52 protein-coding genes and 4 pseudogenes (1 of these 56 cut by a window edge) are annotated in these 56519 nt (G+C 73.4%); 25 read left to right on the top strand and 31 right to left on the bottom strand.

What is annotated here, in order from left to right:
* The 4 genes from ORI94_RS10930 to ORI94_RS10915 all read right to left on the bottom strand — a co-directional run.
* A protein-coding gene (locus ORI94_RS10930; RefSeq protein WP_266074275.1) for an Acg family FMN-binding oxidoreductase crosses the window boundary here: on the bottom strand, positions 1–480 show its 5' end (the start). Its footprint begins 525 nt before the window's first position; 480 of the gene's 1005 nt are visible here — the first part of the coding sequence; its start codon is at positions 478–480; its stop codon lies off the left edge, out of view.
* 90 nt (positions 481–570) lie between these two features.
* Complete coding sequence (locus ORI94_RS10925) at positions 571–1491, bottom strand: pyridoxamine 5'-phosphate oxidase family protein (RefSeq protein WP_266074274.1); 921 nt, start codon at positions 1489–1491, stop codon at positions 571–573.
* Between the two features lie 151 nt (positions 1492–1642).
* Entirely contained in the window at positions 1643–1927 is a 285-nt protein-coding gene (locus ORI94_RS10920; RefSeq protein WP_266074273.1) for a DUF1876 domain-containing protein, read from the bottom strand.
* A gap of 492 nt (positions 1928–2419) precedes the next feature.
* Positions 2420–3241, bottom strand: a complete 822-nt coding sequence (locus tag ORI94_RS10915) for a universal stress protein (RefSeq protein ID WP_266074272.1) — start codon at positions 3239–3241, stop codon at positions 2420–2422.
* Between the two features lie 338 nt (positions 3242–3579).
* Here ORI94_RS10915 and ORI94_RS10910 point away from each other — a divergent pair, with 338 nt between their 5' ends.
* The 3 genes from ORI94_RS10910 (at position 3580) to ORI94_RS10900 (ending at position 7663) form a co-directional block, all read left to right on the top strand.
* On the top strand, positions 3580–5061 hold the full coding sequence (locus ORI94_RS10910) for an AAA family ATPase (RefSeq protein WP_266074379.1): 1482 nt from the start codon (positions 3580–3582) through the stop codon (positions 5059–5061).
* Positions 5062–5148: 87 nt separating this feature from the next.
* The gene (locus tag ORI94_RS10905; RefSeq protein ID WP_266074271.1) at positions 5149–6207 is read left to right on the top strand and encodes an alcohol dehydrogenase catalytic domain-containing protein; all 1059 of its coding nucleotides are present in this window, start codon (positions 5149–5151) and stop codon (positions 6205–6207) included.
* Positions 6208–6592: 385 nt separating this feature from the next.
* Complete coding sequence (locus ORI94_RS10900; RefSeq protein ID WP_266074270.1) at positions 6593–7663, top strand: zinc-dependent alcohol dehydrogenase family protein; 1071 nt, start codon at positions 6593–6595, stop codon at positions 7661–7663.
* A 191-nt stretch (positions 7664–7854) separates the two neighbouring features.
* Here the strand turns inward: ORI94_RS10900 and ORI94_RS10895 are convergent, their stop codons facing one another.
* Positions 7855–8142 carry a metal-sensitive transcriptional regulator gene (locus ORI94_RS10895; protein ID WP_266074269.1) on the bottom strand — a complete coding sequence of 96 codons (288 nt, stop codon included), beginning with the start codon at positions 8140–8142 and terminating at the stop codon, positions 7855–7857.
* Positions 8143–9033: 891 nt separating this feature from the next.
* Here ORI94_RS10895 and ORI94_RS10890 point away from each other — a divergent pair.
* Positions 9034–9234, top strand: a pseudogene (locus ORI94_RS10890) (OsmC family peroxiredoxin); the annotation flags it as partial.
* A gap of 132 nt (positions 9235–9366) precedes the next feature.
* Here the strand turns inward: ORI94_RS10890 and ORI94_RS10885 are convergent.
* From ORI94_RS10885 to ORI94_RS10875, 3 genes and pseudogenes are all read right to left on the bottom strand, one after another.
* Positions 9367–9819, bottom strand: coding sequence for a universal stress protein (locus ORI94_RS10885; protein WP_266074268.1), 453 nt, complete (start codon positions 9817–9819; stop codon positions 9367–9369).
* Between the two features lie 244 nt (positions 9820–10063).
* Entirely contained in the window at positions 10064–10576 is a 513-nt protein-coding gene (locus tag ORI94_RS10880; RefSeq protein WP_266074267.1) for a flavodoxin domain-containing protein, read from the bottom strand.
* Positions 10577–10674: 98 nt separating this feature from the next.
* A pseudogene (locus tag ORI94_RS10875) lies at positions 10675–11359 on the bottom strand (DUF4389 domain-containing protein).
* A 303-nt stretch (positions 11360–11662) separates the two neighbouring features.
* Between ORI94_RS10875 and ORI94_RS10870 the strand changes: the two are divergent.
* Positions 11663–12139: an SRPBCC family protein gene (locus ORI94_RS10870; RefSeq protein ID WP_042172575.1), complete on the top strand. Its 477-nt coding sequence runs from the start codon at positions 11663–11665 to the stop codon at positions 12137–12139.
* 91 nt (positions 12140–12230) lie between these two features.
* Here ORI94_RS10870 and ORI94_RS10865 read toward each other — a convergent pair whose 3' ends face one another.
* Both ORI94_RS10865 and ORI94_RS10860 read right to left on the bottom strand, forming a co-directional pair.
* On the bottom strand, positions 12231–12473 hold the full coding sequence (locus tag ORI94_RS10865) for a DUF6480 family protein (protein WP_266074266.1): 243 nt from the start codon (positions 12471–12473) through the stop codon (positions 12231–12233).
* 48 nt (positions 12474–12521) lie between these two features.
* Entirely contained in the window at positions 12522–12674 is a 153-nt protein-coding gene (locus tag ORI94_RS10860) for a hypothetical protein (protein ID WP_266074265.1), read from the bottom strand.
* 209 nt (positions 12675–12883) lie between these two features.
* Here ORI94_RS10860 and ORI94_RS10855 point away from each other — a divergent pair, with 209 nt between their 5' ends.
* Positions 12884–13894, top strand: a complete 1011-nt coding sequence (locus ORI94_RS10855; RefSeq protein ID WP_266074264.1) for a Ppx/GppA family phosphatase — start codon at positions 12884–12886, stop codon at positions 13892–13894.
* A gap of 591 nt (positions 13895–14485) precedes the next feature.
* Positions 14486–15064, top strand: a complete 579-nt coding sequence (locus ORI94_RS10850; protein ID WP_266074263.1) for a Dps family protein — start codon at positions 14486–14488, stop codon at positions 15062–15064.
* A 60-nt stretch (positions 15065–15124) separates the two neighbouring features.
* Here the strand turns inward: ORI94_RS10850 and ORI94_RS10845 are convergent, their stop codons facing one another.
* The 4 genes from ORI94_RS10845 to ORI94_RS10830 form a co-directional block, all read right to left on the bottom strand.
* Positions 15125–15550: a hypothetical protein gene (locus ORI94_RS10845; protein ID WP_266074262.1), complete on the bottom strand. Its 426-nt coding sequence runs from the start codon at positions 15548–15550 to the stop codon at positions 15125–15127.
* 83 nt (positions 15551–15633) lie between these two features.
* Entirely contained in the window at positions 15634–16290 is a 657-nt protein-coding gene (locus ORI94_RS10840; protein WP_266074261.1) for a class F sortase, read from the bottom strand.
* Positions 16283–17119, bottom strand: coding sequence for a DUF4397 domain-containing protein (locus ORI94_RS10835; protein WP_266074260.1), 837 nt, complete (start codon positions 17117–17119; stop codon positions 16283–16285). The genes ORI94_RS10840 and ORI94_RS10835 overlap by 8 nt, the downstream gene beginning before the upstream one ends.
* 105 nt (positions 17120–17224) lie before the next feature.
* Positions 17225–17833: a sigma-70 family RNA polymerase sigma factor gene (locus ORI94_RS10830; protein WP_266074259.1), complete on the bottom strand. Its 609-nt coding sequence runs from the start codon at positions 17831–17833 to the stop codon at positions 17225–17227.
* A gap of 165 nt (positions 17834–17998) precedes the next feature.
* Between ORI94_RS10830 and ORI94_RS10825 the strand changes: the two genes are divergently transcribed.
* The 6 genes from ORI94_RS10825 (at position 17999) to ORI94_RS10800 (ending at position 24773) form a co-directional block, all read left to right on the top strand.
* Positions 17999–18991: a MerR family transcriptional regulator gene (locus tag ORI94_RS10825; RefSeq protein ID WP_266074258.1), complete on the top strand. Its 993-nt coding sequence runs from the start codon at positions 17999–18001 to the stop codon at positions 18989–18991.
* Between the two features lie 219 nt (positions 18992–19210).
* A complete protein-coding gene (locus tag ORI94_RS10820; protein ID WP_266074257.1) occupies positions 19211–20458 on the top strand; it encodes an NAD(P)/FAD-dependent oxidoreductase in 1248 nt (415 codons plus the stop codon).
* A 103-nt stretch (positions 20459–20561) separates the two neighbouring features.
* Positions 20562–21272, top strand: coding sequence for an SDR family NAD(P)-dependent oxidoreductase (locus ORI94_RS10815; RefSeq protein ID WP_266074256.1), 711 nt, complete (start codon positions 20562–20564; stop codon positions 21270–21272).
* Positions 21269–22495 carry a lycopene cyclase family protein gene (locus ORI94_RS10810; RefSeq protein WP_266074255.1) on the top strand — a complete coding sequence of 409 codons (1227 nt, stop codon included), beginning with the start codon at positions 21269–21271 and terminating at the stop codon, positions 22493–22495. The genes ORI94_RS10815 and ORI94_RS10810 overlap by 4 nt, the downstream gene beginning before the upstream one ends.
* Positions 22492–23223 carry a methyltransferase domain-containing protein gene (locus tag ORI94_RS10805; RefSeq protein ID WP_266074254.1) on the top strand — a complete coding sequence of 244 codons (732 nt, stop codon included), beginning with the start codon at positions 22492–22494 and terminating at the stop codon, positions 23221–23223. Before ORI94_RS10810 ends, ORI94_RS10805 begins: the two co-directional genes overlap by 4 nt.
* A 50-nt stretch (positions 23224–23273) precedes the next feature.
* Entirely contained in the window at positions 23274–24773 is a 1500-nt protein-coding gene (locus tag ORI94_RS10800; RefSeq protein WP_266074378.1) for an NAD(P)/FAD-dependent oxidoreductase, read from the top strand.
* Positions 24774–24973: 200 nt separating this feature from the next.
* Here ORI94_RS10800 and ORI94_RS10795 read toward each other — a convergent pair whose 3' ends face one another.
* From ORI94_RS10795 to ORI94_RS10760, 8 genes are all read right to left on the bottom strand, one after another.
* Entirely contained in the window at positions 24974–25984 is a 1011-nt protein-coding gene (locus ORI94_RS10795) for a DUF5914 domain-containing protein (protein ID WP_266074253.1), read from the bottom strand.
* Positions 25981–26976, bottom strand: coding sequence for a phytoene/squalene synthase family protein (locus ORI94_RS10790; protein ID WP_266074251.1), 996 nt, complete (start codon positions 26974–26976; stop codon positions 25981–25983). The genes ORI94_RS10795 and ORI94_RS10790 overlap by 4 nt, the downstream gene beginning before the upstream one ends.
* Positions 26963–28546 carry a phytoene desaturase family protein gene (gene crtI / locus ORI94_RS10785; protein WP_266074249.1) on the bottom strand — a complete coding sequence of 528 codons (1584 nt, stop codon included), beginning with the start codon at positions 28544–28546 and terminating at the stop codon, positions 26963–26965. Before crtI ends, ORI94_RS10790 begins: the two co-directional genes overlap by 14 nt.
* On the bottom strand, positions 28543–29685 hold the full coding sequence (locus tag ORI94_RS10780) for a polyprenyl synthetase family protein (RefSeq protein ID WP_266074247.1): 1143 nt from the start codon (positions 29683–29685) through the stop codon (positions 28543–28545). Before ORI94_RS10780 ends, crtI begins: the two co-directional genes overlap by 4 nt.
* Positions 29686–29855: 170 nt before the next feature.
* A complete protein-coding gene (locus ORI94_RS10775; protein WP_266074245.1) occupies positions 29856–30011 on the bottom strand; it encodes a hypothetical protein in 156 nt (51 codons plus the stop codon).
* A 183-nt stretch (positions 30012–30194) separates the two neighbouring features.
* Complete coding sequence (locus tag ORI94_RS10770; protein ID WP_266074243.1) at positions 30195–31070, bottom strand: PhzF family phenazine biosynthesis protein; 876 nt, start codon at positions 31068–31070, stop codon at positions 30195–30197.
* Positions 31071–31131: 61 nt separating this feature from the next.
* The gene (gene ligA / locus ORI94_RS10765; RefSeq protein ID WP_266074241.1) at positions 31132–33222 is read right to left on the bottom strand and encodes an NAD-dependent DNA ligase LigA; all 2091 of its coding nucleotides are present in this window, start codon (positions 33220–33222) and stop codon (positions 31132–31134) included.
* Positions 33223–33403: 181 nt separating this feature from the next.
* A complete protein-coding gene (locus ORI94_RS10760; RefSeq protein WP_266074390.1) occupies positions 33404–33808 on the bottom strand; it encodes a hypothetical protein in 405 nt (134 codons plus the stop codon).
* Between ORI94_RS10760 and ORI94_RS35320 the strand changes: the two genes are divergently transcribed.
* From ORI94_RS35320 to ORI94_RS10735, 5 genes and pseudogenes are all read left to right on the top strand, one after another.
* Positions 33746–34474, top strand: a complete 729-nt coding sequence (locus tag ORI94_RS35320; RefSeq protein ID WP_323056036.1) for an SDR family oxidoreductase — start codon at positions 33746–33748, stop codon at positions 34472–34474. The genes ORI94_RS10760 and ORI94_RS35320 overlap by 63 nt on opposite strands.
* 109 nt (positions 34475–34583) lie before the next feature.
* A pseudogene (locus ORI94_RS35315) lies at positions 34584–34856 on the top strand (histidine kinase dimerization/phosphoacceptor domain-containing protein); the annotation flags it as partial.
* 329 nt (positions 34857–35185) lie between these two features.
* Positions 35186–35407, top strand: a complete 222-nt coding sequence (locus ORI94_RS10745; protein ID WP_266074388.1) for a hypothetical protein — start codon at positions 35186–35188, stop codon at positions 35405–35407.
* A complete protein-coding gene (locus ORI94_RS10740) occupies positions 35404–36072 on the top strand; it encodes a response regulator (protein ID WP_266074239.1) in 669 nt (222 codons plus the stop codon). The genes ORI94_RS10745 and ORI94_RS10740 overlap by 4 nt, the downstream gene beginning before the upstream one ends.
* Before the next feature lie 88 nt (positions 36073–36160).
* A pseudogene (locus ORI94_RS10735) lies at positions 36161–36613 on the top strand (ATP-binding cassette domain-containing protein); the annotation flags it as partial.
* Positions 36614–36709: 96 nt separating this feature from the next.
* On the opposite strand, the gene ORI94_RS10730 reads toward ORI94_RS10735, so the two are convergent.
* Positions 36710–38014 carry a hypothetical protein gene (locus tag ORI94_RS10730; protein WP_266074237.1) on the bottom strand — a complete coding sequence of 435 codons (1305 nt, stop codon included), beginning with the start codon at positions 38012–38014 and terminating at the stop codon, positions 36710–36712.
* Entirely contained in the window at positions 38011–39270 is a 1260-nt protein-coding gene (locus tag ORI94_RS10725; protein WP_266074235.1) for a bifunctional glycosyltransferase family 2/GtrA family protein, read from the bottom strand. Before ORI94_RS10725 ends, ORI94_RS10730 begins: the two co-directional genes overlap by 4 nt.
* 279 nt (positions 39271–39549) lie before the next feature.
* Between ORI94_RS10725 and ORI94_RS10720 the strand changes: the two genes are divergently transcribed.
* The gene (locus tag ORI94_RS10720; protein WP_266074233.1) at positions 39550–39729 is read left to right on the top strand and encodes a hypothetical protein; all 180 of its coding nucleotides are present in this window, start codon (positions 39550–39552) and stop codon (positions 39727–39729) included.
* A 232-nt stretch (positions 39730–39961) separates the two neighbouring features.
* Here the strand turns inward: ORI94_RS10720 and ORI94_RS10715 are convergent, their stop codons facing one another.
* The 3 genes from ORI94_RS10715 to ORI94_RS10705 form a co-directional block, all read right to left on the bottom strand.
* The gene (locus ORI94_RS10715; RefSeq protein ID WP_266074231.1) at positions 39962–40468 is read right to left on the bottom strand and encodes a SigE family RNA polymerase sigma factor; all 507 of its coding nucleotides are present in this window, start codon (positions 40466–40468) and stop codon (positions 39962–39964) included.
* Between the two features lie 200 nt (positions 40469–40668).
* Positions 40669–41025 (bottom strand): hypothetical protein, encoded by a 357-nt coding sequence (locus ORI94_RS10710; protein ID WP_266074229.1) that lies wholly within the window; start codon positions 41023–41025, stop codon positions 40669–40671.
* Between the two features lie 81 nt (positions 41026–41106).
* A complete protein-coding gene (locus ORI94_RS10705) occupies positions 41107–41496 on the bottom strand; it encodes a DUF6479 family protein (RefSeq protein WP_266074227.1) in 390 nt (129 codons plus the stop codon).
* Positions 41497–41593: 97 nt separating this feature from the next.
* Between ORI94_RS10705 and ORI94_RS10700 the strand changes: the two genes are divergently transcribed.
* The 3 genes from ORI94_RS10700 (at position 41594) to ORI94_RS10690 (ending at position 46128) form a co-directional block, all read left to right on the top strand.
* A complete protein-coding gene (locus ORI94_RS10700; protein ID WP_266074225.1) occupies positions 41594–41977 on the top strand; it encodes a ferredoxin in 384 nt (127 codons plus the stop codon).
* 97 nt (positions 41978–42074) lie between these two features.
* Entirely contained in the window at positions 42075–44441 is a 2367-nt protein-coding gene (locus ORI94_RS10695; protein WP_266074223.1) for a serine/threonine-protein kinase, read from the top strand.
* A 118-nt stretch (positions 44442–44559) separates the two neighbouring features.
* A complete protein-coding gene (locus ORI94_RS10690) occupies positions 44560–46128 on the top strand; it encodes a phytoene desaturase family protein (RefSeq protein ID WP_266074221.1) in 1569 nt (522 codons plus the stop codon).
* Between the two features lie 32 nt (positions 46129–46160).
* Here ORI94_RS10690 and ORI94_RS10685 read toward each other — a convergent pair whose 3' ends face one another.
* From ORI94_RS10685 to ORI94_RS10675, 3 genes are all read right to left on the bottom strand, one after another.
* A complete protein-coding gene (locus ORI94_RS10685; RefSeq protein ID WP_266074219.1) occupies positions 46161–48005 on the bottom strand; it encodes a serine hydrolase in 1845 nt (614 codons plus the stop codon).
* A gap of 374 nt (positions 48006–48379) precedes the next feature.
* Positions 48380–49678, bottom strand: coding sequence for a phenylacetate--CoA ligase PaaK (gene paaK / locus ORI94_RS10680; RefSeq protein WP_266074377.1), 1299 nt, complete (start codon positions 49676–49678; stop codon positions 48380–48382).
* A gap of 205 nt (positions 49679–49883) precedes the next feature.
* Positions 49884–51743, bottom strand: a complete 1860-nt coding sequence (locus ORI94_RS10675) for a sulfatase (RefSeq protein ID WP_266074217.1) — start codon at positions 51741–51743, stop codon at positions 49884–49886.
* Between the two features lie 516 nt (positions 51744–52259).
* Between ORI94_RS10675 and ORI94_RS10670 the strand changes: the two genes are divergently transcribed.
* The 3 genes from ORI94_RS10670 (at position 52260) to ORI94_RS10660 (ending at position 54192) form a co-directional block, all read left to right on the top strand.
* Positions 52260–52502 carry a DUF397 domain-containing protein gene (locus ORI94_RS10670; RefSeq protein ID WP_042172421.1) on the top strand — a complete coding sequence of 81 codons (243 nt, stop codon included), beginning with the start codon at positions 52260–52262 and terminating at the stop codon, positions 52500–52502.
* Positions 52503–52685: 183 nt separating this feature from the next.
* Positions 52686–53591 (top strand): universal stress protein, encoded by a 906-nt coding sequence (locus ORI94_RS10665; protein WP_266074215.1) that lies wholly within the window; start codon positions 52686–52688, stop codon positions 53589–53591.
* A 103-nt stretch (positions 53592–53694) separates the two neighbouring features.
* Complete coding sequence (locus tag ORI94_RS10660; RefSeq protein WP_042172415.1) at positions 53695–54192, top strand: hypothetical protein; 498 nt, start codon at positions 53695–53697, stop codon at positions 54190–54192.
* Positions 54193–54265: 73 nt separating this feature from the next.
* On the opposite strand, the gene ORI94_RS10655 is transcribed toward ORI94_RS10660, so the two are convergent.
* The gene (locus ORI94_RS10655) at positions 54266–56254 is read right to left on the bottom strand and encodes an N-acetylmuramoyl-L-alanine amidase (RefSeq protein WP_416237798.1); all 1989 of its coding nucleotides are present in this window, start codon (positions 56252–56254) and stop codon (positions 54266–54268) included.
* Positions 56255–56519: the final 265 nt, after the last annotated feature.

Genomic DNA, 56519 nt, shown 5'->3' with positions numbered 1-56519 from the left:
GGGGAAGGCCAGCATCGCTCCCTCATGGCGTGCGGCGTCGACGAGGGCCGTGCGCACCTCGGGGGGTATCTCCGTCTCGTCGAACGGGAAGCGGCTGCTGTGCCTGCGGGCAATCGCCGGATACAGGGGGGCGAGGTCGCTCTCACCGCTCCCGGGTCCGGTCAGTTGCACCGAGGCGAGCAGCGCCGGGTCGGCCCGGTCGGGTAGCAGGCGGGCCGCCGGGTGCAGGCCTTCGTGGACCGCCGCGACCCGCAGGTTCAGCAGAGCGGCGCCGCAGCCGAGGTGCAGGGCGCGGCTGTCGGGGTCGGCGTGCGGCAGGACGCGGTCGGGATCCGCGCGCAGGTGGAGGGTGCGGCTGCCCCGGACGTAGTGGAATCGCCACGGCTGGACGTTGTGCATCGACGGCGCGGCAGCGGCGTCGCCGACCAGGGCGGCCACACGCTCGTCGGACAGCGGTTCCGGTTCGGGTCGCTGGTTCACCGGGGCCTTCCTTCGCGGGTCCTGCGGTGCGGGTCGGGGGCCGGGCCCGCGGGCCCGGGCGGCGCAGCGCGAGCCGTGCGAGGGTGCCGTTCACCGGCCGGCCGGAGTGATGCGGCGTCCGGTCAGACTGGTGGGCCGGATCGACACCCACATCTCGCGTTCGTCCCCGGCCCACGGCGCGGTGTGGGCGTTCTCGTTCAGCCGCCGTATCTCGTCGGGGTCCGTGACCCGCCGCGCGGGGCCGACGGCGAGCACGCTCCAGCCCTGGCTCATGGCCTCGTCCATGTGGTCGACCTCGAAGGCGGTGTCCGATCCCACGGCCGCCGCGGGTGCGGAGCCGGGGGCGGTCCGGAAGGCGACCGCGCCGTCGACGACGTCGTAGTTCACCGGGACGACCGCCGGGCCGTCCGCGGTCGACACCGCGACGCGCCCCACCCCGTGTGTGGACAGCAGGGTGCGGCACTCCTCGGGGCCGAGGTCCAGGAGCCGGGGGTGGGCGAGTGCCCTCCCCCGGCCCGGTGGCATGTCGGTGCCGCCGCCGCGCAGGGCGTGGACCGTGGTGTTCAGCGCCGAGGCCAGGTTGACGAGCGTCGCCAGGCTCGGATCGGCCTGGTGTTCCTCGAGGTACGCGAGGTACTCGGGCGCCATCCTGGCGCGGCGGGCCGTCTCGGCCCGGGTCAGGCCCTGGCGCGCGCGTTCGGTGGCCACCCGCCGGCCGAGGTCGCTGGAGTGGGGCGCACCAAAACCGGCACCCGCCCCGGCCGCGCCCGGCGGACGGGACGTTTCCTGGGCCGCGGACTGGTCCCGGGCGGTCGCGGACTCGTGTCCCGGATGCAGGATGTGCGCGTCGGGTCCGGGAAACACGAGCGTCACCGCCTGCGTGTCCGACCAGCGCACGTCGTACGGGGGTGTCCCGTCCTTGTGGTGGAGCCCGACGATCTCGCCGTCGCGCCTGGTGGCGCCGGTCACCGGGCTTTCGATGACGAGGTGGTCGCCGAGGTGAGCTCGCATGATCGCCGCCCTTTGCTCAGAGTGCTGCCATGTCCAACGTGCCACGCGTGCCGTTCGGCGGCTTGGACCGTTCGGCCTCCGGGACACGCACCGTGAGAACTCCGTCACCCGGTTTCCCCGCGAGGCGCCCCGGCCCCTTCGCTCCCGTCGGTCACGTGGGCCAGCCGGAGAGCGGGCGGGAGGCCGGCCCCGATGCGCCCATGCCCTCGATGTCGCGTCCGGCGGCGTCCACCAACTGCCGGCCGAGGTCCTCCATGGCCCTGCCCGCCGCCAGTTCGTCGCCGATCTCCGGCACCTCCGTGTCCGCCGGATTACGGTGCGCGGTCCCGTGGCCGGTAAGTACCGTGCTTCCGGTATCGACCACCGCGCGTGCCTTCGTCGTTCCCTCGTCCTCGAAGAGGTGGAGGCGAACCTTCCATTCCACGGTGTGCGGCATCGCTGTCCTCCTCGGCTCGGTGCGGGCCGGACGCGGTTCGCCCAGGTCTCCCGGGGGCGCGTCCGGTGCCGACGTGTCCTCCCCGACGCGGCGCCGGCCCCGGCCGGCGCCGGCGGTCGAGGGACCGGAGAACGCCGCCCGGGACGCGACGGGGCTCCGGGCCCGCCGGGTGGCCGGCGGCACCTCTCTCCCCGTGCTCGCCGAGGACGGGCCCTCCACCGGTGCGCTGCCCGTTCCGCATCGTCGTCTCCGGCAGTGGCCTGCCGGTACCTTCGCCGGGAGAGCGTCATCACCGGCCGGCCGCCGTATTCACCATCTTGTACGCGGAGCCCTCGTACGGCACGTCGGCCGGGACACCGACGCGAGCGCCGACCGCTTCTCCGGTGACCGCCGCACACCGGAGACTTCGGTCACGGGGCCGACCGTCCCCGGTGGGGCAGACCTGCGAGCCTCGAGAGGCGGGCCCGTTGGGGTGGTGCCGGGAACGCGTCGTCATATCTGCGGCACGACCACGACCGGACACGGCGCGTGATGCAACACGGCGTGGTTGATCAGCCCGAGTTGCAGGCCGGAGTGCCCGTGGCGCTTCCCGGCCCCCACCACGAGCAGGTCCGCGCCCGACGCGGCCGTCAACAGCGCATGCCGTGCCTGTCCCTCGACCACCCGGCGGCTCACGGGAGTGCCCCGGTACTGCTCCGCAGGGCCCCGCAGGGCGTCGTCGAGCACCTGCGCGGGCGGGCGCCGATGGGCCTCGAGGGCGTACCACGCGCCGGGCGGAGGTTCCGAGGGCGTGCCGATCGGCGCACTCCAGGCGTGTACCGCCACCAGCTCACAGCGCCGTACGTGCGCCTCGCGGAACGCGAACTCCACGGCGGTATCGCTTCCCTCGCCGTCCTCGACACCCACGACGACGTTCCCGAACCGGCCTTCCCGGTGTTCCGCCGGGCCCCGCACCACCACGACCGGGCAGTCGGCCCGCGCCGCCACGGCCAGACCGACCGAACCCAGGAGGAGCCCGGCAAGGTCGCCCCGCCCCCTGGAGCCGAGCACCAGCGCGAACGCGTTGCGGCCCTTGCCGATCAGGGCGGAGGCGGCGTCCTCTTGCAGCACCTCGCTCGACAACCGCACCGCGGGGGCACCCTCTCCGGCACGCTCCGAGGCAGCGTCGATCACGTCGGACGCCTCCTGTTCCGGTGCCGCCGCGTGCACCAGGTGGAGGGGGACCGTGTGCCGGGCCGCCTCGGCGACAGCCCAGTCCACCGCCTCCAGGCTCGCCTCGGACCCGTCGACGCCGACCACCAGGGGAATCGTCACCGTTCATGTCTCCTCCCGCCCCGAGATCCCGTCCGTCCGGGTTCCGCCCCTCCACCGGTGCGCATGCGCCGCGGAAAGGCATGGGGTACTCCTCGACTGAGCAGAAGCGCCGTGCGCGGTGGGCGGGCGCTTCCGGACGGACGAACTCCTTCACGTCGTCCCAGCTTCTTACGAGACGGAGGCACGCGCCATGGAGCCAGTGATCACCGTCGGCCCCGACGGCCCGCCCGGGAGTCCTGCCGCCGGCGGCCGGGCCGCCGTCCACCCGGCACGCCGCCCTGTCACGGTCGTCCCTCATGACTGAGGCGGGCGGCACCGCGTCGCCCCCGCTCGCGGAGATGAGTGAGACCCACACCGCGATCGTGTTCCTGGTCGGCGACCGCGCCTACAAGATCAAGAAACCGGTCGATCTGAAGTTCCTGGACTACACCACCGTGGAGGCCCGCCGGACCGCCTGCGAACACGAGGTCGCTCTCAACCGCCGCTTCGCCGAGGACGTCTACCTGGGCCTGGGAGAGATCCGCAGCCCGCAGACGAAAGCACCCGAGCCCATGGTCGTGATGCGCCGCATGCCGGCGGACCGCCGCCTGTCCCGGCTGGTACGCGAGGGGGCCGTCCTCGACGACATCCTCCGGGCCGTGGCCCGGCAGCTCGCCGCGCACCACACGAACGCGCCCCGCAGCCCGGAGGTGGACGAACAGGGCACCCGGGACGCGTTGTCCTTCCGGTGGGAGGCGAGCTTCGCACAGGTCCACGCCCTGGCCGATGATCTCACCCTCCCCGACGGCACGGACGAGGTCGAGCGGCTGGTGCGCCGCTATCTCGCCGGCCGCGAGCGACTGTTCGACACGCGCGTGGCGCAGGGACGGATCGTCGACGGGCACGGCGACCTGCGCGCCGAGGACGTCTTCTGCCTCGACGACGGCCCCCGCATCCTGGACTGCCTGGAGTTCGACGACCACCTCCGCCACCTCGACGGCCTCGACGACGCCGCCTTCCTCGCCATGGACCTGGAACAGCTCGGCGCCCCGAACGCCGCGGCGTACTTTCTCGCCCGGTACAGCCAGTACTCCGGCGACCCGGTGACCCCGTCCCTGTGGCACCACTACGTCGCCTACCGCGCGTTCGTCCGCGCCAAGGTCTCCCTGATCCAAGCACGCCAGGGCGTGCCCACCGCCGAGGCGACGTCCCGGCGACTGGTCACGGGAACGCTGCGTCATCTGCGCGCCTCCACCGTCGGTCTGACACTCGTCGGGGGACTTCCGGGCAGCGGGAAATCCACGCTCTCCGGGGCCCTGGCCGACCGTCTGGGGGTGACGCTGCTCAGCAGCGACCGCCTGCGCAAGGAACTGGCGGGTATCCCGGCCGAACAGTCCGCGGCGGCCGACTACGGTGAAGGGCTGTACGCACCGGAGTGGACCGCGAGGACCTACGCCGCCCTGCTGGACCGTGCGTCCACCCTGCTGTCCTCGGGCGAGTCCGTCGTCCTGGACGCCACCTGGTCGGACGCGGGACAACGCGAGGCCGCCCTGCGCGTGGCCGAACGCACCAGTGCAGACCTGGTGGCCCTGTACTGCCGGGTGCCCGGCGGCGTGTCAGCGGCCCGCCTCGCCTCCCGCACCCCCGGCGCGTCGGCATCCGATGCCGACCTCGCCGTTGCCACCGCCATGGCGGCCGAGGCGTCACCGTGGCCCGAGGCCGTGACGGTCGACACCAGTGGCCCCCTGGAGACCGCGGTCGTCCAGGCGTTGGCAGCCGTCCGCCCGTGGGACACCGGCCAGACCCCGGTCTTCCGTCGCCCCTACATGCTGCCGGACTGACGGGACACGGGGCGGCCCGGCTTTCCGCGTTGCCCGCAGGCCCTTCGAAGGCGACAGTGGAGTGAGGCAGTGAGGGAGTGAGCAACGATGCGAGGACTCGTCTATCACGGTCCTGCACAGACCTCTTGGGACACAGTCCCGGATCCCGCGATCGAGGAGGACACCGATGCGATCGTACGCGTCGACGCGACCACCATCTGCGGAAGTGATCTGCACATTCAGCGGGGAGACCTCCCCGAGGTCAAACCGGGTACGGTCCTCGGCCACGAGGCCGTCGGCGAAGTGGTGGAAGTCGGCCGCGGGGTGCACAACCGGCGGCCCGGACATCAGGTGATCGTGTCGTCCGTCTCGACCTGCGGACACTGTCCGATGTGCCGCGCCAGCATGTACGGACAGTGTCAGGGCGGCGGTGGATGGAGCCTGGGAAACATGATCAACGGGACGCAGGCCGAGTTCGTTCGCGTTCCCTTCGCCGACTCCTCCACGCACCGCCGGCCCTCCTCCCTCCCCCTGGGCGACGCGGTCCTGCTCGCCGAGCTCCTCCCCACCGCCTACGAGGTCGGGGTGCGCAACGGGCACGTGAGCCCGGGGGACACGGTCGTCGTGGTGGGCGCGGGCCCCGTGGGGCTCGCCGCGGTCATCATCGCCCGCCTCTACTCGCCTCGCCGGATCATCGCGGTGGACCTGTCCTCCTCCCGGCTGGAAGCCGCCGCACGCCTGGGTGCCGACGCCGCTGAACTGCCCGGGCGGTTGATCGCCGATCTGTCCGAGGGCCCGGGTGCCGACGTGGTCATCGAGGCCGCCGGCGATCCGGAGAGCTTCCTCCTGTCCACACGTGTCGTGCGCTCGGGAGGGCACATCGCCAACATCGGCATGCCCGGCAGCCCGGTCACGCTGCATCTGGAGGCTCTGTGGCGTAAGAACCTGACGATCAGTACCGGCCAGGTCGACACGTTCTCCACGCCGTGGCTGCTCGACCTCGTGACCTTCGGACGCATCTCGGTCTCCCCGCTCGTCACCCACGTCTTCGGTCTCGACCGGATGAAGGACGCGTACGAGGTCTTCTCCCGCGGCCCCGACACCGGAGCCCTCAAGGTCATGCTGAGCCGCGAGGCGAAGGCGCCGTCCCGGCAGCCGTATCCCTGATCTCCCCCGTCCTTCTTCCCGCCCCGGTCCAAGGGGACCCCACGCGCCGCCGCCACCGCGGTGGTGTTCCGCCCGGGCGCCACCACCGGCGACGCCCGCGCCCTGCCCATCGGCGCAGGACCGCACTTTCGTGCTCGCCCTGGTGTCCTGTTGCCCTGCCCGCAGGGAAGTCGCGTGGTGCCGGGTGCGCAAGCGGATGCCGCCGCGGCGGACCGGCCGGACGGGACGCGAGGGAGGGCGAGTACGCGGACCGGGCCCCGTGACCCCGCGCGGATGCCGTTGACGGGCCGACCGGCCCGAGCGGCCCTCCGCACTGTCGGACAATCTGGATGTACAGGGTTTTTCCGGCACCGTGCCGGAGCCCGGTAGAGAGCGGAGGAGTGGCATGAAGGGCTACGTTTTCCACGGTCCCGGACAGGCCTCGTGGGAGGAGGTCCCGGACCCGGGCCTCAAGGAGCCCACCGACGTGATCGTCCGCGTCGACGCGGTGACCATCTGCGGGACGGATCTGCACATCCTCAAGGGCGACGTGCCCGAGGTGCGGCCCGGCACCGTGCTGGGGCACGAGGCGGTCGGCGAGATCGTCGAGGTGGGCGGTGACGTGCACACGGTGCGTCCCGGGGACCGGGTGCTGCTCTCCTGCGTCAGTGCCTGCGGGCGGTGCCGCTACTGCCGGGAGGGCGTGTACGGCCAGTGCCGTGGAGGCGGAGGCTGGATTCTCGGTCACCTGGTCGACGGCACCCAGGCCGAATACGTCCGCGTCCCGTACGCCGACCTGTCCGTGCACCCGCTGCCCAGCGCGGTGGCCGGTCAGGACGCCGTGCTGCTGGCCGACATCTTCCCCACCGCCTACGAAGTGGGCGTCCTCAACGGGAAGGTGCGGCCCGGGGACACCGTGGTCGTCGTCGGGGCCGGTCCCATCGGACTGGCGGCCGTCGCGATGGCCCGTTTCTTCACGCCCGAGCGGATTGTCGCCGTGGACCTGACCACCTCCCGGCTGGAAGCCGCGAGGAGCCTGGGCGCAGACGCGGTGGCCGACGCCCGCGAGGAACCCGAGCAGCTGGTCGCCGACCTCACCGAAGGGCTCGGAGCGGATGTCGTCATCGAGGCGGTCGGCGTGCCGGAGACGTTCGAACAGTGCACGCGCATGGTGCGGCCCGGCGGACATGTGGCCAATGTCGGGGTGCACGGCAAGCCCGCGACCCTGCACCTGGAAGACCTGTGGATCAAGAACGTGACCATCACCACGGGGCTCGTCGACACCTACTCCACGCCGACCCTGCTGCGGATGGCGTCCGCCGGCCGGCTGCCGGCGTCACGGCTGGTCACTCACACCTTCCCGCTGGATCACATGGAGGAGGCCTACGGCGTCTTCGGCAACGCCGCCGAGACCGGTGCCCTCAAGATCGTGCTCGGCGGTCAACCGCACGATGTCGTCGCGGTACGGACGACCTGAGAGCGCCCGCGGAGCGGGCCCTCTCGGCTCCTCCCCGTGATGCTCGCACCGGCTTCGAGCCGTACGGCACGAAGCCGGGGCCCTTCGGCCCGTGCGGCGGCCTCCTCGCCGTGCCGGCGCTGATCGAGCGTTCTCGGCCTGCGGATGCGGCACGCCGGTGGCGTGACGCGGCGCAACGCACGGCCCCGGGGCTAGGCCAGGGACAGGAACAGCTTCTCCAGCCGGGCGCGCATCTGCTCGCTGTCCTCGCCGCTTCTGCGGCCGGACTCGATGTCGGTCACGCACTGCTGCAGACCGGTCGCGATGATGGCGAAACCGGCCCGGTCGAGTGCGCGGGAGGCGGCGGCGAGCTGGGTGACGACGTCCTCGCAGTCGCGGCCCTCCTCGATCATCCGGATCACACCGGAGATCTGCCCCTGCGCACGGCGCAAGCGGTTCAGTACGGACCTGAGGTCCGCGCCCTCGAGTTCCAGTTCCACGGCCACTCCTCGAAAAATACCCCTAGGGGTACTCTACGTCCCGGTTCGGGACGGTGTCGACCATCAAGGATCCCCCATGCCGTGACCGGCCCTCGCACCCCCGTCACCCCCGGAGCCCGCCGGGCGAGCGCCTCCGCAGCAGGGACGCCGGTGCTCCTCGGCCCGTCCTCGGCCTCCTCGCGCACCCGGCCTTCCGGCTGCGACGGGGCCGCCTTCCCGCGTACCACCAAGCCGCTCACGCTCCTCCTCGCGCCCGGACGGTCGTGGGCACCGGATTCCGGCCCGGTCAGACTGTGCTCCGGCGCACGGTCGTGTGGCGGTGGGCCCGGCCGACGACCTCCCGTCGTCGCGTGCAACCGTGGTCGTTTACCGCTGCGACGAGCCTCAGGGGGCCCTTCGGTCCGTGGTGTGGGTTATTGGGCCGCAGAATCCCGGGCGGCGAGGCGGCGAGGCGGCGAGGCGGCGAGGCGGCGAGGCGGCGAGGCGGCGAGGCGGTGAACTGGGGAGTGCCCGGTTTTCGCGGTGGAACGAGCCGGCAAGGGGCCGAGGCGAAAATGGAAACGCGCTGTGGGCGCACGGTCGACGTCACCCGTCTCGCGCCACGGGGACTGCCGACCCCCGTGGGACGCGGCGTCGTGAACACTTCTTGGGCACCCACGGCGAGGGCGCGCCCGGGGTTTCGCCGACGGCCGAGGAAGCCCGGGGCCCGGCCGGTCTGCTGCTGTCCCAGGCGGCCGCGGGGGACCCCCGAACCCGTGGGCCGGCCCGGAGTGGCCGAGGCGGCGCCGATCGGGGGTGACGCTCTCGGGATTCGGATCCGGGGCCATGCCCTGACCGTCGGCCAACCGCTGCCGGGCCGCGGAAGGGACACCGCGCCCACTCCCGACTCCCGTGGTGCTCTTCGTGGCGTCGGTGGCCTCCTGCGCGGCGCGCTACGCGGTCCGCTGTCTCGACCGCCACGGTGTGAACCGGGACGGCTTGTCCGTCCGGGCGGAGTTCGCCATGGCCGACGAGGGGCCGCCCCGGGTCGGCTCTCTCGCCTTGACCGTCCTGGCCCCCGCCCTGCCGCGGCAGCGGCTGGCCGCTCTGCGCGCGGTGGTCTCCCACTGCACGGTCACGAACACACTGGCGCAAGCGCCGGATGTGGTGCTGGAAGTACGGTGCGATGTCGACCGGGTGGCCGCCGGGACATGGAGGCTGGGGGCAGCTCGGCATGAGTACCGGTCACCGGCCGGACTCCTGTTCCGGACCGACCACGGTGACAGGGCAGGCCGCGTGCTGGGAGCAGCGCTGGCTGACCGAGCCCAGCATCGCCCGGGCGAAGCCGCCTCGGCCACGGCGCCCCACCACGAGGAGCTCGGCTCCTTGTGAGGCCTGGATCAGCACCTCCGACGGGTCGCCCTCGACGAGGCGTTCCCTCAGCCCCGGCGGATGCTCGCTCTGAAAGACGGTGCGCAACTCCTCCGCGAAGCGCTCCCGGGCCTGCCCCAGGTCGAACTCGGGATCGCTCACCGGCCCGCTCCAGCCCGTGGCGGACGGCGTGTCCCAGGCGTGGACCGCCTCCACGACACCGCCGATGGCACGGGCGTAACGGTCCGCCCACCGCAGAGCCGCGTGGGACGAAGACGATCCGTCCACGCCCACGACCACCCGAGGTGCCGGATCTGAGGACTGCATGGCCACCTCACTCAGCTGTCATTGTCTGCGCATCTCCACGCTGCCGGGAACGACGCCGACGCGCCAGTGGAGCTATCGGTCACGGTCGGTCGAGACGCTCCTGGGCGGACCGGCAGAACAGGTGGGGGAGTGGAAGCAAGGCCGGTCGGCATCCGTATCGAAGCGCACCCCGGGGACAGTACCCACCTGGTGCGGGCGAGCCCGGCCGCCCACGCCCGCCGTTCACCCCAATGGTGCGCCGGTGTCACCTGTCCACCCGGAGTTCCCCGGCGATGGCCGTCGCCCAGCCGTCGACGGCACGCCAGTCCCGGAAGTCGCCGTACCGGCCGCCCACCAGGTGAAACAGCAGACGTCCGGTACGGGGCAGCTGGTCCCCTTCGACAACACCGGAGAACAGGCGGTGGCTCCGGTACCCCAGGCCTGGCGGCAGGCCTTCCTCGATGGCCGGCAGCTCCTTGGCGGCCATACGGCGCCACGGCCCGCGCAGCGCCGCGGGCATCCCGACGCTGAAGATCCACACGGGACGGGGGGCGAGCACATCCAGGTTGTCCCGCACGAACTGCCGGGCCGGTGGCAGCCAGCCCTGTTCGTGTACGGCGCTGCCGAGGACGAACGAACAATAGGCGTCGGCGTCCTCCACCTCGGTCATGGGCCTTGCCTCGGCCCTCCGCCCCGCACGGCTCAGGACGGCGGCCGTCCTCTCGGCGATCGTCCGGGTGGAGCCGTGCACGGTCGCGTATCCGACGAGGACGTCCATGCGAACTCACCTTTCCGTCCCGGTGGGCGTGTTCCCCGGCCCCGCGGTGGCCCACGCCACGAGACCGGGGACCGCGGAGGCCGGGGCCCGGGGCGGAGTCATGCCGGCTCCGACGGTTCGCGACCGCCCTGGTCGAGCCGGAAGGGGGGGATACACATCGGTGAGCAGGGCCGCGTGGGCGGCCACGCGCAGTACCCAGCGGTTCAGCCCGAGCACCAGATCGAACAGACCGCGCGGGTAACGCCCGGTGGCGGCCAGGGAGACGCCGGCGAACAGGGTGAGCAGCCCGACGAGACCACCGCTGAACCAGCCCACACGGGCGCCGCCGAGAAAGAAGCCCAGGACCAGGTAGTGCGGGACGGCCAGGAGCCACCACTTCACCAGGACGAGGCCGCGGGAGAGCTCCCCGGGGTACGTCAGCTCCCAGCGCGCCGGATGGCCGGGGACGTCGGCGAGCGTGAACGGCGGATAGCGGTCGGTGCCCGGAGCACCGTAGGCGTAACAGGCCACTCGCCCATTCCACCGCAGTACACCGGTGGTGAAATCGAAGAGGGGTCTCGGGCAGCGGCCGGTGAAGAGAATCGCGAAGAACGCCGCCACGCTCGCCCCTGCGAAGGCCACCCACAGGAAGACCAGGACGACGTGGTGCGGGAGGGCGAGCACCCATTTGACCAGCCACAGCCAGCGGGACAGCGGTGTGTCGAGGACCGCGGTCAGCCGGGCGGGGTGGCCGGGCCGTGGCACCACGGGGGAGGCCGCCGAGGGCGTGGAGTGCGAGCTCATGGGGAACCGGTCCCTTCGGATGCCGTCGGACGCGCCGGCCTCACCGACGCGGAACGGGGCGGTGCCGTGGAACGGCGCCACGCCTCACCGCGGGTTCCGGGTCCGGCCCGGGTGCCCCGAGCGCGCGCGGTCGAAACGGCGGCGGAGGAAGGCGGAGCGGCAGGGCGATCACACGCCGTGCTGCCCGCGGCCCACGTCCTACCGGGAGAAGGGACGGGGACACGCGGCGTATCGAGGTCTTGATCCTCCAGTCCCGGGTACCTGCGGGTCGTGCAGGTGAACGACCACACCGAGGAGGAGACGATGAGCACGGTGAAGGAAGCGGTGGACGTCGAGGTTCCCGTCCACACCGCCTACAACCAGTGGACGCAGTTCGAGGAGTTCCCGACCTTCATGGAGGGCGTGGAGGAGGTGCGGCAGCTCGACGACCGGCACAACCACTGGGTCACCAGCATCGGCGGGGTGCGGCGCGAGTTCGACACCGAGATCGTCGACCAGCTGCGGGACGACCGGATCACCTGGCGCTCCGTCGACGGCGAGACACGGCAGCGGGGATCGGTCAGGTTCGAGCGGCTGGACGACACCCGCACCAGGGTCGAGCTCACCATGGAGATCGAGCCCTCCGGAGTGGCCGAGAAGGGCGCGGACATGCTCGGTGTCATCGACCGTCGGGTCAAGGGGGACCTGCACCGCTTCAAGGACTTCATCGAGGGCGGCGGTGGCGAGACGGGTGCCTGGCGCGGACGGATCCGGCCGGAGAATCCCGGTTCCACCCTCTGAGGGCCCGAGAGGCGCCCGGCAGGGGCGCCCCTGCGCTGTCATCGCCCGGCCGGCCGAGTCGCCCGGCCGGCCGGGCCGACGCCCGGCGATGTCACGTGATCAAGGTCACCAGCATGCCGATCAGCCCGATCGCCACCAGCGCCACCACGGCCATGATCAGAACCAGCGGCACCGGCCCCCAGCCCTTGCGCAATTCGGGCGGCTCCGGATGGGAGATGCCGTAGGTGCCTCCTTCGGCGGGTGGCGTCTCACCGGGTGGCGTCTCACCGGGTGGCGCAACGCCGCCCGGCTCGGTCCCCGGGGTTCGCCTCGGGTCGGGATCAGGAGTCGTCATGACGGACACTCCATTCGGGGCTCGGGTGAGGACGTGGGACGTGGCGTGTCACCGGTGGGGCCGAGCGGCGCCGGTGCCGCCGGACCCCGGCGTGACCGGACAGTCGCCGCACGCGTTCGCCGCCGCGGTGGCGGTGTTCGGACCGCCGCCCTCGGCCACCGCGCGTACCACCAGGTCGCGGTCACCGGCCTGCTGGGGCACGGAACCGTCCCTCTGCGGTGCGGACGGTGGATTCACCGCCGCCCGGCCCGAGTACCCGTAAACGACTGTTCCCCACGCTGTCGGCCACCCGGAAGCGGCGAGCTCGACGGCCCCGGCGTCGCACGGAGTTTCCGCCATCCGTGAAGACACTTCGGACCGGGCGCACCGCCCCCCGTTTCGCCCGGCCCGGACGGGGTAGGGCGGGCCAGATGAGGGTCAGCGTGGTGGACGCGGGGTCGCGCACAGTCCGTCTGGTGGTCGCGGACGTGAAGGGTGGCGTTCCGTTGCCGGTGCACACGGCGAAGTGGAAGCTGCGCCTGTCCGAACGGACCGAGGCGGACGGCACCATCGGTGACGGCGCACTGGAGCAGATGGCCGAGGCGGTGGCCGGGGCGGGGCGTACGGCGCGGCTTTGGAAGGCGGAGGAGCCGCTGGCGTTCGGCACCGCCATCGTGCGCAACGCACCCAACCGCGCCGAAGTACTGCGCTTCGTGCGTCGGGAGACCGGCATACCGATGTGCACACTCTCGGGGGAGACCGAGGCCGAACTGACGTTCCTGGCAGCTCGCCGGTGGCTGGGCTGGCGCGCCGGGCCACTGGTCCTTCTCGACATCGGGGGCGGTTCACTGGAGGTGGCCTTCGGCCGAGGCCGTCTCCCCGAGTTCGCCGCTTCCCTCCCGCTGGGCGCGGGGCGCCTGACCCGTGAGTTCTTCCACGTCGAGGACGCGCCCGCCGAGGCCGAGCTGAGAGCTCTCCGCCGCAGGGTTCGTCACGCGCTGCGGGACGTGGCGGCCCGGATCCGGTGGGAGCGCCCGACAACCGCCGTACTCACCTCCCGTACCTTCCAGCAACTGGCCCGGCTCTGCGGCGCCGCTCCCGGACGCCAAGGTCCGTTCAGTCACCGGAGCATGGAGCGCAGGGACCTTCGCGAGGCCATCGGTGTCCTCGCCGCGCTCCCGGTGGACGAACGCGCGCACCTGCCGGGCATCACCGCGCCCCGGGCCGCGCAGAGCCTGGCCGGAGCGGTGGTCGGCCACACCGCGATGAAAGTCATGGGGCTGCGCGAGGCCACGGTCTGTCCGTGGGCCATCCGCGAGGGTGTCATGCTGCGCTGCATCGAGGACGGCCCCGGCTGGTGGACGGAGATCGCCCAGGACTCCGACGCCTTCGCCGCGCAGAAGGACACTCTTCGCCTTGCCGCCGGTCCGCTGGCCGGCTGAGCCGGAAAGGACGCGCGGAACCCTCGGTGCGGCACCGCTCGGTCCGGCGGTGTGCGGCGAGCCCGTCTCCGGGCCCGCGCCCCGACGGTGGCGCGGGCCCGGCTCGCAGGGGCGGGGGCACCGGGGCAGGGCGTCGGATGCCTCCGGTGTGCGCGGCCGGGCGGGCCGGCTTCCCCTGCTTCCTCACGCGCACGAAGACCGTACGAGCACTCCGGTCGAGCGCTGCCGTGCCTGATGTCCGGGTGGAGGCGCCCGGGCAGGTCCGTCGGTCCGTCCGGGGCCTGACGTTCCACGTGCCCGTCCGGCCCGCCGGCGGCCGGAGCCTGCCCCGCCGCGCCTTCGCGGGCGGCGGCGACGCGCTGGCCGTGTCGTCCGCGCGGCCTCGGCGCCGTCCCCTTCCGCACGTGTGTCCGGCTCGCTCCTCCCGGGCGCAGGCAGGGGGCACAGCAGGCCCTCTCCTCTCCCGTCGCCTGTGTGCGGGCTGCTCCGAACCGGTGAGATGGGTGGGGCGGGACGTGGCCGTACGCCGAGATCGCGGTGATCGGTGCTTGTCTGGTCGTCTCGGCATCCAATCGCACAAGGAGTACCGTCGTGCCGTCACAGAACGCGGACATCTCGTACACCGTGCCCGGGATGAGCACCCAGGACAGCCGGCGCATCAGCGATTTGCTGCAGATGCGTCTGCACTCCCTCAACGACCTTCACCTGACGCTCAAGCACGTTCACTGGAACGTCGTGGGGCCGCACTTCATCGCCGTGCACGAGATGATCGACCCCCAGGTCGACAAGGTCCGTGCCATGACCGACGACCTCGCCGAGCGGATCTCCACACTCGGAGGCCAGCCCAACGGCACTCCGGGCGCACTGGTGGACCGGCGCACCTGGAACGACTACTCGATCGGCCGGGCGGAGGCGATCGAGCACCTCGGGGCCCTCGATCTGGTGTACACCGCCGTCATCAAGGACCACCGTGAGGCCATGCAGGCCACCGAGACGTCCGATCCTGTCACTCAGGACATGCTCATCGAACAGTTGCGAGGCCTGGAACTCTTCCAGTGGTTCGTCCGTGCGCACCTGGAGTCCAGTGGGGGCGAGCTCAGCACCCGCGGTGCCACCACGGAGACCGGCGCCGCAGGCCAGGCGGCGGAACAGGCGCGCAGCCAGCCGTGAGGGCCCCGGGGGCGGCACCGGCCGGCCCGGATCACGGGCTCCCGGGGTGCCGGCCGGACGTCAGCCGTTCCTGCCGGGCCGCTTCGCCGGCCGAGACCGCCTCAGCCACCGGACGACCACGGCCACGACGGAAACGGCCAGCACGAGACGAGCCGTCCGGGCGACGGCGTCCCCGGGGGCGCCGGTGCAGTGTTCGCATGCCGGTACCACGCGAAGTGTGCGGTCGGCCCCCGCGGGCGGTGGTGGGGCGGCCTCCCCCGCCAGGGACAACTCCTGCGTGATCCGTTGCCAGACCTGCTCCGGGCGGGCGGTCGGCAGGTCCGGCTCCTCGACGCTGCGTGCGGCTGCCACGACACGTGCCATCCGGTTCAGTTCCCTCCTGCACCGGACGCATACGGCAATGTGCCGCAGGGCGCTGACGTCGTCGCTCGAAACGCCGTTGCCCAGTGCCAGTTCCACCAGGTGCGTGGGCTCGACGTGGTCCACCACAACCTCCTGTTCCCTGTGTTCCGCCTTCTGTTGTCCCGCCCGTACCGGGCGGGAGTCCGCACGCGGATGCGTGCACCCGCTCATTCCCGGACCGGCTCCGCCGTGACGACCACGTTGGCCAGGTAGCCGCCCCGGTCGGGGACGAACGGGGGCGCGCAGGTGATGAGCGTGAGAACCGGGGAACCGGTCCGGCGGAAGACGGAGGACGGAAGGTCGCCCTTCGGCACCGTCGTGCGCGCGACGATCCGGTAGACGGCCGGTGCGGCCTCGGCACGGTGCACCTCCACGCGGTCCCCGGGCCGTACGCCGGAGAGTGCCGCGAACTCACCGAGGGTGCCCGAGTCGCTGTCCACGTGTCCGACGAGCACGGCTGAGCCCCGGGAGCTTCCGGGCGCCGGGCCGAAGCGGTACCACCCGGCCACGGTGGGATTCGAGGGGACCGCCAGCGTGCCCTGCCCCGTGACACCGACCGGCCGTACCGGGGCGTCGAGACCCACGTCGCGGACCAGGACGCGCCGGGGTGGCGGAAGCGGGCGCTCGGAGCGATGACCCGGATCCGGGTCCGTCGCGGTGGGGCCGGGGTGCTCGGCCGGCCCGGAGGCCCGGGCCGGCACCGCAGGCCCGAAGTCGGGCGAGGGAGCCGCCCGGTCCGACGGGGAGGCCGCCAGGGTGAGGACCCCCGCCAGCGCGGAGGCCGTCACCGTGAGACCGCCGAGTCTTCGTCCCTTCTCACCCACGCCGGCCCGCTGCCCGGCGTGCCATCAGGAAACCGCCGGTCAGTGTGATCATGCCGCCCGCGGCGGCCCAGGCCAGCCACTGGTCGGAGGAGTTCGCGGCGACGGCGGCGCCGTTGCCGCCCGCGTCGACGCCCTTCGGTGCCGATTCCATGCCGCTGAGCGTCTGGGTCGCCAGTGCCAGGTTCTCGTCCTCGGCGCTGCCCCAGGCGTAGACGATGCTGGTCGTGCCCTCCTCGAGGTCCAGGTCGGCCGGGCCGATCGCCACGGTGTCGGTGCCTGCCAGCACGACGTCGGCCGAAACGGTGCCGGAGTCGACCACGGTGGTGTCCTCCTTCGGGTTCTCCAGGCCCTGGAAGAGCGGCTGCTCGCCCGCCCGGACATCCACGGCAGGTGCGGCCGCGACATGGCGCACCGTCAGCCGTGTCTGGCCGGCGTCCACCTTCGAGACGTCGTTGACGAACGCCGTCAGCTGGGGCTCGCCGTCGGCGGAGAGGTGGGCCGCCACGGTGGCGTTCGCCCCGGCGGGGACCTCGATCTCCTTCTCGACGGCAGGGGTGCCGTCGGGGCCCTGTCCGGCCTCGAAGACCTGGATGTCGTAGGTGCCCGCGTCGAGGGCCTGCGGGTCGGTCACGGTGCCGGGCTCGAAGTCGCCGAGCAGCTCCTCACCGTTGACGTAGACGTCGGCGGTCAGGTCGGGAACGCCGTGGAAGACCGACACCATGGCCGGGTCTTGGGCGGAGGGGGCCGCCATGGCGGGTGCGGTGACGCCGAGGGCCAGAGCGCAGGCGCCGGCCGAGGCGGCGAGAGCGAGAGGGGTTCGGGAGGTCATGGGGATCGTCCCTTCGTCGAGGGGTTCCGCCGTTTTGCGGTGTCTCATCCGTGTTTCGTGCGCGGGTGCCGTCGTGGATGCGGGGGACGGGGAATTCCTGCGCGGCTACGCGGCGGACTCGTCGGAGAGACCCTGCTCCATCGCCTCGCGCAGCCGGTGCAGGCCACGTCGGGTGTGGCTCTTCACGGTGCCCAGGGGCATCCCGGTGCGCTCGGAGATCTGGACCTGGGTCAGATCTTCGTAGAACGCCATGCACAGAACCTCGCGCTGGTGGTGCGGCAGACGGGACAGGGCGTCGACCAGGAGGACCCGGTCCAGGACCTCGTCCGGGGCACTCGCCTCCTGGCGGCGCGAACCGGCGTCGTACGCCACCGAATCGATCACTGTGAGACGTTTCGTCCTGGCTGCCAGGGCGTCGACGATCTTCCGGCGTGTGATACCGACCAGCCAGGCGCCGAGCGGTCCCCTCTCCGGACGGAAGCCGGTCCGCCCGCGCCAGGCGCCGAGGAACACCTGCTGGGTGACGTCCTCGGCCTCGTGGGTGTCGCCGAGCGACCGGGTGGCCATGGTGTGGACGAGTGAGCCCCAGCGCAGGTAGACGGCTGCGAACGCGTTCTCGTCGGCGGCCCGCAGGCCACGGGCCAGTTCGTCCTCGTACGGGATCCTCTGCACGACCGGGGGGTGGTCATCGGTGGATCGCGTGTTCGTGCTCATGGCACGTTCCTCCTGCCGTGGAAGCAGTGCGGGACGCAAGGCCGCCTGCGGAGCGGACCCGGCGGGCGTGTGCCGTGACCACCGGGCGCGTACCGTCCAGTCTTGTAAGCCGAAACGACACACACAACATGCGTCGTTTGTGCGTCGTAAGGTGGTGGTGTGGGAGTGAACGAGAACGATGTCGATCAAGCAGAGGCGCGGCGCGAGGGCGGGCTGACCACCGGCGAGGTGGCGCGGCGTCTCGGGGTGGCACCCACCACGGTCCGGTCGTGGGACCGCCGCTACGGCCTCGGCCCCACCGCGCACACCGGTGGCCGGCACCGTCGCTGGACAGCAGGGGATCTGGCACGGCTGGAGCGGATGTGTGCCCTGACGGCGACCGGGGTGCCGCCCGCCGAGGCCGCCCGCCTGGCGCTCGGCGAGGCAGGTCCGGACACGGCTCCGCGTAAGGAGGAAGCCCTTCCCGTACCGCAGCCGGCGGCCCGCGTCGGCAGGAGGGCCGGCACCGGTCTGCGGCTGGGGGACGTGCGTCAGGAGTGCAGGGGGGTCGCCCGCGCGGCCCTGCGTCTCGACGCCGCCGCTCTCGACGAACTGCTGAGGGCCGTGATCGAGGAGCACGGCCTGGTCACGGCATGGACGGAGGTGATCACGCCCACGCTGCAGGCGGCCGGCCGCAAGTGGGAGATCTCCGGGGAGAGGTATGTCGAGGTCGAGCACTTCCTGTCCTGGCACGTCTCGGGCGCTCTCCGGCGCCACGCGCCGCCCCTGGCCGCCGCCCGGTCCGGTGCCACCACGGTGCTCGCCTGTGTGCCCGGGGAGAACCACACACTGCCCCTGGAGGTACTGGCGGCCGCACTGGCCGAACGCGGCCTTCCCGTGCGCATGTTCGGCGGCGCGCTGCCCGTCGAGTCACTCGTGACCGCCGTACGCAGGACCGGACCGGCCGCGGTGGGGCTGTGGGCGCAGTCCCGGACCACGGCGAGCCGACCGCTGGCCCAGCACGTCGCGGCGATCGAGTGGGGTGTGCGCGGAGCCCGCCGGAGGCCGCTCGTCCTGACACTCGGGCCCGGCTGGGCCGGGCAGACCGTCTCGGGATCGCCGCACCCGCCGGGCCTGGCGGAGGCTGTCGCGGCGGTGGAGTCGGTCGTGCTCAGGTGACGTGGCTCAGCCTGTCGGGTAGGTGATCGCGGTGGCGCCTGGCCTCATCGGACGGAACGTGCTCGGGTGGACTCCGTGAGCGTCCGGTCCGGGCGCCCGTGAACGACGCGCCGCGAACGACGCGTTCCGTGCCGAAGGGCGCGCCGCGGGCCGGATCCCCACCCCAGTCGTACAGAGGTTCGCGTCCAGGAAATCGAAGGACGTCGAAGGAAGAGGAACATGACCACTCAACACGGTCGGAGCCCTGACACGGTCGTCGTGGGAGCGGGTCTCGCCGGTCTGGCCTGTGCTCTGGACCTGTGCCGTGCCGGGCGGCGTGTGGCGCTGCTGGAGGCGTCCGACGGTGTGGGTGGCCGGATGCGCACGGACCGGCGCGAGGGTTTCCTGCTGGACCGGGGATTCCAGGTGTTCAACACCTCGTATCCGCAGGTGAAACGACGCCTGGACCTGCGGAGTCTGCGGCTGAGGCCGTTCACTCCGGGTATCATCGCGCACACTTCGACGGGGCCCGTGCACCTCTGCGACCCGACCCGGCGGCCGAAGGCGGCGGGGGCGCTGCTGCCCGGGAGGGCCCTGCCGGCTCGTGACCTGGCCGTGCTGGCCGCACTCACCGCGCGGGACGCCCTCCTGCCCGCCCGCTCCTTCAAACACCGTCCGGACCGCTCCACCGCCGCCGCCCTGAACCGCGCCGGGCTGTCGGCCGCGACGGTCACCGGGATCATGCGCCCGTTCCTGTCCGGCGTCTTCCTGGAGGACCGGATGGAGACCTCGGCGCGCTTCTTCCATCTGGTCTGGCGGAGCATGGTCAGGGGAACGCTCTGTCTGCCCGCCGACGGCATCGGCGCCGTACCCGCCCGACTGGCTGCCGCCCTCCCCGAGGGCGTGCTCCGGCTGGAGACGCCCGTCGCCGGGGTCACCGCCTCGGGGGTGCTCCTGACGGACGGCAGCGAACTGCCGGCCACGACCGTCGTGGTGGCGACGGAGGCCGCCGCCGCGGCCCGGCTGCTGCCGGGCCTGGCCGTGCCGGACGGCCGCACGGTCACCACGTACTACCACGTCGCAGCGCGCACCCCTCTGGCCGAGCCGACTCTGATCGTGGACGCCACCGGCGGGGTGCTGAACACCTGTGTGCTGACCGAGGTCGCTCCCACCTACGCGCCCTCCGGCACCGTGCTGGTCTCCAGCTCCGTACTGGGCGGGGACCGGCCCGGGGCGGGTGAGGCCGTGCTCCGGCGCCTGGCCGGGTTGTACGGCACGGACACGAGCGGCTGGCGCCGGATCGCCGGGTACACCGTCGAGGGGGCGTTGCCCGCGATGGAGCCGCCCTGGCCGCTGAGCCGCCCCACGCGGTTCGCCCCGGGCCGGTACGTCTGCGGAGACCACCGGGCGACCGGTTCGGTGCAGGGCGCGCTGGCCTCGGGCACGCGGGCCGCCCGGGAGGTGCTCCGCGCCCCGGCGCGCGGCTGACGGCCGTCCGGACCGTTTCCGCCGCATCCAGCGGCGGCCGGTCTGCGGAACACACGGGGGAGAAGCAGAGCTGGTGACCTGCACCTGCGATCGGGAGCGAGACGTGAACCTCAACGGCGCGCGCGTGCTGGTGGCCGGCGCCACCGGCGTCCTCGGCCAAGCCCTCACCGCGGAACTGGCCGGCAGGGGAGCGCGCCCGGCCCTCGCCGGTCGTGACCCGGCCCGCCTGGCCCGGGCGGCCCAGGCGTACCCGGATGCTCCGACCCTCCTGTTCGACGCCTACGACCCCGCGTCCTGCGCCCGCGCCGTCCATGGCGCAGCGGCCGAACTGGGCGGGCTGGACGCCGTCGTGACGGCCTTCGGATCGGTTGCCTTCGGCCGGGCGCAGGAGACCGGCGACGAAATCGCGGAGTATCTGATGGCGGTCAACGTCCTCGCCCCCGCCGCCTTCTTCCGCGCCGCGCTCGCCGTCATGGAACCCGGTTCGGTGATCGCCGCCGTCACCGGCGTGGTCGCGGAGCGCCCGCAGCCGGGTATGGCCGACTACAGCGCCTCCAAAGCAGCGCTGAGCGCCTGGCTCGGCGCTGCGCGCCGCGAGGCACGCAGCGCCGGCATCCGGGTCCTGGACATCCGGCCCGGCCATCTGGACACCGGCTTCGCGGACCGGTCCGTCGCGGGCACGGCCCCGCCGATGCCCGAAGGGGGCGACCCCCGCCGGGTCGTCGCAGCCGTCGCCGACGCGATGGAAGCGGACGCCGAGCTGCTGCGCACGGCTGCGGACGGGACACTCCTCGTCGAACGGCGCGCCCGGTGAACCCACCTACCGGCGCACCCGGTGAGACGTCCGACGTGGTCATCGTCGGCGGTGGCGCGTCCGGGCTCAGCCTCGCGCACCGGCTGGCGGCCACCGGTGCCCCCGCCACCGTCACCCTGGTGGAGGCACCGGAGGGTCCGCGCCGGCCCCCCGAGCGGACCTGGTGCTACTGGGATCAGGACACAGGCGACCACGACGAGGCGGTCAGCGCCTCCTGGTCCCTGCTGCGCGTCCACGGCGCCGACGGCGACGCGATCACCCTGAACCCCGCTCCGCTGCGCTACCGCATGCTCCGGTCCACGGAGTTCGAACGGCTGGTGCACTCCGCGCTGGCCCGTTCCCCCGGCGCGCGCGTCCTGCGCGCGACGGCGGACACGGTACGCAACACGGCCCACGGAGCGGAGGTCCGCTGCACGACCCCCGACGGCCGCACGCTGACACTGCGCGCCCGCCACGTGTTCGACTCCCGCCCGCGGCGCCCCCTGCCACCGGCCCGGACACAGCTGATGCAGCACTTCCGCGGCTGGTTCGTGCACACGGACGTGGACCGGTTCGATCCCGCGGTGGCCGACCTGATGGACTTCCGGGTACCGCAGCCGCGCCATGGGCTCGCCTTCGGCTACGTACTGCCGCTGGCGCCGAACCGGGCGCTCGTCGAGTACACCGAGTTCTCCCGCACCCCGCTGACCACGGAGGAGTACGACGCGGCGCTGGCCGACTACAGCCGCGACATCCTGAAGCTCGGTGCGCCCGCAGTGGAGTCGACGGAGCAGGGCGTCATTCCCATGACGGACGCGCGCTTCGCCCGCCGGGCCGGTCCCGCCGTCTTCCGGATCGGGACCGCGGGCGGCGCGACCCGCCCGGCGACCGGCTACACCTTCGCCGCCGTGCAGCGGCAGAGCCGGGCCATCGCCGCCGCCCTGCGCGACGGACAGGCGATCGCGCCCCCACCGCACGGGCGGCGGGCACTGGCCATGGACGCAATGCTGCTACGGGCCCTGGACACGGGCCGGATCGACGGCCCGGACTTCTTCACCGGCCTCTTCCGCCGCATCCCGCCGGAACGTCTGCTGCGGTTCCTGGACGGGGCCACCTCGTTTTGGGAGGAGTGGGGCATCGGCCTGCGCACCCCCGTCGGCCCCATGCTGCGGACCGCCGTCGAACTCCCCTTCCTGCCCCGCCGATCCCATCCCGACCCACGAACCGGAGACAGGCACCGATGACACTGCTGCGCGACCACGATCCGGCCCGCGCCTTCGACCACGCCTCGCACACCTACGACCGCCTCACGGCCCTCAACCCCGGTTACCGAACCGACCTCCTGCGTTCGGCGCGGCGGCTCCGCCTGCCCCGGGCCGGCGCCGGTCTGCACGTTCTCGACCTCGGTTGCGGCACCGGCGCCTCCACCCAGGCCCTGCTGCGGGCCTCGCCCCGCGCCCGGATCACGGCAGTCGACGCCTCGTCCGGCATGCTGCGGCGCGCACGGGCCAAACCCTGGCCGGCCCGAGTGCGCTTCCAGCACCTGACGGCCGAGGAGACGGCCAGGGAAGAGGAGGGGCCGTACGACGCGGTCTTCGCCGCCTACCTGTTTCGCAACGTCACCGACCCGGACGCCGTCCTGGCATCCGTCCGGTCCCTGCTGCGGCCGGGCGGCCGGCTCGCCGTCCACGAGTACAGCCTCAGCGGCTCGGCCGCCCACCGGGCTCTGTGGACGACCGTGTGCCAGGGGATGATCATCCCCGCGGGAGCGCTCAGCGGCAACGGCGCCCTCTACCGGCACCTGTGGCGAAGCGTCATCGACTTCGACACCGTCCCCGCCTTCACCGCACGTCTGACGTCCGCCGGGTTCACCGACGTGCGTGCCGCACCCGTCGCCGGGTGGCAGACCGGCATCGTGCACACCTTCCTGGCACGCAACGGTGTGGCCGCGGCGGCGGAGCACGCCCGGTGACCGGCCCCCGCCGCGCGGCTCGACGAGGGCGCGACCGCAAGGCCGAGATCATGATGCCCGCGCCGGGCCGGGCCCGGTTCGCCCCCGGCGACGCTCCGTCCGTGGCCGTGGCCGGGGGAGGTGTCGCCGGTCTCGCCGCGGCCACGCTGCTCGCCGAACGGGGTGCCCGCGTGACCCTCTACGAACGGGAGGACTCGCTCGGCGGCCGTCTCGCGGGCTGGAGCACCCGCCTCGCCGACGGTTCCGGGGTGACCATGAGCCGTGGCTTCCACGCCTTCTTCCGCCAGTACTACAACCTGCGTGGCCTCCTGCGACGGACCGATCCAGGTCTCGACCGTCTCCGGCCGCTGCCCGACTACCCGCTGCGGCACAGCGGCGGGCTGACCGACAGCTTCGCCCGCGTCCCGCGCACACCACCGTTCAGCGCCCTCGGGTTCGTCGCCCTCAGCCCCACCTTCGGCTGGCGCGACCTCGGCGCCATGGACGCACGGGCCGCGCTGCCCCTGCTCGACGTCCGGGTGCCCGAGGTCTACGAACGCTTCGACTCGATCAGCGCGACCCGTTTCCTGGAACGCGTCCGCTTCCCCGAAGCCGCGCACCATCTCGCGTTCGAGGTGTTCTCGCGCAGCTTCTTCGCCGACCCGCGCGAACTGTCCGCCGCGGAACTGCTGCTGATGTTCCACATCTACTTCCTCGGCTCCGCCGAGGGCCTGCTCTTCGACGTGCCGAGCGAACCCTTTCCCCAGGCCCTGTGGGACCCGCTCGGCGACTACCTCCAGCACCTCGGAGCCGACATCCGCACCGGTACACCCGTGCGCGGCGTCCACCCCCGCGACGGCGGGGGAGTCCAGGTGCGGACCGACACCGGTACCGGCCTGCACGAGGCGGCCGTTCTCGCCCTCGACCCCGGAGCGCTGAAGGGGGTCGTCGCGGCGTCACCCGGCCTGGGCACCCCCGCCTGGCGCGACGACGTCGCGGCCCTCGCCACCGCCCCGCCCTTCCTCGTCTCGCGGCTCTGGCTGGACCGGCCGGTCCGCACCGACCGCCCCGGGTTCCTCGGCACCAGCGGATACGACGGCCTCGACAACATCAGCGTCCTGGAACGCTACGAGGGCGAGGCCGCCCGCTGGGCCGCCCGGACCGGCGGCTCGGTGGTGGAACTGCACGCCTACGCCGTCGCCGCCGACGCGAAACCGGACACGGTGCAAAACCGCCTCCTCGACAGCCTGCGCCAGGTCTACCCGGAAACACGGAGCGCGCGGATCCTGGACGCCCGGCACGAGTGGCGTTCCGACTGCCCGCTCTTTCCGGTCGGCTCCTACGCCCGGCGGCCCACCGTGCTGACACCTCACCCCCGGGTGACCCTGGCCGGTGACGCGATCGGCTGCGACCTTCCGGTGGCCCTGATGGAACGCGCCGCCACCACCGGCTTCCTGGCGGCCGGCGCCCTTCTCGCCGACTGGGGTGTCCGGGGCCAGGTGCTGTGGACGGTGCCCCGGGCGGGCCGTTCACCCGCGCTGCGGGCGATCGGCGCGCTCGCCGGTACCTGAAGTCCGCGGCCACGGGCCCCGCCCCGGTACGGCGAGCGCGACGTCGCCGGAACACGGTGGCCGGCGCCCGGGTGGGCCCGGGCGCCGGCCACCGGCCGTGTTCACCCCGGGAAGCGCCCCGTGCCGCGGGGCGCGGCCCCGGGCCCGTCCCGCGGGGGGGGGGCCGGGGGGGGGGCCGGGCCCCCCCCCCCCGGCCGTGTTCACCCCGGGAAGCGCCCGGTGCCGCGCAGCGTCCAACGCCGCTCGGCATAGGCCAGATCGTCGCGCCACAACCGGGCGGCCGTCCGGCGCATCAGCGGGCGCAGCGCGGGCGCGGCGGCCCGTGCCAGTGCGAAGCCCCGCCGGTCCGAGGCGGCGACGACCGCCTCGATCACCGCGGTCCGCGGCCGCTCGTCCGCCTCGCCGGTCAGCGGCGTGGCATGCGTCTCCACCACGGACGTGGCCCCCTCGCCCTCGGTGATGCGCATGACGACGGTGCGCGGCTCCGGAGCGGTGAACTCCGCCCGGACCGGCACCACCAGACGGTCGGTCACCCGGAAGGAGACATCGACGACGAAGACGTCGTCCTCCTCCTCGCCCCGTGGCGGCCGGGCCACCGTCAGATCCACGAACGAGTAGGGATGGAACCAGGAACCGTGCCACGGGTCGAGCCGGTTGGCGACCACGTCCTGCGGTTCGCACCGCCCGACCGCGGTGAACACGGCGTCCACCGCGCTGCCCGCCACCGGCCGTACCGGCACGAAGGGGCGCTCCGACGGCTCTTCGCCGCCGACCGGGTCGAGGCGGACCCACACCAGTACGCCGTCGTCGTGCACCGGGTACGGATCCCAGCCGGCGAACGGCCCGCCGTCCAGGGCCAGTCCGTGCCAGTGACACACCAACTCCCCGCACACCACCCGGCTGTCCCGCAGGGGCGCACCGAGGTGCGGGCAGGCACCCGGCCCCGCTCGCAGTTCTCCCGTGTCCGACCGCCACACCACGACCTCGACGCCGCCCACCGTACGGCCGTACGGCGGACCACCGGAGCGCACGTCCCGGGAGGCACCCACGACGAACCAGTTGCCGGACGGACGGGCGGACGCCCGCTTCAGCGCGTCGGCGATCAGCGCCGGACGCGCCTTTCGCCAGGTCGGGGTCTGTGCCGCCCAGCGCGACCGGCGACGTCGCCGCAACGGTGGCGTCCAGCCGGCCCGGCCCGTTCGGTCGCTCACTGCACGGGTCCTTTCCTCCGGAGTGCCGCGTCGCCCGCCCGGGGCATCGCGCGGGAGGCGCGGGTGCGCCACCGCGCGCCGGCGATCTGTACGGCTCCTGCGGCGGCCGTCGCCGCACGACGCCCCCGCGACACCACCGCACGACGGTGCAGCACCGCGTACCCCTGATCCGCGATCGCGTCGAGGATGCCGCCGTAGAGCGTGAACGCGGTGCGGATGCAGGGGCGCGTCCGCGGGTCGAGCATGGCGATACCGGGTTCCGCCGCCCGGTACACCTTTCGCGTCATGGCCTCGGCGGCGACGAGTGCCGCGCGGATGCGCGGGTCGCGACGCCCGGTGCGGCGGCTCCACTCCAGCAGCGGACGGTCCACGCCGTGTGCGGCGAGCAGGTCCGCCGGCAGGTAGACGCGGCCCCGGTCCAGGTCCTCTCCCACGTCCCGCAGGAAGTTGGTGAGCTGGAACGCCTCCCCCAGGGCCGCCGCGTGCGGCGCCGCCTCCTCCCGGGGCACGACCGTGCCCAGCACCGGCAGCATCTGCAGCCCGATCACCGCGGCCGAGCCGTGCATGTAGGCCCGCAGGGCGCTGTAGGTCGGATAGTCCGTGACGTGCAGGTCACTGAGCATCGAGCCCAGGAAGTCGGCGAACAGCACGTGCTCGATGCCGTACCGGCCGGCGGTGTCGGCCACGGCACGGACCACGGGCTCGTCCCCGCCGCCGGTGCGCAGCCCGTGTGCCAGGTCGCCCTCCAGGCGCCGCAGCAGCCGGTCCCGTTCCTGTGGCGTCCGGCGCCCGTCGAGGTCGTCCACGATGTCGTCCGCCCAGCGGGCGAAGCCGTACAGCGCGTGCACTGCGGACCGGCGTTCCACGGGGAGAAGACGGGCGGCCAGGAAGTAGGTCCGGCCGTGCCGGGCGTTGAGCCGCCGGCACTCGGCGTAGGCGGTGCGCAGGGCGGGGTCGGTGATTCCGGCGGCGTCCAGTTCACGACGGGTCATGGGCGCCTTCCGGGGCCGGGGCCGAGGCCGAGGTGACGGCACGGGTGGGGCCCGGTGCCGGACGGGCGCGGGCGCCACCACGGTTTCGGAGGCCGCCGGTGACGCGTGCGGCGGCCAGCTTGCCGCTGATGAGCACCGTCGGCACGCCGACACCCGGGGTGGTGCCGCAGCCGGCCAGCACGACGTTCTCGAGGCCGCGCACCAGATTGCGCGGCCGGAACGGACCGGTCTGGGCGAAGGTGTGGGAGACCGAGAAGGGGCTGCCCGCCGCATGCCCCTGTGCCGCCCAGTCCAGCGGGGTCACCAGCATTTCCTCCTGGACACTGCCGGCGAACCCCTCCAGGCCCCGCCGCTCCAGCTCGGCGACCAGGCTGTCGCGGTAGCGCGGCCCCAGGTCCCGCCAGGCGGCGGCGGAGGGACCGACATCGGTGTTCGGGCAGGGAGCCAGGACGTAGTGCAGGTGCCTGCCGGACGGCGCCATGTCCGGATCGTGCGCCGTCGGCCGGGTGATCAGCAGGGACGGGTCGCTCATCACCTGCCCCCTGACGGTCAGCTCGTCGAAAGTACGTTCCCAGGCCGTACCGAAGGACAGGGTGTGGTGGGAGAGGCCGGGCCAGGTGCGGTCGGTCCCGGCGTGCAGGATCACGGCGGACGGTGAGTGACGCAGTCGTACCGGGCGGCGCGGGGCGCGTCCCAGCAGCCGGTGAGCAGCGGGCAGCTCGCAGGTCAGCACGACCGCGTCGCACGGGATCCGCTCGCCCGACGCGAGCCGCACGGCACGTACACGCCCGGCCGAGCGTTCCAGCGCGGTCGCTTCGGCCGACCAGCGGAACGCGGCACCCGCGCCGGCTGCCGCGTCCGCCATGCCGCGGGGCAGCGCGTGCATGCCGCCCTTGGGGAACCAGACGCCGGCCACGGTGTCCATGTAGGCGATCACCGCATAAGCGGCGAGAGCCCGTGCGGGCGCGACACCCGCGTACAGGGCCTGGAAGGAGAAGACCCGGCGCAGACGCTCGTCGGACAGGAAGCGGCCGATGCGCCTGTCCAGTCGTCCGAACCCGCCCAGCGCCGCCAGACGGGCCAGGTCCGGGTGCAGAAGCCGGAAGGGCGAGTCGAAGTTCGTGTCGATGAAGCGCCGCATCTGGGCCCGGTACAGCTGCTCCAGCCACTCCCGCAGCCCACGGTAGCCCGCCGCCTCGGCCGGCCCCGCGAACCGCCGTACCTCTGCCTCCATCGCCTCGCCGTCGGTGTGGACGTCGAGCGACGTTCCGTCCGCGAAACACGCCCGGTAAGCCGGGTGGAGCGCCATCAGCTCGACGTGGCGGGAGAGGCTGTCGCCCACGGCGGCGAAGGCCTCGTCGGCCAGGTGCGGCATGGTCAGCACCGTGGGGCCGGTGTCCACCTCGTAGCCGCCGAGGCGTACGCGGCCGGCCCGGCCGCCCGGTCCGGAGTCCCGTTCGACGACCGTCACCCTGCGGCCGGCGCCCAGCAGGTGCAGGGCACATGCGAGGCCGGACAGTCCTGCACCCACCACGACGACGTGATCCGTCGGCCCCGGTACCGTTCTCACGCGGCCTCCCCGGCACGCTCCAGCGCGATGCCCGAAGCCCGTGCGACCAGCGCGGTGAAGTCCCGCCTTACGGCGGCCTCGGCACCGGTTCTCGCGAAATGTCTCAGGCTCGTCGTCGCCAGCTCCGAGATCCTTCTCTCCACGGCGGCCCGCGCTCCGGTCCGTTCCAGCGCCGCCCGCATCCGTTCCACGCTCTCGTCCGACCGGGAGACCGCGCCGGGGGCGAGTGCTTCGGCGGCCCTCTCGTCACCAGAGGCACCGGCGAGCCCCAGACCGACCGCGAGCAGGTAGGTGAGCTTGCGCGTCCGCAGGTCGTCGCCGGCCGGCTTGCCCGTCAGGGCCGAGTCGCCGAAGGCGCCGAGGAGGTCGTCGCGGAGCTGGAAGGCCAGACCCGCACACCGCCCGGCGGAGCGCAGCGCGTCCAGGGCGTGGGCCTGCGCGCCGGCCAGGGACGCGCCCAGGGCCAGGGGGCGCTCCACCGTGTACAGGGCGCTCTTGAGCGTGGCGATGCTCAAGGCCTCGTCGACGCAGGACGACCCGGACGCCTGGGCGTGGATGTCCCGGTACTGTCCGGCGACCATCTCGCCGCGCATGGCCCGCCACTCGTGGTGCAGCCGCAGGCCGTGCGGGGAGCCGAGTGCCGTCTCGGTGAGCAGGTCGTCCGCCCAGGCCAGTGCCAGATCGCCGGCCAGCACCGCGGCGGAGGTCGCGAACGCCTCGGGCGAACCGTTCATGAGTGCGACGCGGTGCATGCGGGCGAGGTCCACGTGCACCGCCGGCGCGCCCCGGCGCAGCGATGACCCGTCCATCACGTCGTCGTGTATGAGAGCGCACGCCTGGACGAGTTCGAGGGCCGCGCCGGTGCGCAGTACCGCCGTTGCGTCGCCCGAACCGCCTGCGGCCCGCCACCCGCACCACGCGAACGCCGTACGCAGCCGCTTCCCGCCCCGCCGGACGAACGCGGTGACCCGGCCGGCGACATCGCGTGCGAAGACCGGATCCACGTCACGGGCCCGGCGCAGCCCTTCGTCGAGGACATGCCCGAGTTCCGCCTCGACGGCCTGGACGGCGTCGAGGGCGGAGAGCGGACCGCCGGCGGGCCCAACCGGTTCGGCCGCAGTGGGCCGCAGTTCAAGCATGCACAACCCCTTCTCACTCTCGGTCACCTGCACACCAGTGCTTCCGCGGAGTGCCCCGGTGCGGATGCGCTGATTCCTGCCCGGTGCGGAGCCTGTCCTGGATGACTGCCACTCCATTGGCGTAGTGATGGGGGCGTCCCCCGGCGGACGGCAGGGTTCCTGACGGCGGCTCACCCGGGCCACGCGGGGTCCCGGACGGCGCCGACGAAGCCGGTACGGCGCAATCCGGGGACGAAGTGCTCCAGGACGTTCGCCTTCACCGCGCCCAAGCCGGTGTCCGGGCGGGCCTGGCCGGCACCGTCCGTACCGGTGGTCTTCTCACTCATGGCTGCCTCCTCGGCGGCGGTGGAACCGTCGGCTCCTGCACCATCCGTCCCCCGAGGGCGCCCGCGTTTGCCACCGGTCGGTCGAAAAACCCTCGAAACGGTCATCCGCGCCGCGGAGCGTGTCACTCGCCGGGGGCAGTGCCGGGGAGTGCCGGCGCCGGGCGCCGCCGGCACGGCCGGGTCTCAGCCGATGCGGGCTCCCGCACCGCCGACACGGACGCGCGGATCACCCGCGCGCAGCGTCACCGTGAGCTCGCCAGGACGGCCCAGGTCCTGGCCCTGGTGCAGGGTGAGGACGGCGTCCTCGGGGACCAGGCCCAGCTCACGGGCGTACGCACCGAACGCGGCGGCCGCGGCGCCGGTCGCCGGGTCCTCGACGACGCCGCCGACGGGAAAGGGGTCACGGACGTGGAAGACGGTGGCCGACTCACGCCACACCAACTGGAGCGTGGTCAGGTCCCAGCGGTGCATCAGGGCTTCCAGGCGCGCGAAGTCGTACGCGAGATCGGCGAGGCGGGCACGCGTGGCCGCCGCGAGGACGAGATGCCGGGCGCCGGCGAAGGCGACACGGGGCGGGAAGCCGGGGTCGAGATCGGCGGCCGGCCAGCGGAGCGCGGCGAGCACCTCGGCGAGAGTGCCGTCGTCGACCTCCTCGAGGTGCGGCTCGACACTGGTGAGCGTGGCCCTGACCGTCCCGCCCTCCTCGGTCACCTCCACCGGCACGATGCCCGCGCGCGTCGCGAACACCAACTCCCCGGGGCCTGTCCGCTCGGCGAGTGCGACGGCGGTCGCGAGGGTGGCGTGCCCGCAGAACGGCACCTCGGCCCGGGGGCTGAAGTAGCGGATGCCGTACGCCCGGCCCTCCTGGCCGTCGAGGCCCTCCGGAGGCGCGGTCAGGAACGCGGACTCCGAGTATCCGAGGCCGGCGGCGATGGCCAGCATGTCGCTGTCGTCCAGGCCGGTGGCGTCCAGAACGACACCGGCGGGGTTTCCGCCGTCGGGGGTGCTCGAGAAGGCGGTGTATCGCAATACCTCGGGCCGCGGCGCATTCTTCGTCATGCTCGCGGCAACGCGGGGCGGGCTCGCGTCCATTCCCTGACGCGGGTGGAGCCGCGGCCGGTCACTCCAGGAGAGCCGCGACCAGGGTGGCGAACTCGTCCGGGGTGGCGAGGCGGACGCCGAGCTGTTCGGCCTTGGCACGCTTGGAGCCGGCTCCTTCTCCGGCGACCACGAGAGTGGTCTTCCTGGAGACGCTGGAGGAGGAGCGGCCGCCGGCCCGTTCGACGAGTTCGTTCATCTCGTTGCGGGAGAGCTTCTCCAGGCTTCCGGTCATCGCGCCGGTGACCACCACCGTCATGTCGGCCAGCGGGTGCTCCGCCCCGGCCGCCCCTGCCGTGTCCCGGCCGTCGGGAGCGGCGTCGGCGGCCGGGGGCGGGGTGGCCCCGGGCTCGGTCATGTTGACACCCGCCGCGACGAGTTCGTCGATGAGCGGGGCGAGTTCGGCGAGTTCCGCGACGATCGAGGGTGCCTTCTCCGGCCCGATGCCGTCGACCCGCTGCATCGTTTCGGCGTCGGCGGCGCGGATGTTGTCCATGGTGGCGAAGTACCGGGCGATGCGCCGGGACATGGACCGGCCGGTACCACGGACGCCGAGCGCGCAGAGCACCCGCGACAACGGCTGCTCCTTGGCCTTGGCGATCGCCGCGAGCAGGTTGTCGGTGCTGGTCTCGCCCATCCGGTCCAGGCCGAGCAACTGGTCGCGTCCGAGGGCGAACACATCGGCGAGATCGGAGACGAGGCCCGCGTCGACCAGCTGGACGACGCGGGTGGCGCCCAGACCCTCGATGTCGAGCTGGTCGCGCCCCGCGGCGTAGGAGAGCGAGGCGACCAGATGGCAGTTGCGGCCCTGCGCGCACCGCCAGCGCTCCCCGCTGGTGTCGATGTCCGACCCGCAGCGCGGGCACTGCTCGGGAAAGACGACGGGCTGTTCCTCGCCGGTGCGCAGGTGGGCGACCGGAGCCTCGATGCGGGGGATGACGTCACCGGCGCGGTGGACCATGACGTGGTCGCCGAGCCGCAGATCGCGGCGGGTGATGTCGGCGGGGTTGTGCAGGGTGGCGTAGGTGATCGTGGAGCCGTCGACGACCACGGGTTCGAGGACTCCGCGCGGGGCGATGATGCCGGTCCGTCCGACGTTCCACTCCACCTCCAGCAGCCGGGTGATCTTCTCCACGGCCGGCAGCTTGTACGCGATCGCCCACCGGGGCGCGCGGGAACCGGAGCCGGCGTCACGCCGGTCGGCGGCCGGGTCTGCCTTGATCACGACCCCGTCTATGCCGAACGGCAGCTCGGCCCGTGCCCCGGCGATTTCCCTCACCCGGGCCAGGACCTCCTCCGGCGACTCGGCCACGGAGTCCGGGACCATGGTCGCGGCGCTGGTGTGCACGCCGAGCTCGGCGGTCAGGCTCATCAGTTCGCTGTGCGCGAGCTCCGTCAGCCGCTCTGCGAGGGGAGCGCCGGTGTCGGGCAGCGGCAGCAGTCCGTAGCCGAAGAACGTCATCGGCACCGTGTAGAGCCGGTCCTTCGCCCGCAGGGTGCCCGCGGCCGCGTTGCGCGGATTGGCGAACGGCTGACCGCCGTGGCCCGTGCGGACCTCGTTCGCGTACTCGAACTGGGCGGCCGTCATCAGGACTTCACCGCGCACCTCCACGGTGACCGGCTCGGCCAGCCGCTCGGGCAGCCCCACCACGGTGCCGATCGCGTGCGAGACGTCCTCCCCGGCCGTCCCGTCCCCCCGGGTGATCAGCCGGGCGAGGCGACCGCCGCTGTACCGGGCGACGAGCGCGAGCCCGTCCAGCTTCGGGCCCACACCGAAGCGGGTGACCTCACGGCCGATGCGCCGGTTCAGGGACGCGGCCCACGCCGTGAACTCCTCCGCCGAGAACACGTTGTCGAGGCTGAGCATCGGCACCGTGTGCGGTACGTCGCCCTCCACCGCGCCGCCGGCCACCTTGCCGGTGGGGGAGTCGGGCAGCACCTCGTCCGGGTGCTGTGCCTCCCAGGCGGCGATCCCGCGCACCAGCCGGTCGTAGGTGTCGTCGTCCAACGGCGAGGTGCCGCCGTCGTAGTAGGCGGCCGCCGCGCTCACGGCGTTCTCGACCGCCTGCGCGTAGGCGGCGGCATCCACGATCACTGCTGCGGGAGTAGTCATGACCGGCATCATGCCGCCCACCGCTGACAACGGGCCCGGACGCCGACTCGCACCTCGTCGCATCGAGGCCATGACCGAGTCCGGACCGCTGGACCGGGAGTGGTGCGGCACCTGCGGGAGGCGGAGGAGGGCGGGCCCGTGCACCGGGAGGCCCACGCCGGGGGCCGCCGCGGCAGAGGCCTCACGCGGCTGGGCGGTTCCGGTGACGCGGTCGCCGTCCCCGTCGCCCGACGTGGGTGACCAGGCGCAGGGCGGCCGTGACGGTGTCGCCCAGGGGCGGGCCCGCCGTCGGGTCGGGCCGCAGGGCCCAGTCCTCGACCGCGATGCGCAGCGCGGTGCTCAGTACACCCGCCTCCACGCGGACCGCGAGGTCGTCGCCGGTGCGGTCGGCGATCATCGCGACGGACTCGGCCTCGGCGTCGTAGTGCGCCTCCAGCCATACGGCACGCAGCCCCGGTTCGTCCCGGCGCAGCCGCACCAGGTCGCGCAGGGTCCCCGGATCCTGCTCCGCGTCCTCGGCGTGATGGGCGCGCGGGACGGACTCGGCGAGCGGGGCCGTGCCGTTCCCGGTCCCGCACCGATGCACCGGGGCCAGGGCATCCGTGCCAACGCCTTCGTGCCGGGCGGCACGATCGCCGGTGTCCCGGCCGGTCTCGAGACCGGCCGGGAGGCCCACGGGCCGGCCGTCGTCGGCCGGTACATGGTCGACATGGGCCGCCTCAGCGAAGCGGAGGAGCAGGCCGCCGCCATCGTCTTCCTCGCCTCCGGCGCCGCGAGCAGCATCATCGGCGTCGTCCTGCCGGTGGACAACGGCTGGCCGGCGGTCTGCCTGCGCCGCTCCTGGGTGGGGCCGCCCGGGCCGGGCCCGTCCGTCGGCGCGGCTACTCCCGCTGTCGTATGCGGCAGGACGGCGCGGCTCGTACGGTGTGGTCGTGACGACCTTCCACCGTCTGCCCACCCGTCTGCGGACGCTGCCCCCGGGGGCCGTGGACGTCCTGGTCGTGGCCGGCGTCGGGCTTTTGACCGCGTCGGACGCGGCGGTGAACGAACCCGGGTACCGGCAGGCGGACCGGTTCACCTGGTTGCTGCTGGTGGTCTCCCTGGTGGCGCTGCTGTGGCGTCGGCGCCGTCCGGTGCTCGTCGCCGTCGTGACCGGAGCGGCCTGCGCGGGCTGGGCCCTCCACGGGCACATCGGGGAACTGCTCAACCTGCCGGTGATCGTGGCGCTGTACACCGTCGCCGTGCTCGGTGACCGGCGGCGCACCCTGTGGACAGGACTCGTCGCCGCCGCCGTCTCGGGTGCCGTCGCGCTGTCCGTCGGCAGGGACGTGGTGAACCCGCAGGGCCTGCCGGTGCTGGAGATGCTCTGGCCACTGGTTCCGCTGTTGCTGGGCGAAGTGGTGCGCACCCGGCGGCAGTTGCTCGAGGAGTACGCGGACCGGGCCGCCCGCGCGGAGGAGGAGCAGGAGCGGGAGGCCGAGCGGCGCGTACACGAGGAGCGCCTGCGGATCGCCCGCGACCTGCACGATGTCGTCGCGCACTCGGTGACGGCGATGACCGTCCAGGCGGGCGTCGCCCTGGACGCCTTCGGCGTACGGCCCGAGCTGGCCAGGGAAGCGATGAGGCAGGTGCGCGCATCGGGCAAGGACGCGGTACGGGAACTGCGGGCCACGGTCACGGTGCTGCGGAGCGAGGCGGGAGCGGCGGGCGGGACGGACGGTACGGACGAGGAGAGGGAACCCGTGCCGGGACTCGAACGGCTTGCCGACCTGGTGGAACGGTTCGCGGGTGGTGGTGTCGCACTCGCGCTCCGACGGGAGGGGGGTACGGACGGGGTGCCGCCCGCGGTCGGCCTGGCCGCGTACCGGATCGTGCAGGAGGCGCTGACGAACGTCGTCCGGCACTCCGGCGCCCGGCACGCCACGGTGTCCGTCGTCCGCCACGACGACCGGCTGGTGGTGGAGTGTCCGTCGGCCGCCACGACGACCGGGTGGTGGTGGCGGTCGTCGCCGAGGGGCCGCCGGCGCCGAAGCCGCCGGCGGCCGCCGGCGGCTTCGGGCTGCTCGGGATGCGGGAGCGAGCGGCCGCGGCCGGGGGCAGCGTCGACCACGGGCCGCTGGACGGCGGGGGCTTCCGGGTGCGGGCCGTCCTGCCCGCCGGTGATGCCGTGGGAGGCCGGCGATGAGCGTGCGCGTGGTCCTCGCGGACGACCAGACCGTCGTACGGGCGGGGTTTCGCGCCCTGCTGGACCTGACCGACGACCTGGTCGTGGTCGCGGAGGCGGCCGACGGGCTCCAGGCGGTGGAGACGGTGCGGCTGACCCGGCCCGACGTCGTCCTGATGGACATCCGCATGCCCGGGGTCGACGGCATCGAGGCCACCCGCCGTATCGCGGCGGACACCACGCTGGACGGCGTACGGGTGGTCGTGCTCACCACCTACCGGGCTGACGCGTACGTCTTCGAGGCGCTGCGGCACGGCGCGGCCGGCTTCCTGCTCAAGGACATCGACCCGGACGACCTGCGGGCGGCGATCCGAACCGTCGCGGCCGGCCGGAGCCTCCTTGCCCCCGCCGTCACCCGCACGGTGGTGGAGGAGTTCGCCCGGATCAAGGGGCCCGAGGCCGCCGGTGCCGAGCGGCTCGCCGCACTCACGGACCGGGAGCGGGAGGTGATGGCGCTGGTCGCCGCCGGGCTGAGCAACGAGGAGATCGGCGGACGGCTGTTCATGAGCCCGCTGACCGCGAAGACGCATGTCAGCCGCGCGATGACCAAACTGGGGGCACGCGACCGGGCCCAGTTGGTGGTGCTGGCGTACGAGACGGGCCTGGTCAGGGCGGGGGAGCGGTGACCCGGGGAGCGGTGGCGCTGCTCCCGCCGGAGTAGGGACCGGCTCCCGGCGGATGTCCCGGGCGTTCCGGCTCCCTACCGTCGCAGACATGATCGAAGCACAGGAACTGACGAAACGACACAAAGAACGGACTGCCGTCGACCGGCTGACGTTCACGGTCCTGCCCGGCCGGGTCACCGGCTTCCTGGGCCCCAACGGCGCCGGGAAGTCCACCACGATGCGCCTCGTCCTCGGTCTCGACGCCGCCACCTCGGGCACGGTCACCGTCGGCGGCCGGCGGTACACCGAACTGACCGCGCCCCTGCGCACCGTCGGCTCCCTCCTGGACGCCAAGGGCGTCCACGGGGGCCGTACCGCCCGGCAGCACCTGACCGGGCTGGCAGCGAGCAACCGCATCCCGCGCCGGCGGGTCGACGAGGTCCTCGACCTCACCGGCCTGACCGCGGTCGCCGGACGGCGGGTCAAGGGCTTCTCCCTCGGCATGAGCCAGCGGCTCGGCATCGCCGCAGCCCTGCTGGGCGACCCCGAGGTGCTGCTCCTGCTCGCGGCCGGGACGCACGACCACCGGTGCCGGATCGCCGACACCGTCCGGCCGACCGCGTCCCGGGCACGGTCCACCGAAGACGCGGTGCGGGTCCTACGGCACCCCGAGTTCGAACAGCACGTAGCCCGCGTACGACCCGGAGGCCAGTGCCGCCGTGCCGAGCACGGTGGCCAGCGAGGGCAGCCGGAGGCGGCGCATGGCCAGGGCGAGCGGGATCAGGAGGGGGAACAGGGGGAGGAGATAGCGCGAGACATTGCCGAAGTACTGCTGGGTGCCCATCACCATCAGGTACGACAGCACCGTGTACACCACGAGCACGGCGGGTGGGCGCAGCCGGACCAGCAGCACGGTGAGGACCGGCACGAGCAGGACCACTCCGACACCGATGACGTCCTCGAAGGGCATCGCGAACAGGTAGTCGAAACGGCCCACGGGGACCGAGGTCAGGACGTCGATGCTGTGCCGGCCGTAGTCGAACGTGTGGCCCCACGCGCCGTCCTGGAGCTTGCTGTACCCGCCCCAGTCGCCCATGCGGTGGCCGACCCAGCCGAGGTAGCCGAGCGTTCCCAGCGGGGCGATCGCCACGGCGAGCAGCGGACGGCGGATGCCCTCCCGCCGTCGGCACACCGCGACCAGCCCGGCGACGGCGAGGGCCGCGACCAGGGTGACGGCGGTCGGCCGGGCGAGCCCGGCGAGGAACGTGAGCAGCCCGGCGACGAGCCAGCGGCGGGTCATGACGGCGTAGCAGGCCCACACGGCCAGAGCCGTGTACAGGGACTCGGAGTACACCGCCCACTCGGTGCCGGAACCCGGCCACACCGCCCACAGGCCGACGGCGACCAGACCGGCCCGCCGCCCGCCCACTCGGGCCGTGACCGCGTGGATCCCGAGCGCCGCGACGAACGAGCAGACGATCGAGACGGTCATTCCGGCGCCGTACGGGCCGAGCCCCGTGACCTCCGAGACCAGCCGCATCAGCGTCGGGTAGAGCGGGAAGAACGCCGCCGAGTTGCCCTTCAGGGTGATCATGCCGGTGGCGCCGGGGACGGGCTCCAGAGCCGGGTCGTAGCCGTGCAGGGCGATCTGCTGGTACCACCAGCCGTCCCAGCTGCCCAGCACGTCCCAGGAGCGGTCTCCGCCGCCGAAGCGGGGATGCTTCCCGCGGAAGTCGCCGGCCGAGTCGAGCAGGTACATGAAGGCGGCGAACCCCACGAGCTTGAGCACGCCGTACGTCGCGAGGACGGGCCCGTGGCGCGCGACGGCCCGCCGCAGCCGCTTTGGAGGGCTTTGGCCGGCGTCCACCGGAGGGGAGACGTCGGGCCAGGGCGTCGGACCCGGAGTCCGGTCCGCGGAGTCCGACGGGTCTGCCGGGGGGCCGGTCCGGACGGCGCTGCTCATGAGGCGGAGGGTCCTGTCGTACGGCGGGCGCTGCGGCCGGGGAACACCCAGGCCCGAAGGAGGAGGAAGCGCAGCAGGGTCGCGGCGAGGTTGGCGAGGACCAGGGCCGGCAGTTCCGTGCCGGGACCGGCCCCGGGGGCGGCACGGTGCAGGACGGCGAGCGACCCGCTGGTGAGCGCGAGGCCGACCAGGAAGGCGGCCAGCCCTTTGAGCTGGTGCCCGAGCGCCCCGTGCCGGCCGCGCACCCCGAAGGTCAGCCGTCGGTTCGCGGCCGTGTTGGCGATCGCGCTGGCCAGCAGGGCGATCGCGTTGGCGGCCTGGGCGCCGGTGAAGGACCGGAGCGCGGTGTAGAGCAGCAGGTGGCACAGAGTGCTTGCGGCACCGACCGCGGCGAAGCGCAGCAGCTGGCCGGCCAGGCCGGGCGGCAACTCCGCGACCCGCTCGAGACCTCCGCCCCGGCGCAGCGCGGTCAGCGGCAGCCGGCCGCCGGCCAGGGCGCGCCCCAGCCGGGCCATGCCGCGTAGATCCGCCAGCGCCGTGGACACGATGTGGACCCGGCTGTCGGGATCGTCCACCCAGTCGACCGGCACCTCGTGGATGCGCAGTCCGGCCCGCTCGGCGATCACCAGGAGTTCGGTGTCGAAGAACCACCCCCTGTCCTCCACCAGGGGCAGCAACTGCTCGGCGACGTCCCGGCGTACGGCTTTGAAGCCGCACTGCGCGTCGGAGAACCCCACGGCGAGGGTGCCGCGCAGCAGGCCGTTGTAGCAGCGGGAGACGATCTCCCGCTTCGGTCCGCGCACGACCTGGGAGCCGCGCGCCAGCCGGGTGCCGATCGCGAGGTCCGAATGCCCGGAGATCAGCGGGGCCACGAGGGGCAGCAGGGCCGCGAGATCGGTGGACAGGTCCACGTCCAGGTACGCGAGCACCGGGGCCCGGGAGCCGGACCAGGCGGTGTGCAGCGCCCGCCCGCGCCCCTTCCCGGCCAGCCGGATCCAGCACGTACCGGGCAGTTCCCGGGCCAGCCGGGCGGCGATCCGGGGGGTGGCGTCGGTACTGGCGTTGTCGGCGACGGTGATCCGGAAGGAGTACGGGAACGTCTCCACGAGATGCGTGTGCAGTCGCCGGACGCACCGCTCCAGGTCCTTCTCCTCGTTGTGCACGGGGACGACCACGTCGAGTACGGGGCCCGGGCGCCCGCCGTCGTTGTTCCTGTCGTCGTTGTCGGCCGGTGCGGGCCGTCCGGCGGTTCTCATGGCTGGTTCACAGTCGCTTTCCGGCGTACGGCGGAATCCCTCATTTTGAGGTGGGCATGCCAATACGCTCGTGGTGTGGTCGGAGGGAAGGACCCGGGGCGAACGGGGCGCCCCGGGCGGGGCAGGGCGGCGCGGTGGTGCGGCTACCCGCTTCCGGCCGGCTCGGGGCCGGCCGAGAGGGAGGGCGGGGGCGGAGGCTCTGAGGCGGGCGGGGGTGAAGCCGGCGCCGATGGCGACGGAGGAGAGGAAGGCGCCGACGTCGGCTCGCTCCCGCCCGCCGTGGTGGGTGGTGGGGCCGAGGTCGGTGAGCTGCTCCCCGGGGCACCGGTGCCGGCGCCGGTGGTGACGGGCGGGCTCGCGGGCGGGTGGGAGGTGCTGGTGGCCGAGCTCGTCGCCGGTGGAGTGGGCGTCGGGACCGCCGGGGGCGACGTCGGACTGGCCGCGGGCGGCGGACGGTGATCGGCAGGCGGCCGGGAGTCGGAGCCGAGGCCGGGCAGCAGGGCGAGTCCGGCACTGAGCCCGGCCACCGCCAGGGCCGAGCCGCCCGCCCGCCACAACGTCCGGGACCGGTGACGGGCCCTGATGCCCTGGTACAGCCGCTCCCGCTGTTCGGAATCGAAGGGGGCCTGCTGCCGGGGGCCGCGCATCATGTGCGTCAGCTCCCGCTCGAAGTCGTCCATCGGTTCTCCCCTCACCCCACGGGCCTGACGGCGTCGGACAGGATCTGCCGCAGTCGCGCCACGCCCCGCGACGCGTGGGACCGGGCGGTGCCCACCGGGCAGCCGAGGGCCCGGGCCACCTGGGCCTCGGGCAGGTCCTCGCAGTAACGCAGCACCACCGCGGCCCGCTGCCGGGGCGGCAGCAGGGCCAACGCGGCCTCCAGCCGCGAACGTTCCGCCACGACCGACGACACATCATTCGGATCGGGCCGGTCGGGCAGCTGATCCACCGGACGCTCACCCCACCAGCGCCGCCGGGCGGAACGGGCCGCCAGCCGCACGAGCACCTGCCGGACGTACGCGTCCGGCGCCTGCTCGGCGACCCTCGGCCAGGCGAACCACAGCTTCACCAGGGCCTCCTGCACCAGGTCCTCGGCACGCTGCCGGTCGCCGCCGGTGAGCAGACGCGCGACATGGAGCAGCGCCCCCCAGCGGGCAGCCGCGAACTCGTCGAAGCCGTCTGCCCGAAACCGCTCCATCCTCACCGTCCCGTCCGTTCAAACTCCTACACCCGGACAAAGACGCTGGACCCCGCCCCGCGATGCACCCGGGCGTCGTGATCCATCTCACTCCGGGCGAACGAAGGAGCGGGCCACGGCTCCACGCCCGCGTGACGCGGTCGATGAGCTCATGGCCCGCTCCGGAGCGCGCGAGGCGCAAGGTGGCGGTACCGGACGGATCAGCCTTCCATACGGTCACCCTTCGGCTTGCCCCGCTGGTCGGGGGTGCCGTGCGGTGGCGGGCTGAACGGCTGCGGCGAGGTGGCGGGCGAGACGGGGGAGCCGGTGCGGCCCGCGCTCTGCTCGGGGCGCAGTGCCCCCGGGTCGCCCGACGTCGGCTCGGAACCCGTGCGCAACTGCTCCAGACGGGCCTCCAGCAATTCGATCACCGGGAGGCGGTCGCCGTGCGCACGCTCGTAGTCCAGGAGCTCCCCGACCTCGTCCGCGGACAGCGCGCGCACACGGCTCTCCAGGCCGCCGATCGGCAGATGGTCGTAATCGGGCAGCGGCAGGGTCTCACGTGCGGGGTCTGCCATGGTGCTCACTTCCTTGTTCACGGTAACTGCGGTGTGCCACTGCGACGTTCGCGGCAGGAAGACGGTGGGGGGCGCCGGTGGTCAGCGGCGTCCCGGCCCGCCACTGCCGAACGCGCCGCTGCCGCCCTCCTCCCAGCGAGGCCGTTCCTGCGAGGCCCCGGGGCGACTGCCGGGGCTGCCTCCGTGCAGGTCGTGCGGCGTCAGCCGGTCGTCGCTCCTGGGCATCTCGTCGGGCTCCCGGTGTTCCCGGACCTCATGGATCGGGCCCCCCTCAGGCATCCGGGGCTGCTCGTCGGGGCGTGGCCTGGGCGAGTCACCCTGCCTGACCCGTTTGCTGCCGAACGCGAACAGGCCGATCAGCAGGCCCACGACCAGCACGGCCGCCACAACGAGGCCGATGCCCATGATCCCGCGGCTCGCGGCGAGGTCGGCTGCTTCCATCCACGGGGTCTCCGTCGCAGTGTTCGTCATGGTCCGCGGGTACCCCCGGGTCCTCCCGGTGAACCCGCCGGGCAGGCAGTCGGCGACAGCGGGTTTCACCGCCCGTGGTGATGGCTACCCGCGCTGGGTGACGACGACATCCGAGCAGGAGCTGTACCGGTATCTCGAGGACCGGTTCGCCTGCGCGCAGGCGTGCGCGGAATGCTCGCGGGCCTGCGCGGTGCGGGCGAGCCTGGTGGAGCCCGGTGGCGGCACGTCCCAGGAATTCGTCCGGCGCAAGGGCGTCATCTGCGCGGAGGTGTGCGACGCCACCAACCGCGTGCTGTCCGAGGGCAGCCAGGCGGACGAGGAGACCGTCCGGGTCCAGGTCGAATGGTGCCGGCAGGTGTGCCTCGAGGGTGCGCACGCCTTCGACGGGCACCCCGGCGCGGAGCGCACGGCCGAGGCGTGCCGAACCTGTGCGCAGGCCTGCACGGACTTCCTCGGCACACTGGCTTCCCCGGCACACTGACGTCACGTACGCGCGCGGCACCGTACAAAATCGGGTGAGACATCGTCATACTGGACGGGCCAGGGGAGGGCGCGTCGGACACTCACGGGGGCGGACGATGGGGGACAGCAGGCTGATCCACGGCCGGTACCGGCTGGTCGATCCGATCGGGCGGGGTGGCATGGGGGAGGTGTGGCGGGCACGCGACGAGTCGCTCGGCAGAGAGGTCGCGGTGAAGTGCCTCGAGCCGGCGGGCGCACAGCACGACCACGCGTTCGGCCGGGTGCTGCGTGAGCGCTTCCGGCGGGAGGCCCGGGTGGCGGCGTCCCTGCAGCACCGCGGGATCACCGTCGTGCACGACTTCGGTGAGTACGACGGTGTGCTGTACCTGGTGATGGAACTGCTCCAGGGCCGTGATCTCAGTCGCCTCCTGGAGGAGAACAAGCAGCATCCGCTGCCGGTCGACGAGGTGGTGGAGATCGCCGAGCAGGTCGCCGCCGCCCTCGCCCACACCCATGACCAGGGCATCGTGCACCGGGACCTGAAGCCCGCCAACATCGTGCGGCTCGCCGACGGGACGGTGAAGATCTGCGACTTCGGCATCGCCCGCCTCGGCCACGACATCGGGTTCACCTCCCGGCTGACCGGCACCGGCGTCCCGATGGGAACCCCGCACTACATGTCACCGGAGCAGATCAGCGGCACCGACGTCGACCGGCGCAGCGACCTGTACTCCTTCGGCTGCGTGCTCTACGAGATCGCCACAGGGGTGCCGCCGTTCGACCTCGACGACGCGTGGGCGATCCTGGTCGGGCACCGCGACACCCCGCCCCGGCCACCGCGCGGCCACCGCGCCGAACTGCCCGAGCGCCTCGAGCGGATCATCCTCGACCTGCTGGCCAAGGAACCCGGCAGGCGCCCCCACAGCGCACGCGAACTGGCACGCCGTGTCGGCGAGTTGCGGTCCGCACCGGCCCTGCAGCCGGTGCCGGCGGCGGGCCGGGCCGTCGAGACGGCCCAGGCGGCCCCCGGGGCGGTGCCGACCGCGGCTTCGGCCGTGGCCCCGGTCGCGGTGCCGGACTGGCCGGAGCCCGCCGGCCCGTCCGACGCGGGTGACCGTTCCGTCCCGCCGCGCTGGGCCGCCCGGCCCGAGCCGGTGGGCAGCGCGCCCCGGCTGCCCTCCTGGACACGCGGCATGACCTCCGGCCGCAAGGCGGCCGTCGCCGGACCGCGCAGCGCCCCGCCGGACCCGGCGGGCGGGCTCTCCGGCGAGTGGATCGCCCGCCCGGCGACCGGCCACGGCGGCCCGCCCCCGCCGGACGAGCGGCCCGCCCCGTCGTCCGAGGCGGTGGCCACGCTGGCCGCACGGCACAACGCCGGAGTGAGCCTCGGCCGCCTCGGCCGCTGGACGGAGGCGGGGGAAGTGCACCGGGCGGTGGCGGCGGAGCGGTCCCACCTCCTCGGCCCGGACCACCCCGACAGCCTCGCCAGCCGCTACGAGGCCGCCTTCGCCCTCAGCCGCACCGGCCGTGCCGCCGACGCGCTGCGCGAGTACAAGCACGTGGCCGGGACCCGTATCCGCGCGCTCGGCTCCGAGCACCCCGACACGCTCGCCGTCCGCCAGGAGATGGCATACGTCCTTGCCCGGCTGGGCCGGCCCTTCGACGCCCACCAGGTGTATCTGTCGGTGCTCTCGGCGCGCGAGCGCACCATGGGCGCCGAGCACCCCGACACCTTGCGCTGCCGGCACAACCTCGCCCTCAACCTCAACAGGCTGGGCCGCCTGGAGGACTCGTACAGCATGGCGTGCGAGGTGGCCGCCGCCCGCGCGCGGGTCCTCGGTCCCGAGCACCCGGACACGTTGGTCACCCGCTACGAAGTCGCTTACACCCTGGGGCAGCTGGGGCGGTGGGCGGATGCCCTGGAGACCTACCGGGAGGTCGCCGACGCTCGCGCGCGGGCGCTCGGCCCGGACCACGCCGACACGCTCGCCGCCCGTTACGAGATCGGCATCGGACTCGGCCGGCTCGGCCGCACCGCACAGGCCCTCGACCTCTACCGAGGCCTGGTCGCCGACCGCACCCGGGTCCAGGGCCCCACCCACCCCGAGACCCTGCGCGCCCGGCACGGCCTGGGCGTCAACCTCGGCCGGCTCGGCCGCTGGGCCGAGGCCCTCGCAGAGTCCCGCGCGGTGTGCGCGCTGCGCGAGAGCGCCCTCGGCGCCGACCATCCGGACACCCTGGTCAGCCGCCGCGAGGTCGCCGTCGGCCTGGGCTGGCTGGGCCGCTGGGCGGACGCGCTCACCGAGTACCGCCGGGTGGCCGACGCCCGTGAGCGCCTCCTCGGAGCGGACCACCGCGACACCCTCGCCGCCCGCAACGACGAGGCCCAGTGCCTGGAGCGGCTCGGACACGAGGAAGCGGCCGCCGGGCCGCACCTCGGGGCGGTCGCACCGCGGCAGCAGCGGGCGGTGGGCGGAGTGTGACGGGCGGCGGGCACGGAAGCGGAGGGCACGCCGGTCCGCCGCGCCGGGCGGGCGGTCTCCGCGCAGGGACGTCGCCCGCCGCCTGGTCGGCACGGATCTTCACGTGCTACGAAGAACCATGACCGCACACGAGGGAGCCGGAACCCGGGCATACGACGCCGTCATCGTCGGCGGAGGCCACAACGGCCTTGTCGCCGCCGCCTATCTCGCGCGGGCCGGACGCTCCGTGCTGGTGCTGGAGCGGCTTGACCACACCGGCGGGGCGGCGGTGTCCACCCGCCCCTTCGCCGGTGTCGACGCCCGGCTGTCCCGGTACTCGTACCTGGTCAGCCTGCTGCCCCGGAAGATCGTCCGGGAGCTGGGGCTCGACTTCCGGGTACGCTCCCGCACCGTCTCCTCGTACACCCCCGCCGAACGCGACGGCCGGCCCACCGGGCTGCTGGTCGGCGGCGGTGAGCGGCGCACCCGGGAGGCGTTCGCCCGGCTCACCGGATCCGACCGCGAGTACCAGGCCTGGCAGCGCTTCTACGGTATGACCGGCCGCGTCGCCGAGCGTGTCTTCCCCACGCTCACCGGGCCGCTGCCCACCCGCGGGGAACTGCGCCGCGCCGTCGACGACGAGGAGGCCTGGCGAACCCTGTTCGAGGAACCGATCGGTGCCGCCGTCGAGGGGCACTTCACCGACGACCTCGTACGGGGCGTGGTCCTCACCGACGCCCTCATCGGCACCTTCGCCGACGCCCACGACCCCACGCTCGAGCAGAACCGCTGCTTTCTCTACCACGTCGTCGGCGGCGGCACCGGCGACTGGGACGTCCCGGTCGGCGGCATGGGCGCGCTCACCGACGCGCTGGCCGCCGCCGCGCGCCAGGCGGGCGCCGTCATCGCCACCGGCCACGAGGTGACACGCATCGACACGGACGGCCGTACCGCCGAGGTCGCCCACCGCACTGCCGACGGCGAGGGCGTCGCAGCCGCCCGGCACGTCCTGGTGAACGCCTCCCCGCGAGAACTGGCCGTACTGACCGGCGACGCGCCCCCGGCCCCTGCCGAAGGCGCCCAGCTGAAGGTGAACATGCTGCTCACGCGGCTGCCGAGGCTGCGGGACAGCTCCGTCGACCCGCGCGAGGCGTTCGCCGGGACCTTCCACATCGCCGAGGGATACGGGCAGCTGGCCGCCGCGCACGCCCAGGCCGCCGCCGGTGAGCTGCCCGCCGCTCCGCCCTCCGAGATCTACTGCCACTCACTCACCGACCCGACGATCCTCGGTCCGGAGCTCGCCGCCCAGGGCTACCAGACGCTCACCCTCTTCGGCCTGCACACCCCGGCCCGGCTGTTCGCCCACGACAACGACGCCGTGCGCGAGGAACTCCTCGCCGCGACTCTCGCCCAGCTCGACACCCATCTGGCCGAACCGCTCGCCGACTGCCTGGCGGCCGACGCCGACGGGCGCCCGTGCCTGGAGGCGAAGACCCCGCTCGACCTGGACCGCGACCTCGGGCTGCCCGGCGGAAACATCTTCCACCGCGCCCTGGCCTGGCCCCACACCCAGGACGGAACCGGCCGCTGGGGGGTGGAGACCCGGCACGCCAACGTCCTGCTGTGCGGCGCGGGCGCGGTGCGCGGGGGAGGGGTGAGCGGGATACCGGGACACAACGCGGCGATGGCGGTGCTGGAGGCGAGCTGACGGGGCGACCGGACCGGGAACGCGCGGGGCGTTCAGTCGGCGGACCGGGTCCAGCCCGCCGCGCGCACCCGTGCCGCGTCCGCCGGACGGGCCTCGTCGAACAGAACGCGGCCGCCCGCCCGGACACGCATTCCGTCCACGTAGGCTCCGCGTCCGACATACGGCCGGTCCGTCGCGTACCGCCAGCGCAGGGTGAGGCTCCGCGCGGTGGGCAGGGCGGCCGTGAGGCCGTGCCAGACCCGGCCCGACCAGCCCGTCGCGGTGCCCGCCGCATGCTGCTCGGGCGCCTCGCCCCGGCGCTCGGTGACGAACGGCACCGGCTGCCAGACCGTACCGCCGTCCGTCGCGGCCTCCAGGGCGAGGAGGTCGGCGTGCGGCTCGGTGTCCCACCACAGCGCACAGCGCAGCCGTGCGCCGCCGGACGACGTGTCCAGCGCGGGCAGCGTGAGCGTCGCCGTCGTCGGACCGGCCATCCCGGAGAACCAGGACGTCCGCCCGTCCCGCCCTGCACGCCCCGGTGCCGGCCCGACCGGCACCGCGCGGGCCAGCTGGTTCGCGGCGGCCACCCGGGGAGCCGAGCCGGAGCGCCAACTGCGCACCGGATGAACCGAGTTGCCCAGAACGACGAGGAACGAGTCGGTCGTCGGGTCGAGCACCAGAGAGGTACCGGTGAACCCGGTGTGGCCCGCCGTGCGCGGAGTGGCCATCGCGCCCATGTACCAGTGCTGGTAGAGCTCGAAGCCCAGACCGTGCTCGTCCCCGGGAAAGCCGGTGTTGAAGTCGGTGAACATCAGCTCCACCGACTCCGGTTCCAGGATGCGTGCCCGGCCGTAGCCGCCGCCGTTGAGCAGGGTCCGCCCGAGGACCGCCAGGTCCCAGGCGCAGGAGAACACCCCCGCGTGGCCGGCGACCCCGTCCAGGCTGTAGGCGTTCTCGTCGTGCACCTCGCCCCACACCAGCCCCCGGTCGAGGCCGGACCAGGGCGGGCGGGCGTCCTTGGTGGCGGCGATCCCCGGCTTCCACGAGGCGGGCGGGTTGTAGCGGGTGCGGTCCATGCCCAGCGGACCGGTGATCTCGTCCCGCAGGAGGACGTCCAGGGTGCGGCCGGTGACCTTCTCCAGCACCAGCTGGAGCGAGATCAGGTTCAGGTCCGAGTACAGGTACGCCGATCCGGGCGGGGCGGCGGGTGCCTCGTCGAGGACGAGCCGGACGCGCTCCGCGTGGGTCGGCGCCCGGTAGAGCGGGATCCAGGCACGGAATCCCGAGGTGTGCGTGAGCAGGTGACGGAGTGTCACGCCTTCCTTGCCGGCCCGGCCGAACTCCGGCAGGTACGAGGCGACGGTCGCCTCCAGTTCCAGCGCGCCCCGCTCGATCTGCTGCACCGCGAGGACGGAGGTGAACAGCTTCGACACCGAGGCCAGGTCGAAGACGGTGTCCTCGGTCATGGGGATCTGCCGGTCCGCCGGGAACTCGACGCCGGTGTCGGTCTTCTCGTCGTACGCCCGGTAGCGCACCGCCATGCCGATGGGCCGGTGCAGGGCCACGGTGCCGCCGCGTCCGGCGAGCAGCACCGCACCCGCGTACCAGGGGTGTTCGGGCGACGGGCGGAGGAACGCCTCTGCGTCGGTGACGAGTCGGTCCAGATGGCCGGCGACCAGTCCGGCCCGCCGGGCCGACCCGTGCCGCAGGGTCGGGTGCCCGCCACCACCCGCCGCCCCGGCCGCCGGTGTCGCCGCGGGCGGTGAAGCGGTCGCGGCCGGACCGGCCGGCAGGGAGGCGAAGGCCAGGGCGCCGCCCAGGGCCAGTGCACGACCGCCGAGCCGACGGCGTGTGATACCGGTCGTGGCTGTGTCCGCACTCGACCCGTCGTCCACCATGGAGGTTCCTCCCGTGTCGCGGCCGCTGCCGGCGGCCTGAAAGATTCTTTCGGGATCGCCTTGCGGGGTGGAACTTTCCTGTCAGGCGCGGGATGTGTCAATGGGGCGTGCGGGGCCGCGCCGTCGAACCGGCCCGGCCGGGAAGCGGGCCCCGCCCGGGGTGACGACCGCTCACCACCGGACGGGCCCGTGCGCGTCAACGCTCGCGCACGCGGACGACCTTCAGCTCCGGCGAGGACCGGATGCCCTTCTCGCGGAAGCGCGAGGTCACCCACCGCTCACCCGGGAACAACCGCGTCCGGTCACTAAGCGGGGGCTGCGCGACCGTTTCACCGGGTGAGCGCGGCACCCGGCCCGGTGCGAGGCGGCGCGGCTCAGCGTGGACGCAGGTCCACGATCCGCCGGATCTTGCCCACCGACCGCTCCAGTGTCTCCGGATCGACGATCTCCACCCCGACCGACACCCCGATGCCGTCCTTCACGGCCGCCTCGACGGACCGGGCCGCCGCCGCGCGGGTGGCGGTGTCCGCGTCCGGCCGTGCCTCGGCGCGGACCGTGAGGGCGTCCGTCCGGCCCTCCCGGGTGAGCCGGAGCTGGAAGTGCGGCGCCACACCCGGTGTGCGCAGCACGATCTCCTCGATCTGGGTGGGGAAGAGGTTCACCCCGCGCAGGATCACCATGTCGTCGCTGCGGCCGGTGACCTTCTCCATCCGCCGGAACGCCGCCCGCGCGGTCCCCGGCAGCAGCCGGGTCAGGTCGCGTGTCCGGTACCGCACGATCGGCATCGCCTCCTTGGTGAGCGAGGTGAAGACCAGTTCGCCCCGCTCACCCTCCGGCAGCACCCCGCCGGTGACGGGGTCGACGACCTCCGGGAGGAAGTGGTCCTCCCAGAGGTGCAGTCCGTCCTTGGTCTCCACGCACTCCTGCGCGACACCCGGTCCGACGACCTCCGACAGCCCGTATATGTCGACGGCGTCGAGGGCGAACCGCTCCTCGATCTCCTGCCGCATCCGCTCCGTCCAGGGCTCGGCGCCGAAGATCCCCACACGCAGGGACGTGCCGCGCGGATCGACGTGCTGCCGCTCGAACTCGTCGAGCAGGGTGAGCATGTAGGACGGCGTCACCATGATCACCGCGGGCTTCAGGTCCTGGATCAGCTGCACCTGCCGGGCCGTCATGCCGCCGGATGCGGGAACCACTGTGCAGCCGAGCCGCTCCGCGCCGTAGTGGGCGCCCAGTCCGCCGGTGAACAGCCCGTAGCCGTACGCCACGTGCACCGTGTCCCCGGGCCGGCCGCCCGCCGCGCGGATCGAACGGGCCACGACGTCCGCCCACATGGACAGGTCGCCCTCGGTGTAGCCGACGACTGTGGGTCGCCCGGTGGTCCCGCTGGAGGCGTGCAGACGGCGGATCCGTTCGCGTGGTACGGCGAACATCCCGTACGGATAGTGATCCCGCAGGTCCGCCTTGGTGGTGAACGGGAACCGGGACAGGTCGGCGAGGGAGCGGCAGTCGTCGGGGTGGACGCCCGCCCCGTCGAACGACGCCCGGTAGAACGGCACATGGTCGTAGGCGTGCCGCAAGGAAGCCCGCAGCCGCTCCAGCTGGAGCGCCCGCAGTTCCTCCACGCCGAGCCGTTCCGCCGGGTCGAGCAGGTCCATCGCCTGAGCCATCAGGAACTTCCCCTCGCTCATCGCGTCCGTCGCGTCGATCGTGCCGATACGGGCGACCGATCATTCGGTCGCTCCCGCAGGCATCAGTAATCCAGTCCGGACCCGCCCGAGGCAAGGCCCGCCGCATACTTCTTCCGCGCGCCGGGGACGCCGTGAACGGGGGAGACGTGAACAGGGGAGCGGGGCGGGGCCGGGAGGCCTCCGCTCAGCCGGTGGGGACGGACGAGCCACCGCTCCCGCCGCGGCTTCCACCACTCCCCTTGCCCCCCTGCGGCCCGTACGCGGTCATGAAGCGGTCGCGGAACTCGTCCATCCCCCAGGCCGGGGCGTCGGGCGCGGGCTTGAGGCCGTCGGTCCAGTTCCAGCCGGCCACCCGGTCCAGGACCTTCTCGTCGCGGGCGACGATCGTGACCGGCACGTCCTTGCCGGTGCTGCCGGCGGTGACGGTCGGTACCGGCTGGTGGTCGCCGAGAAAGACCAGGACCGTGTCCTCGTCGCCGTACCGCTCCATCCACTCGGTCAGGCTGCGCAGCGAGTACTCGATGGACTTGCGGTACTCGGTGCGCACCTTCTCCGGGTCCTGCCAGACCTCCGCGGGGTCGGTGCCCTCCTTCTTGATCTCGTGGAACACGGAGCCGTCGCCGAGCTCGTCCCAGTCGATCATGCGGGCGTTGGGGGACCACGGGTTGTGGCTGGAGGCGAGGATGATCTCCGCCATGATCGGCCCACGGTCCTTCCTGCCGTGCTCCAGGCGCTCGAAGGCCTCCATGCTGAACTGGTCGGGCACCGGCGTCCAGCTGAAGTACGGGCCCTGGTAGCCGAGGTGCTCGGAGTCGTAGATGTGGTCCAGGCCGAAGTACTTGCCCTCCGGCCAGGCCCGCCGCACCCCGGGCACGATGCCGACGGTGCGCCAGTCGCCGGCCTTGCGGAAGTAGCTGGTGAGGGTCATGCGGTCGCTGGTGGTGAGGCTGCGGTAGCGCTGCTGGTTCTTGATCCACAGACCGGACAGGAAGGTGGAGTGGGCGAGCCAGCTGCCCGCGCCCGTCACCGGCGACCTGAGCCAGCCGCTGCGCGACTCGAAACCGGCGTCCTTGAGGGAAGCGCTGCCCTCCTTCAGTACCGCGCCGATCGGCTCCGCCATCGCCGGATCGTCGATCGCCACCCGGCCGTAGCTCTCGACGAAGGCGAACAGGACGTCCTTGCCGCGCAGCCCGGTGAACAACTGGTCCGGCGGAGTGTCGGCGAAGGCGTCGACGGCGGCCTGCTGCTCGAAGACCCGTGCGTCCCTGAGCCCCGCGCGCACCTGCTCCAGGCGGTTGCCCAGCATCTCCGCGTTGCCCTTGGTGGCGAGCGGGACACCGGTGATCTGCAGGCCCAGGGTGACAGAGGTGATCCACGCGACGCCCAGGACCAGGGTGGTGCGGGCGGCGGACGCGCGGTGGCGGACCATCAGGTTCGTGATCCGCACCGCCGCCAGCGTCATCAGCACCAGCAGGGCGACGAACAGGACGACCACTCCGATCACGGCGAGGATCTGCCCGCCCCGGCCGAACGACTCCCGGACGAACTCGGCCGCGTCGTCGAGCAGGATCCAGTCGAGCACCAGGTCGAACGGCCGGGCCAGCACCTGGTAGAACCCCATGTCCACCATCTTCAGGGCGGTGAACAGACCGAGGAGGACGCCCGAGACCACCGCCGTGATCCGCCGGGGCCTCGGCGGCAGCGCGAGCAGCAGCGTCGCCAGCAGGACGCCCTCGGCCGGGATGCGGAAGAACGACTCGAGGGACAGCCGCTCCACGCGGTTCGGTACGAGGAGCGCGAACAGCAGCAGCCCTCCGGCCAGGACGGTCGTCCCGGCGGTGAGGGCACGGGCCGCGCGGGGGTGGCCGTGGCGCCAGCGGTCCCGCCGTGTGGCTGCCGGGCCCTCCGCGGCCTCCTCAAAGGGCCCGGGAGTGCCGGCGGGGTCGGCGGTGGTGTGATCGGTGGTTCCGGCCGGACCGTCGGCCGGGTCCGCTCCGCTCCCGGTGTGGTCCGACAGCTGACGGGAGCGTGTGAAGAGCTGCACCCGGGGTCCTTCCGCGCGGTACGACGAGGGCATGGCACACCGGACCCGTGAACGGGCCTGCCCCCACCAGTACGTTCACATGTCATTTCGCGTTCAACCGCGCGGTCCGGGGGCCATGGTCCGGGGTTCGGAGCGCGCGGGCCGGACTCCGCGGCCCGGAGTCCGCCGTCGGAGGACCGACGGTCCCGGCAGCGGGCCGGGGTCTCCTCCGGTGACGGTCGCGCCGCGCCCGTCCGGCCCCGGACCACGACCACGTCCGAAGGGAAGGCGAGGGCCTGCTCGACCCCCTCCGGACGCGGCTCCCCGCTCACCGGTCGGGGGACGCCGGATCCCGCGGGGGCCTTCCCGGCAATGTGTCCGGCGGTGGCCCCTCCCCCCTGCGGTCGGCGGGCGGCCGGCCCCGCCTCCCGACCCGCCCGCGCCACCGGTGGAAAGGGACTCCTCACATGACCTGTCGGCGGCCGGAACCGATGGCTAGGCTGGCCGCGGACGACGGAAATCGGGAGGAGCACGGACGTGGCCGAAAGCACCACCCAGCAGCGACCGCTCACCGGCTGGGACAAGCCCGACCTGGATCTGAGCAACGCGCAGTGGCAGTCCAGCAGCCGGGGTCTGGGGGATGTCCAGATCGCCTTCGTGGAGGGCTTCATCGCCATGCGGAACAGTGGCCGCCCCCAGAGCCCTTCCCTGATCTTCACCCCGGCCGAATGGGGCGCCTTCGTGTCGGGAGCCCGGGAGGGGGAGTTCGACCTGACCTGAGCCGGGGGCGTACGGCTTCGCGGCGCGCGCACCCGGACCCGCCGGCCGGTGAACGGAAGGGCCGCCGGACAGGTGTCGCCGCCGATCTTCTGGACACATGACCGGGGATACCCTTCCGGGACCGGGCCCCGAGCCAGGCCGGCCCGGGAACGTGAGGGCCGTGGTCCGGAAGTGAGGAACCCCATGAGCACCCAGCCGGTCGTCGCGGCGGTCGACGGTTCGGACGACAGTCTGCGCGCCCTGGAGTGGGCCCTCGACGCCGCACACCGGCGCGAGGCTCCGCTGCGGGTGGCGCACGTACGCCAGTACGCCCTCTGGGACCGGCCCGAGGAGGGGCCCGCCGGACCACCCGCCCCCGAGGACGATCCGGTCATCGCTCTGGTCCGCGGCCTGCTGGAGGGACGGACCGGCCTTCCAGCCGTCGACTTCGCAGCCCTGGACGGCGCTCCCGGTGCCGTTCTGCCCGAACAGGGGGCCACCGCGCAGCTGCTGGTGCTCGGCTCCCGGGGCCGCGGCGGCTTCGCCAGCCTGCTGCTCGGCTCCAACTCCCTTGCCGCGGCCCGGGACGCCGAATGCCCCGTCGTCGTGGTGCCCCGGCCCGGGCGGGACGCCGACGCGTCCGCCGAGCCCGCCGGAGCCGGTTTCGGAATCGTCGTCGGCGTGAACGTCGACAGCCCCGACGAGGCCACCCTGGCCTTCGCCTTCCGTGAGGCTGCCCTGCGTGGCGCCGTGGTCCGGGTCGTCGCCGCCTATCCGTGGCCCCTGCAGACCTGGATGCTGCCGGGGGAGATGCCCGCCCCGCAGATCGACCAGGGCGCCGTCGAGCACGAGACCCGCGTCCTGGCCGATGGCTTCCTCGCCCCGCACCGCGAACGGCACCCCGAGGTCACCGCCGAGGTCCGGGTCCTGCCCGGGGACGCCGCCGGGCACCTGGTCGAGGCCTCCCAGAGCGCCGGTCTGGTCGTCCTGGGACGCCACCGGCGGCGCCTGCTGGCACCGGCCCGCATGATGGGCTCCGTCACTCAGGCCGTCCTGCTCCACGCGGCGAGCCCCGTCGCGGTGGTCCCGCCGGCGCCCCCGGAGGAGTAGCCCGCAGGGAGCCGGGCACCACGGCGGCCACTGGCCCGACCGGGCGGACATGGCGGGCTCGCCCGGCCGTCCGCCCGCGGGTCCGGGCACGTACCATGGCGGCATGTCGTTCCTCCGCCGCCGCAGCGCCACCCCCGCCGGACCCGACTTCGACGTACTGGCCATGGACCCCGGCGACTGGCCCGGGAACCTGGGCGCCGGGCTGCTGCCCGCCCCTGACGGCACCTGCCAGGGCGTCTTCCTGCGCTACGACCTGTTCGGCGGCCGCGGCCCCGCGATGATCATCGGCAATCTGCCGGAGGGCTCCCCCGCCCGCGAGGTTTCCGAGGGCGAGGTCCCCTTCGAGGTCGCGCAGCTGCTGCTGGCGCTGGAGAACGAAGAGGAGGTCACCGTCGTCGGCACCGAGGACGTGCCCGTCATGCAGGGCGACAACCTGCTCATCGTGCGCCGGGTCAAGCTCTCCGAGAGCCGGATCTCCTGTGTGCAGTTCGACCGCAGCGACAACGTGCTGGTCACCATCGCCGCCTGGGACCGCCCCATCACCGACGACCTGTACACCCTCCTCAAGCCGCTGCCCGCCGAACTGTTCCAGCAGGGCTGACCGGCCCCGCCCGCCGGCGGGAAACAGGAGGCCGGGAACGAGGGCCGGCACCGAGCGCCGGGGACGGACGCCGCTACGCCTGCTGCACCGTCACGTCCGCCGCCCGCACGAAGGCGACCCGGTGGCCGAACTGGATCCGGTGGTACAGCTCCTTGCCCCTGACCACCTGGTGCGAGGACCGGTCGAAGGCCACCGCGTACAGGTACTCACCGGGCACCTCGCCCCCGGTGACGTACTGCTGGCCCTCCGGCAGCGTGTACGGCAGCGGGGACACCTCCTGGACGGGCACCCCCTCCGGGTAGGCGGCCTTCTCCGGGTAGGCGCGTCCGTACACCGGCACGGAGTCCAGGCCCTTCCTCGGGGTCACCACCCGGCCCGCGGCGGGCACCGCGGTGGGCTGCTTCTTCGGGTTCCTGAACCAGGCCTTCTGCCCCAGGTACCAGATCGCCGTCCAGTCGCCCCACCGGTCGGCGACCGCGTACTGCTGGCCGGCCGACACCCGTGACGACAGGTCGTTCACCCCGGTCGTCGGGTTCGAACCCAGGCCGGCGTCCCTGATCAGCGCGGACTTCTCGTCGTGCTCGGAGTACAGCCGCACCGCGCTGGACCCGTGCGCCGCACACGGCTCGCCCGCCCTCCCGCAGCCCGTGAACACCGGCCCGGGGGTGGCGTAGTCGGGGCGGATCGTCACCAGGCCGCCGTTCTTTTCGGCCGTGGCCCCGAAAGGACTGCCCAGCAGCTCGAAGTAGTGCGCCCAGTCCCAGTAGGGCCCGGGGTCGGTGTGCATGCCGGGCACGGCCGCCGCGGTCGGACCCGGTACGGTGTCGTGGCCGAGGACGTGCTGCCGGTCCAGGGGGATGTCGTACTTCCCGGCGAGGTACCGCACCAGCCGGGCCGAGGAACGGTACATCGCCTCGGTGTACCAGGCGTCCGGTTCTGCCAGGAATCCCTCGTGCTCCAGCCCGACCGCCCCCGCGTTGACGTACCAGTTGCCCGCGTGCCAGGCCACGTCCTTCGTCCTCACGTGCTGGGCGATGTGGCCGTCGGTCGAGCGCAGACTGTAGTGCCACGACACGAAGGTGGGGTCCTGCACCGAGGCGAGAACGCCCTCCCAGGCGCCCTCGGTGTCGTGGACGACGATGTACCGGATCGGCTGTGAGACAGGACGGTCCGACCGGTCGTGGTTGCCGTAGTCACCGTCCCCGAACTCCTCGTACGGCGCCGGGACCCACTCGCAGGACACCGTCGCGGGGCACTCCGCGGCGGCGGAGTCCGCGGACACGGTCCGCAGGCCGGCGCGGCGCAGCGCCGACCGGTCCGGGGCGAGGCCGGGACGGGCGGCCAGGGCGACCGGCTCTCCCGTGTCCGTCACCCGGTGCGCACCGGCGCGGATCACCGCGTAGACGTCGTCCGCGTACGCCGCCGCCGACGTGGTGTCGTCCGCACCGGAGAAACGGGCCACCGCGCCGTACCAGCGGGCCGGATCCTCGCTCGGTTTCCCGCCCAGCCGCTGCTGGGCATCGGCCAGCAGCGCGGCACCGCCCGCCACGTTCGCCGCCGGGTCCTCACGCAGCCGCTCGGCGCTCAGCCCGGTCAGCTCGGCAGCCCTCGGCAGAGTGGCCAGCCGGTCCGGGAGGGCGACGGCGGGCGGCACGTGCGCCCCGGGACGCAGCGCGGGCCGGGCGTCGTCGCCCCGAGGGTCCTCCGTCCCCTCGTCGTGATGCGACGCCGCCGACGCCAGAGCGGTGCGGGTGTCCGTGAGGTGCATCGGGCCGTAGCCGCCGGTCACACTCGGCGCACCGTCGTGCGTGTCCCAGCGGGACTGGAGATAGGAGACGGCCAGCAGCACGCTTCGCGGCACCTCGTACGCGGTGGCCGCAGCGTCGAATGCTTCCTGCAGCCGGGTTCCGCCGGACGGGCCGGCGTCCGGTGGGGGAGCGGACGGGGCCGCGCCGAGCAGTGGCAGCATGAGCGCCGCCGCGGCCAGGGCGCCGGCCGTACGGCGGGCAGGGCGGGCACCGACGGCCGGCGCACGGCCGGGTCGGGTGGGGGATCCTCGCAACGCGGTCTCCTGGGACGGTCGGGCGGGACGGGCCGTACGAGCCATGGGGCCGGAGGGGTGACTCGTACGGGGCCTGCGGGTGCGACTGTGCTACCGGCCGGCCGATGATCCGTCAATCATGCCCAGAAGAAGCGCAATTTCCCTCTCGTCCGGGATGCACGGGACTTTCGTGGCGGCGCTCCGGAGACCTGCGGGAAACGCGCGGGGACGGGGGGGGGGGGGGGGGGGGGGGGGGCGGGGGGGGGGGGCCCCGCCCGCGCCGCCC

The organism is Streptomyces sp. NEAU-W12, from assembly GCF_026242095.1.
GTDB lineage: Bacteria > Actinomycetota > Actinomycetes > Streptomycetales > Streptomycetaceae > Streptomyces.
Note: the sequence above shows the minus strand (reverse complement) of the source record. Positions and strands in the feature narration are given on the sequence as shown.

Bases quoted from the DNA above. Each gene is read 5' to 3' on its own strand.
- ORI94_RS10925 (WP_266074274.1), bottom strand. From the start codon at position 1,491: ATGCGAGCTCACCTCGGCGACCACCTCGTCATCGAAAGCCCGGTGACC.
- ORI94_RS10920 (WP_266074273.1), bottom strand. From the start codon at position 1,927: ATGCCGCACACCGTGGAATGGAAGGTTCGCCTCCACCTCTTCGAGGAC.
- ORI94_RS10910 (WP_266074379.1), top strand. From the start codon at position 3,580: ATGAGTGAGACCCACACCGCGATCGTGTTCCTGGTCGGCGACCGCGCC.
- ORI94_RS10905 (WP_266074271.1), top strand. From the start codon at position 5,149: ATGCGAGGACTCGTCTATCACGGTCCTGCACAGACCTCTTGGGACACA.
- ORI94_RS10900 (WP_266074270.1), top strand. From the start codon at position 6,593: ATGAAGGGCTACGTTTTCCACGGTCCCGGACAGGCCTCGTGGGAGGAG.
- ORI94_RS10885 (WP_266074268.1), bottom strand. From the start codon at position 9,819: ATGCAGTCCTCAGATCCGGCACCTCGGGTGGTCGTGGGCGTGGACGGA.
- ORI94_RS10880 (WP_266074267.1), bottom strand. From the start codon at position 10,576: ATGGACGTCCTCGTCGGATACGCGACCGTGCACGGCTCCACCCGGACG.
- ORI94_RS10870 (WP_042172575.1), top strand. From the start codon at position 11,663: ATGAGCACGGTGAAGGAAGCGGTGGACGTCGAGGTTCCCGTCCACACC.
- ORI94_RS10865 (WP_266074266.1), bottom strand. From the start codon at position 12,473: ATGACGACTCCTGATCCCGACCCGAGGCGAACCCCGGGGACCGAGCCG.
- ORI94_RS10855 (WP_266074264.1), top strand. From the start codon at position 12,884: ATGAGGGTCAGCGTGGTGGACGCGGGGTCGCGCACAGTCCGTCTGGTG.
- ORI94_RS10835 (WP_266074260.1), bottom strand. From the start codon at position 17,119: ATGACCTCCCGAACCCCTCTCGCTCTCGCCGCCTCGGCCGGCGCCTGC.
- ORI94_RS10830 (WP_266074259.1), bottom strand. From the start codon at position 17,833: ATGAGCACGAACACGCGATCCACCGATGACCACCCCCCGGTCGTGCAG.
- ORI94_RS10820 (WP_266074257.1), top strand. From the start codon at position 19,211: ATGACCACTCAACACGGTCGGAGCCCTGACACGGTCGTCGTGGGAGCG.
- ORI94_RS10805 (WP_266074254.1), top strand. From the start codon at position 22,492: ATGACACTGCTGCGCGACCACGATCCGGCCCGCGCCTTCGACCACGCC.
- ORI94_RS10800 (WP_266074378.1), top strand. From the start codon at position 23,274: ATGATGCCCGCGCCGGGCCGGGCCCGGTTCGCCCCCGGCGACGCTCCG.
- ORI94_RS10790 (WP_266074251.1), bottom strand. From the start codon at position 26,976: ATGACCCGTCGTGAACTGGACGCCGCCGGAATCACCGACCCCGCCCTG.
- ORI94_RS10780 (WP_266074247.1), bottom strand. From the start codon at position 29,685: ATGCTTGAACTGCGGCCCACTGCGGCCGAACCGGTTGGGCCCGCCGGC.
- ORI94_RS10775 (WP_266074245.1), bottom strand. From the start codon at position 30,011: ATGAGTGAGAAGACCACCGGTACGGACGGTGCCGGCCAGGCCCGCCCG.
- ORI94_RS10770 (WP_266074243.1), bottom strand. From the start codon at position 31,070: ATGACGAAGAATGCGCCGCGGCCCGAGGTATTGCGATACACCGCCTTC.
- ligA (WP_266074241.1), bottom strand. From the start codon at position 33,222: ATGACTACTCCCGCAGCAGTGATCGTGGATGCCGCCGCCTACGCGCAG.
- ORI94_RS35320 (WP_323056036.1), top strand. From the start codon at position 33,746: ATGGGCGCGCGGGACGGACTCGGCGAGCGGGGCCGTGCCGTTCCCGGT.
- ORI94_RS10740 (WP_266074239.1), top strand. From the start codon at position 35,404: ATGAGCGTGCGCGTGGTCCTCGCGGACGACCAGACCGTCGTACGGGCG.
- ORI94_RS10730 (WP_266074237.1), bottom strand. From the start codon at position 38,014: ATGAGCAGCGCCGTCCGGACCGGCCCCCCGGCAGACCCGTCGGACTCC.
- ORI94_RS10725 (WP_266074235.1), bottom strand. From the start codon at position 39,270: ATGAGAACCGCCGGACGGCCCGCACCGGCCGACAACGACGACAGGAAC.
- ORI94_RS10715 (WP_266074231.1), bottom strand. From the start codon at position 40,468: ATGGAGCGGTTTCGGGCAGACGGCTTCGACGAGTTCGCGGCTGCCCGC.
- ORI94_RS10710 (WP_266074229.1), bottom strand. From the start codon at position 41,025: ATGGCAGACCCCGCACGTGAGACCCTGCCGCTGCCCGATTACGACCAT.
- ORI94_RS10705 (WP_266074227.1), bottom strand. From the start codon at position 41,496: ATGACGAACACTGCGACGGAGACCCCGTGGATGGAAGCAGCCGACCTC.
- ORI94_RS10695 (WP_266074223.1), top strand. From the start codon at position 42,075: ATGGGGGACAGCAGGCTGATCCACGGCCGGTACCGGCTGGTCGATCCG.
- ORI94_RS10690 (WP_266074221.1), top strand. From the start codon at position 44,560: ATGACCGCACACGAGGGAGCCGGAACCCGGGCATACGACGCCGTCATC.
- ORI94_RS10685 (WP_266074219.1), bottom strand. From the start codon at position 48,005: ATGGTGGACGACGGGTCGAGTGCGGACACAGCCACGACCGGTATCACA.
- paaK (WP_266074377.1), bottom strand. From the start codon at position 49,678: ATGGCTCAGGCGATGGACCTGCTCGACCCGGCGGAACGGCTCGGCGTG.
- ORI94_RS10665 (WP_266074215.1), top strand. From the start codon at position 52,686: ATGAGCACCCAGCCGGTCGTCGCGGCGGTCGACGGTTCGGACGACAGT.
- ORI94_RS10660 (WP_042172415.1), top strand. From the start codon at position 53,695: ATGTCGTTCCTCCGCCGCCGCAGCGCCACCCCCGCCGGACCCGACTTC.